Here is a 56490-nt window from a genome sequence, read left to right on the forward strand (position 1 = left end):
GCGGCCCGGGACGGGCGGGCGGGAACGGCGGCCCGGGACGGGCGGGGTGTGCCCTAGGCGGCCGCGTCGGCCCGCCCGCGCAGCCAGGCGCGGGCCCGCTCTGTCACCCGGTGGGTCAGGCGGACGGATTCGCCCAGGTACTGCGCGGGGTCGAAGAGCACGTCCAGCTCCTCGGCGGTGAGCACCGCACCCAGCTCCCCGTCGGCCTCGATGAGTTCGCGCAGCGACCGCTGCTCGGTGATGCCCTGCTGGATCAGCTGGTAGATCCGCTCGTGGGCGCTCTGCTTGCCCACGTGGCCGGCGAAGGCGAGCATCAGGCTCTCGGTGGCGACCTGGTCCCGTACGGACAGCACGTTGGCCAGCGCGCGTTCGGACCGCACGGTCAGTCCCTTCAGGACCCGGGTCGCGATCTCGCAGGCCGTCAGGGTGTAGTGCGAGACGTCCGGGACGCACACCCACTCCATGCGCAGGGTACGGCCGTCCCTTTCGTGGTCCCCGCCCATGGCGGTGAGCGCCGTGCCGACCTGGGCGGCGGCCAGCCGTGCCATGACGACGATCTGCTCGCAGCCCTCGGGGTTGCGCTTGTGCGGCATCGTGGAGCTGCCGACCTTGCCCAGGTACCAGGCCTCCTGCACCTCGCCGATCTCCGGCCTGCCGAGGGTGCGGATCTCGTCGGCGATGCGGCCCAGGGTGCCGGCGACCATCGCGAGGGTGGAGACGTACTCGACCATGCGGTCCCGGGCCGCGTGCCAGCCGGTGTCGGGCACGCTCAGGCCGAGCCGCTCGGCGAGCCGCTCCAGGAGCTCGGGGCCGCGGCCGTCGAAGCCGGCCATGGACCCGGCGCCGCCGAAGAGCTGGAGCACCAGCACGCGCGGCCGCATCGCCTCGATGCGCTCGGCGTGGCGCAGCAGTTCGTCGATCCAGCCGGAGGCCTTCAGTCCGAAGCCGATCGGCAGGGCGGGCTGGGCGTGGGTGCGGCCGAGCACGACGGTGGCGGCGTGCTCCTCGGACATCTCGACCAGGCGGGCCACCAGTCCGGTGATCAGCTGCTGCAGGTTGTCCAGGACCCGCTTCATGGCCAGTACCTGACCGGTGTCCTGGATGTCCTGGGTGGTGGTCCCGAAGTGGATGAACTCGCCGGCCTCGGGGCCGCACACCGTCTGGAAGGCCCGCAGGACCCCGACCAGCGAGTGTGCGGTGCGGCGGATCTCGGCCCGGACGCCGTCCAGGTCGAGGAGGCCGACCCGCGCGCTCTGCGCGATGCGGTCGGCGGCCCACTGGGGGATCATGCCGAGCTCTGCCTGGGCGAGGGCGAGCTGGGCCTCGACGTCCAGCCAGCTCTGGAAGCGGCAGACGTCGCAGAAGATCTCGCGGCTGGTCTCGGTGGCGTAGATGTGGCCGTAGAAACGGGAGTCGGTGATGTGCCCCCGCTCGTGGGTACAGGACCCGCCGTCGGCTTCGGTGTGCATGGTGCCCGTCGTGTCCGGAGTGGGTGGGGTGGCGGTGGCGGTGGCGCTGGCCGCGGCGGCGGCGGTGGCGCTGGCCGGGGGCCTGGCTGCGGGCAGGGTGAGGGTGCTCAACGGTTCTCTCCGGAGGTGGCGCCGATGACGGTGCGGCGGGTACGGGCGGCCCGGCGCAGCGCGCTCTGGGAGTACGGGCCGGTGCCGTAGGGGCGGTCGCCGCGCTTGTCGATCGCCACCGAGGCGAAGTCCAGGGCGGCCTGGCGGGGGGTGGTGCGCAGGTTGCGCGCTCGGCTGAGCAGGTCGTCCAGGAGGTCGTCCATCATCGCGGCGACGCTGTCGAGGACCTCCTGGGGCGTGGGGGTGGCGGCCGGCCCGAACAGCGCGTCGATCGAGGCGGAGCCGCCGATCCCGCCGATGAAGTCCGGTACCACCAGCACGCCGTGGTCGGCGAGCGTCTGCTCGACCGGGGCGCTGAGGCCGTGGTTGGAGCCGACCACGACCACCGGGCACGGCAGCACCCGGGCCTGCTCCTCGCCGATGGCGTTCTCGCCCGCGGCGAGGACGAGGGCGTCCGCGGGCAGGTCGAGCAGGCTCTCGCGGGGCAGCCGCAGGGCGCCCGGGGCGAGGGAGTCGACCGCGCTGGTCTGGTCGCTGTCCAGCATCCGGGCGATGTCGAGCCCGCGCGGGTCGACGACGCAGGCGTGGGCGTCGGCGACGGCGGTGATGCGGACGCCGTGCTCCAGCAGCGAGTAGGCGGCGGCCCGGCCCATGTTGCCGAAGCCCTGGAGGGAGCAGGTCAGCTCGGAGGGCTCGCGCCCCTGGCGGCGAGCGGTCGCCAGGGCCGCGTGGGCCAGTGCGTGGCCGGCCCGGCGCTGTCCGAGGGTGAGTGCGCCCACCGGGGCGTCCAGGGCGCGCAGCCGGTCGAAGAAGTCGTCGTCGCCGATGCCCTGGGCCTTCTTCACCACGTACTTGATGGAGGGGATGCCCTCCAGGGCGGCCAGCTCCTCCAGTTCGTGCCAGCGGGTGCCCATGTCGCAGCCCATGCTGAACCGCTCCGAGAGTTCCTCCCGCAGGAAGCCGAGGAAACGGCGGACCGCGGCGGGCTTGCCCGGCGAGGCCGGGTCGTAGTCGATGCCGGCCTTGGCGCCGTCGACCCCGAGGCCGAGGACACGCTGCTTGAGCGTCATCCGGGAGGCGAGCGACGCCACCAGTTCCTCGGTGACGCCGGGCTGGACGCGGAATCCGCCGGCGGCGATGTCGGCGGTGTGCCCGTCGTAGACGAGCCAGCCGCTGAAGCCTTCGACGGGGTCGGTGTACTGAATGGTGGTGGACACGACTTCCCTCTTTCCTCCGCACCGGATGTGGCTGCCGGTCGAGCCGACGGAAGAAATCTCGCACCGGGAATTCGGCGGGACCAGATCCGGCCGGATCAGGAAGCTGCACCGGCCCCGGCAGTTTCCTGTCAGCCACTTCTCGGCCACGCTTCCGGTGCGCTGGTAGAAAGAAACGGCCGGGCCCGCCGGGGCCGACTCCACTGGAAGAAGAACCTGTTGAGGGGGATCTGTCGTGCAGACAGCCGTGAGGACGCGGGAACGGGAGACACCGGAGCGGGCAGGGGGTGTGCGCACCGTGGTGAAGGTGGGCTCCTCCTCCCTGACCAGCGCGGCCGGGGGCCTGGACGCCGAACGGCTGGACGCGCTGGTCGACGCGCTGGCCGCGGCCCGGGGCCGGGGCGACCAGCTGGTGCTGGTGTCCTCCGGGGCCATCGCGGCGGGCCTGGCCCCGCTGGGCCTCACCGCCCGGCCGGCGGACCTCGCCCACCAGCAGGCCGCCGCCAGTGTGGGGCAGGGCCTGCTGATCGCGCGCTACACCGCTTCCTTCGCCCGCTACGGCATCCGCGTCGGCCAGGTCCTGCTGACGAACGACGACGTCACGCGCGACGGGCAGTTCGGCAACGCCCGCCGGACGCTGGACGCGCTGCTGGCCATGGGAGTGCTGCCGGTGGTGAACGAGAACGACACCGTCGCCACGGACGAGATCCGGTTCGGGGACAACGACCGGCTCGCCGGCCTGGTCGCCGGGCTGGTCCGGGCCGACCGGCTGGTGCTGCTCTCCGACGTGGACGGGGTGTACGACGCCGATCCGCGGCTGCCCGGCAGCCGGCTCATCCCCGAGGTGCGCTCGGGCGCCGAACTCGACGGGCTGGACGTCTCCTCGCCCGGGTCGGGTCTGGGCACCGGGGGCATGGCGAGCAAGCTCGCCGCCGCCCGCGGCGCCACCGAGGCCGGGATCACGGTCCTGCTGACCTCCGCCTCGCGGGCGGCCGAGGCACTGGCCGGCGGCCCGTGCGGCACCCTCTTCCACCCGTGCGGGGTGCAGGGCACGGGCGTCCTCGACGAGCTCATGGACGTGGTCCGGGAGGTGACCGGGCGGCCGGAACTCACCCCCGACACGCAATTCCACGACATCGGCGGGACTTCGCTCCAGGCCATGCGCATCTGCGCCCGCCTGCGCACCCTGACGGGAATTCCCTTCGCCCCGCAGGACGTTTTCGAATCGGCTTCCCTGAGGGAATTCCTCGCGCCCGGCACGGAGATACGCAATGCCGCGTGAAAACGCGGCCGCCGCGGGCTCCGGCGGCCGGCTCGCCGCGCACTCCGGCGAGCGGCTCGTCGGGGGTTCCGCCGGCGGCCGGCTCGTCCACGCCGCCGTCACCCGGCAGGCTCGTCTGCGTCCCGGGGCCCCGGCGCTCGTCGAGGGCTCCGCCCGGATCACGTACCGGACCCTCGACCACGCCGCCGACGCCTACGCCGCCGAGCTCCAGGAGCTCGGGGTACGGCCCGGCCACCTGGTTCCCGTCGGCCTGCCCCGGGGTGCCCGGCTGATCGCGGTCCTTCTCGCCGTCCTCAAGTGCGGTGCCGGGTACGCCGTCCTCGACCCGGCCCAGCCGTCCTTCCGGCGCCGTGAGACCGTCAGCCGGCTCGGGTCCCCCGTCATGGTCACCTCCGTCCCGCAGTCCGACGAGGAGCCGGCCGCGGGGCGCCGTACGCGGGTCTGGGCCCCGCCGGCCGGGACCCTGGAGGATGCCGCCGCCCGCCGGGTCCGCGCCGTGGGTGTCACGGTCGAACCCACCTCGACCGCGGCGGTCTTCTTCACCTCCGGCACCAGCGGCCCGCCCAAGGCCGTGCTCTCCCCGCACGCCGCCACCACCCGGCTCTTCGCCGGCGAGCCGCTCGCCGGTCTGGGTCCCGGCCGCACCATGGCGCAGGCGGCGCCCGGGTCCTGGGACGCCTTCTCCCTGGAGGTGTGGGGCCCCCTCACCACCGGGGGCGCCTGCGCCCTCGCCTCCCCCGACCAGCTGCTCCCCGACGACCTGCGCAGGCTGCGCGAGGAGAGCGGGGTGGACACCCTCTGGCTCACCTCGGCGGTCTTCAACCTGTTCGTGGACGAGGACATCGAGGCCTTCAGCGGGCTGCGCACCGTCCTGACCGGCGGCGAGACCCTCTCCCCGCACCACGTGCGGTCCTTCCTGGCACGTCACCCCGGCATCACCCTGATCAACGGCTACGGCCCGGTCGAGAGCTGCGTCTTCGCCACCACCCGCACCATCCGCCCCGAGGACTGCGACCTGCCGAACGGCATCCCGATCGGCACGCCCGTGCCCGGCACGGACGTGCACGTGGTGGGCGGCGAGATCTGGGTGACGGGTGAGGGCCTGGCCGACGGGTACCTGGCCGACCCGGCCGCCACCCGGGCCGCGTTCACCACGCTGACCCTGGAGGGGCGGCCGCGGCGCGCCTACCGCACCGGCGACCGGGGGGAGTTCGACCGGCACGGCGTGCTCCACTTCCTGGGCCGCGCCGACCGGCAGGTCAAGATCGCCGGGCATCGGCTGGAGCCCGCCGGGATCGAGTCGGTGGCCCGTACCGTCCCCGGTATCCGGCACTGCCACGTGCTGCCGGTGCCCGCCCGGGGAAGCGGGGCCGGCGCAGGCGCCGCCGGTGCGGCCCCCGACCACCTGGCGCTGTTCTACACCTCGTGGTCCAGCGATCTGACCGCCGCCGTCATCCGGCGCTCCCTCGCCGACCGGCTGCCCCGCTACAGCGTCCCCGCGGCCGTCTACCGGGTCCCCTACCTGCCGGTCACCGCCAACGGCAAGGTCGACCCCGAGGCCCTGCTGTCCACCCTCACCGCCGCACGGAGCACGTCATGACCACCGCCGCCTCCTCGTCCGCCGCGTACCCCATGACGTACGAGCAGGAGTCGATCTGGCTCAACGACCAGCTCCACGACGGGGCCTCGCGCTACGTCGAATCCTGGAACCACCGCCTGCGCGGCCCGCTCGACGAACGGGCCGTCGAGACCGCGCTCACGGGCATCGTGGAGCGGCACGCCACCCTCCGGTCCCGGTTGGTCCTGGAGGACGGCCGGGCCGTGCAGTATGCCGAGCCGCCCCGCCCGGTGACCGTGGACAAGCGCACCGTGCTGCCCGGCGAGCTGGACAGGGCGCTGCGCGAGGCCGTCGGCGGGTCGCTCGACCTGTCCCGGCCGCCGTTGCTCAGGGCCACGCTGCTCCAGGCGGGCCCGGAGGACGCCGTCCTGGCCGTCGCCCTCCACCACGCCCAGGTCGACGGCTGGTGCTTCCGCTTGCTGGACCTGGAGTTCAGCGCCCGCTACCGGGCGGCGCTGGAGGGGCGGCCCGCGGAGCTGCCGCCCCTGGAGAGGACCTTCGCCGACTACGCGCGCGAGCAGCGGTCCCGGCCCGCCGCCCACGACGAGCAACTCCTCGCCCACTGGCGGCGGGTCCTGGACGGTGCGCCCGCGCAGTCCACCGTGCCCTCGGCGCGCACCCGCCCGGACGTCCCCGACCACCGCGGCGGGCAGGTCCGCTTCCGCGTCGGGGCCGGCACCGGCCGCCGGATCCGGGAGCTGGCCCGTCTCCACCGCGCCAGCACCTTCTGCGTCCTGGCCGCCGCGCTCACCGCGCTGGTGGCCCGCTGCGCCGACCAGGACGACGTGGTCATCGGCACCCCCGTCTCCCGCCGCGACGAAGCCGACCTCGAACCGCTCCTCGCCTGCCTCACGGACGTCCTGCCGCTGCGTCAGACCGCGGCCCCCGGACTCACCTTCACCGAGCTGCTGGGCTCCACCAAGGAGACCGTGTGGGACGCGGTCGCCCATCGCGACATCCCCTTCGGCCACCTGGTGAAGGCCCTGGACGGCGAGCGCAGCCCGTCCCGGTTCCCGTTCTTCCAGGTGGTCCTGACCGTCGACGACGCCGCCGCGCCCGGGCTCGACCTCCCCGGGATCACGGCCCGGCAGGTCCGGGTCGACCACGGCACCGCGAAGTTCGACCTCTTCTTCCACCTGATCCCGGAGAACGGCGGCTACCTGGGCCTGCTGACCTACGCCGACGCCCTGTACGACGCGCCGCACGCGCGGCGCGTCGCCGAGTGGTTCACCACCCTGCTCGACGGTGCCCTGGACCGGCCGGACACGCCGATCGGCGAGCTGCCGATGCTGTCCGGTGCCGAGTACGCCCGGGTCGCCGGGGAGTTCACCGAGGGGCCCGCGACCCCCGGCGTACCGCTCCTGGCCCATGAGGCGTTCAGCCGCCGGGCGCGGCTCACCCCGGACCGGGCGGCCGTCGTCGACGGCGCGCGCGAGATCGGCTACGCGGCCCTGGACGCCGCCGCCGACCGGCTCGCCCGAAGGCTCACCGCCCTCGGCGCGGGCCCCGGCCGACGCGTCGCCGTCCGGCTGGACCGCGGCGCCGACGTCCCGGTGGCGGTACTCGCGGTGCTCAAGAGCGGGGCCTGTTGCGTGCCACTCGATCCCGCGCTGCCGGCCGGACGCACCGATCTGCTGCTCGCGGACAGCGGCGCCTCGATCCTGCTCACCCGCACGGACACCAGGGGGCCGCGTCCGGCCGCCCCCGATCTGCGGGTGCTCCACCTGGACGGGCCGGAGCCCGCGCCCGGGCCGGCCGCGGCCCCCCTCGCGGCGGCGGGCCCGGACGACCCCGCCTACGCCGTCTACACCTCCGGCTCCACCGGCGCCCCCAAGGGGGTCGCCATGCCGCACCGGAGCCTGGCCAATCTGACGGACTGGCAGCGCCGCCGTTCCGCTCCGGCCGCCCGCACCCTCCAGTTCGCCCCCATGGGCTTCGACGTCTTCTTCCAGGAACTCTTCGCCACCTGGGCCGCCGGCGGCACCCTCGTACTGGCCGGGGACGACGTGCGCAAGGACCCCGCGCTGCTCCTCGCCCTCGCCGCCGAGCAGCGCGTCGACCGGCTCTTCCTGCCGTTCGTGGCCCTGCAGCAGCTCGCCGACCACGCGGCGGCGTCCGGCATCGGCTGTCCCGTCCCCGAGGTGATCACCTCCGGCGAGCAACTCCACGTCACGCCCGCCGTCCGCGCGTTCTTCGCCGGAACCGGGGCCTCGCTGGACAACCAGTACGGCCCCTCGGAGACCCATGTGGTCACCGCGCACCGGCTGACCGGCGATCCCGCGGACTGGCCCGCCCGGCCGCCCATCGGCCGCCCCGTGCAGAACGCCCGCGTCGAGATCCTGGACCGGGCCGGGCGGCCGGTGCCCCAGGGCGCGCCGGGCGAGATCTGGGTCGGCGGCACTCCGGTGGCCCACGGCTATCTGGGGCGCCCGGAGCAGACCGGGCTCCGGTTCCGCCCGGACCCCCGGGTGCGGGGCGGCCTGCGCTACCGGACCGGCGACCTGGGCCGGTTCGGCCCGGACGGCCTCATCGAGTTCCTCGGGCGCGACGACGACCAGGTCAAGATCCGCGGCCACCGCGTGGAACCCGGGGAGGTGGAGTCCGCGCTGCGCGCCCTGCCCGGCATCGCGCAGGCCGCCGTCACCGTCGTCCCCGGGCCCGCCGGGCCCCGGCTGCACGCCCACTTCGTCCCCGGCCCCGGAGCGTCCGCCCCCGGCCCGGGCGAGGTCCGCAGCGCGCTGGCCGAGGTGCTGCCCGCGTTCTGCGTGCCCTCGCGGGTACTGGTCCACCCCGCGTTCCCGCGTACCGCGACCGGCAAGCTCGACCGGCTGGCGCTGGACCGGGCCCTGCCGGCCGCCGCGCCCGTCGCGCCCCCCGCTCCCCCGGCCTCCGTCTCCGGGCGCGTCGTCGCCCGTGCCTGGCAGGAGGTGCTCGGGCAGCCGCCCGCGGGCCCGGACGAGAACTTCTTCGAGACCGGCGGCGACTCCCTGCTGGCCGTCCGCCTCGTCCTCGCCCTGCGCGCCGCGACCGGCGCCGCCCTCCCCGCGCATGCCGTCTTCGGCTCGCCCACGCCGGGCGCCCTCGCGGCGCGGCTCGACGGAGCGGGCGCGCCCGACGGGGAGGCCCCCGGTCTGTCCGCCGACGCCGTGCTGCCCTCCGACATCCGGCCCGCCGGCACCGTCGAGGCCTGGACCGCCGACCCCCGCCGGCTGCTGCTCACCGGGGCCACCGGGTTCCTCGGCTCCCACCTCCTGTACGAACTCCTCACCCGTACAGCGGCCGATGTGCACTGCCTGGTCCGCGCCTGCGACCCGGAGGCGGCACGGGCGCGGGTCCTGGCGTCGCTGAGCGCCCACCGGCTGTGGCGGGCCGCCTTCGCCGGCCGTGTGCACGCGGTCCCGGCGGACCTGGCGGCGCCGGGCCTGGGCCTGGCGCCGGAGCTCTTCGACGAACTGGCCCGTACCGCCGACGCCGTCTACCACTGCGGCGCCTCCGTCAACCTCGCGCATTCCTATGCCCGGTTGAAGGCCGCGAACGTCGACGGCACCACCGAGCTGCTGCGTCTCGCCGCCCGGCACCGGACCGTTCCCCTCCACCACATCTCCACCGTGGGCGTCCTGGCCCCGGAGGCGGGTGCGGGGGCGGTCGTCCACCCCGACGACCCGCTGCCCGGCCCGGAGCTGCTCCGGCACGGCTACGCGCAGAGCAAGTGGGCGGCCGAGCAACTGGTGGCGCAGGCCGCCGGCCGCGGCCTGCCGGTGACCGTGCACCGCCCGACCCGGATCGCGGCGGACACGGCGACCGGCATCTGCCAGCCCGCCGACTACTTCTGGCTGCTGCTCAAGGCCTGCGTCGAGGCGGGTCTGGCCCCCACCGAGGGTCCCGACGGCGAACTCGCCTTCGACCTGGTGCCGGTCGACCACGTCCGGGCCGCCGTGGTCGCCCTCACCCGCCGCCCCGACACCGTCGGCCGCACCTTCCACATCGCCGCCGACCACCGGCTGCGGCTGGACACCGCCGTCGGCTGGCTCCGCGAGCTGGGCCACGACATCACCGGCACCACGGCCGCCGCCTGGGCCGCCCACGTCGAGGACCGCCGGCTCCCCACCGGCCTGGCCCTGCTCGCCACCGTCCGCGACGGCGGCGGGGAGACCGCCCTGCGCTACGAGGTCTCCCCGACCCGGGCCCTGCTGCCCGGCCACGTCCCGGCCCCGCCGACCGCCGAGACGTTCGCCGCGACGGTGGCCCGCTTCACCGAGTCGGGCTTCTTCCCGCCCCCGGGAGGCGGAGCCGTCCGTCCGCGGGGCGGAGCCCCTGGGCATGGCACCCGGGGGTAGGGGGCGCGCCGCGCGGCGCGCCGCCGGTCCGCGGCGGAGGCCAGCCTGTAGGGGAAGGGGGTGCAGGCGCGGCGGCGAGGCTCTCAGGAGGACGGATGACGTCGGTGGACCCTTCGGCGGAAGCGGCACCACACGCCGGTCCCGACCGGACCGGGCGGTCGCCGACGGGGCGGCGGGCCGGTCAGGGTTCCGCCGTCCTGCGCTGGCTGTCGACCACCGACCACAAGGTGATCGGCAACCTCTACCTGGTGACGGCCTTCTGCTTCTTCCTCTTCGCCGGCGCGCTGGCCCTGGCGATGCGGGCCGAACTCGCCCGCCCCGGGCTGCAGATCCTGTCCAACCAGCAGTACAACGAGGCGTTCACCATCCACGCCACGATCATGATGCTGCTGTTCGCGACGCCGACCTTCACCGGTTTCGCCAACGCGATCATGCCGCTGCAGATCGGGGCACCCGATGTGGCCTTCCCCCGGCTGAACGCCTTCACCTACTGGGTGTACCTGTTCGGGGGTCTGCTGGTCGTGTCGGGGTTCCTGACGGCTTACGGGGCCGCGGACTTCGGGTGGTTCGCGTACGCGCCCCTGAACGGCCTGCGCTACTCGCCGGGCACCGGCGCCGACCTGTGGGCGATGGGACTCGCGGTGTCCGGGCTGAGCACGATCCTCGGTGCGGTCAACTTCATCACCACGATCATCTGCCTGCGCGCACCGGGCATGACCCTGTTCCGCATGCCGATCTTCACGTGGAACGTCCTCTTCACCTCGGTGCTGGCGCTGCTGGCGTTCCCGGTGCTCACCGCCACCCTGCTGGTCCTGGAGGCGGACCGGAAGTTCGGCGCGCACGTCTTCGACCCGGCCAACGGTGGCGCCCTGCTGTGGCAGCACCTGTTCTGGTTCTTCGGGCACCCGGAGGTCTACATCGTGGCGCTGCCGTTCTTCGGCGTGGTGAGCGAGATCCTCCCGGTCTTCAGCCGCAAGCCCATGTTCGGCTACGTGTCCCTGATCGCCGCCACGATCGCGATCACCGGGCTGTCCGCGACGGTGTGGGCGCACCACATGTTCGCGACGGGGGCCGTGCTGCTGCCCTTCTTCTCGCTGCTGTCGTTCCTGATCGCCGTGCCCACGGGCGTGAAGTTCTTCAACTGGATCGGGACGATGTGGAAGGGGTCGCTCTCCTTCGAGACGCCGATGCTGTGGTGCGTCGGCTTCCTCGTCACCTTCCTCCTGGGCGGCCTGACGGGTGTGCTGGTGGCGTCGCCGCCGCTCGACTTCCACCTGACGGACAGCTATTTCGTCGTCGCCCACCTGCATTACGTCCTCTTCGGCACCATCGTCTTCGCCACCTTCGGCGGCTTCTACTTCTGGTGGCCCAAGATCACCGGGCGGATGCTGGACGAGCGGCTGGGCAAGGTCCACTTCTGGACGCTCTTCGCCGGCTTCCAGACCACCTTCCTGGTCCAGCACTGGCTGGGCGAGGCCGGCATGCCGCGCCGGTACGCGAACTACCTCGCGGGCGACGGTTTCACCCTGCTGAACACCGTCTCCACCATCGGCTCGTTCCTGCTGGGCCTCTCGACGCTGCCCTTCCTGTACAACGTCTGGCGGACCAGCCGTTACGCCGCCCCGGTCACCGTGGACGATCCGTGGGGATGGGGCCGCTCCCTGGAGTGGGCGACGAGCTGTCCGCCGCCCCGGCACAATTTCCACTCCCTGCCGCGGATCCGTTCGGAATCCCCCGCCTTCGACCTGCACCACGCGGAGGTGCCCCGTGAAGACTGAGGCCTGGCTCTTCACCGGTACGGCCCTGTTCTTCGGCATCACGGCCGGCGTCTACGGCTGGCTGTCCCGGGAGCCCGCCGGGACCGCGGCGCTCTGCGTCTCCTTCGTCATGGCGGCCCTGGTCTCCGCCTACCTGTGGCGCCAGTACCGGCGGGGCGGCGAGCGGCCGGAGGACCGGGGGGAGGGCGAGGTGCGCGAGGCAGCGGGCCGGCGGCTCTACTTCCCGGCGCGCAGCTACTTCCCCGTCCTGACGGCCGCGGGAAGCGCGCTGATCGGCCTGGGCGTGGTCCAGGGGCTGTGGCTGTGCCTCATCGGGTTCGGGGTGCTCGTGCCCGGGGTCGCGGGGTTCGCCTTCCAGAACCTCGGGCACCCGGAAGCGGAGTAGGTCAGCCGTCTCCGGACCGCCGCCGGCGGTCCGGGCCCGCGGTGGTCCCCGCTGCCCGCCTGCGCTGCTTCGGGGTCGCAGGGAAGCGGACCCGGTCCCCGTAGTACCAGGCGCTCAGGGCCGACCGGAGCCGGTCGCGCCGCCTCGGCCGGCCACGGCCGGAGGGGGGCGGCGGCAGCGGCAGGGGCCGCTCCCGCGCGAGCACGGCGTACCGCTCGGTGGGGGTCGGCGCCCGGTGCTGCGGCTCGAAGCCGCCTTCCGCGCCCTGCAGGACGAGGCCGGACTCCTCACCGTCCGTCAGGAGCCGTCGCTCGCGCCACTGGAGGGCCACGCACAGCCGCCTGGTGAGCCAGAACACGGCCACCGGTACGACGAAGAAGGCGATCCGCAGCGCCCGGGTCAGACCGGGCAGGGGCAGGTCGAAGACGAACGCCAGGATGTCCTGGGCCCCGGCGAGCAGCAGTACGGCGTAGGTGGAGACGGCCGCCGCGCCGAGCCCCGTCCGCACGGGCCGGTCGCGCGGGCGGTCGCACAGGTGCCGCTCGCCGGTCGGGCCGGTGACCCAGCGTTCGAAGTACGGGTAGACGTACAGGGCGGTGAACAGCAGCCCGGGCAGCAGCACGGCCGTCACCAGCGGGTTCCACGCGATGGTGTGCCCCCACAGCCGGGTTTCCAGGCCGGGCATCAGCCGTAGCGCCCCCTCCAGGAATCCGACGTACCAGTCGGGCTGGGAGCCGATGGAGACCACGTCGGACCGGTAGGGGCCGTAGGTCCAGATGGGGTTGATCTGCCCGACGGCGCCCAGGGCCGCGAGCACCCCGCAGAGGGCGAAGAACAGCCCGGCGGACTTGGCCGTGTACTGGGGGAAGAAGGGCAGGCCCACGACGTTGCGGCCGGTGCGGCCCGGCCCCGGCCAGTGCGTGTGCTTGAGCGTGACGACGAGCAGGAGGTGCACGGTGATCAGGCCGGTGAGCAGGCCGGGGACCAGCAGGATGTGCACGGGGTAGAGGCGGGACACGATGTCCTCACCGGGGTACTGGCCGCCGAAGACGAAGAAGCTCAGGTAGGTGCCGACGACCGGGACCGAGAGCATGATCCCCTGGGCGATCCGCAGCCCGGTGCCCGACAGCAGGTCGTCGGGGAGCGAGTAGCCGGCGAACCCCTCCAGCAGCGCCAGCAGGAACAGCGTCACGCCGATCATCCAGTTGAGCTCGCGCGGGCGCCGGAACGCCCCGGTGAGGAACACCCGGAGCATGTGCGCCCCGATGGCGGCCACGAAGAGCAGGGCGGCCCAGTGGTGGATCTGGCGGATCAGCAGACCGCCCCGCACCTCGAAGCTGATCCTCAGGGTGGAGAGGTAGGCCTGCGACATGGGCACGCCCTGCAGGGGGCCGTACGGGCCCCGGTAGACGGTCTCCCGCATCGACGGATCGAAGAAGAACGTGAGGAACACGCCGGTCAGCAGCAGGACGGCGAAGCTGTACAGGGCCAGTTCGCCCAGCAGGAACGACCAGTGGTCGGGGAACACCTTGCGCACCCCGGTCCGGGCCGGTTCCGCCAGCGGCAGCCGGGCGTCGAGCGCCTCGGCCGTCCGCGCCAGGCGCCGCGCCTTCCCCGTCGAACCGAGCACCGGCACGCACCTCCCGTCCGGGCTCCCACCGCTGGGCCGGTCAAGCCGCCCGGAATGCATGCAAAGCTACCGAAACCGACTCTCGGTGATCAATTCAGACACGGGGGTGACGCCACACCCGCCATGCGCGGTCAGCGCTCGGTGGGCACGCACAGGACCGGCACCGGGGACAGGTGCAGGAGCTTGTGAGGGGTGGAGCCGAGGAGGGCTCCCCGGATCGGGCTGTCGCCCCAGGTGCCGACGATGATGACGCGCGCGTCGTGGCGCTCGGCGGCGTCGAGCAGGGCCTGGGCCGGCTTCTCGTCGACGACCTCGACCGACGAGGGCACCCCGGCCTCGTCGGCGGCCTCGACGGCGTGCGCGAGGGCGGTGCGCCCCGTCTGCCGGAGTGCCTCCAGGTGGGCCTGGTACTCCTCGCCGGCCGCACCCGGGGCGGCCGCGCCGTAGACGAGGACGAGGGGCTCGCCGAAGGCGGTGGCCACCTCCAGCGCCACGCGCAGGGCCCGTTCCGCGCCGGGCGACTCGTCGTACCCGAGGACTACGGCCATGGGGGCTCCTCCTCAGTTCTTCCGGCCGCGGACGAGGGCAGGGTCCACGACGCCCCGCCGCTCGTTCCAGAACCTGCCGTCGTGGATCCGCCACCAGCACATGACGAGCACGCCGACGACGGCGATGCCGATTCCGATGACCAGGGGCGGGCCGAGGCCGAACCAGGACACCCCGCCGGCGGAGTTCTCCGGGTCCGACATGTCGGCCACCGACTCCACGAGCAGCCAGATCAGCAGGCCGGCGCCGATCACCGGGCCCGCGCCGATGAGCAGGAAGTTGCCCGGCGACTCCAGCAGGTGGCGGCGGTAGTAGACGGCGCAGGCCAGTCCGGTGAGCGCGTAGTAGAAGGCGATGAGCAGGGAGAGCGCGGTCAGCGAGTCGAGGAGGGCGTTCTCGCTGATCCGGTTGACCACGAGGTACCAGCCGATGGCGATGGCGGCCACCCACCAGGTGCTGACGCTCGGGGTCCGGAAACGCGGGTGGATGTGCGCGAGACGGTGCGGCAGCGCGTGCCGGCGGGCCATGGACAGCGCGGTGCGGGAAGCCGGGATGATCGTGGTCTGTGTGGAGGCGAGGGCGGAGGTGCAGACGGCGGCGAGCACCATCCAGTCCCAGCCGCCCATGACCTCGTGGGCGAGCACGGCGAACACGGCCTCCTCCTCGCCCGCGTTCTTGGCGAGGTACTCGGTGCCGGCGTAGGCGACGACGGCGAAGCCCACGGACAGGTAGGTCACCAGCAGGATGACGGTCGACCAGATGCCGGCCCGCCCGGGCGCGGTGGCGGAATCCTCGACCTCTTCGGTGAGGTTGACCGCGGACTCCCACCCCCAGTAGATGAACACGCCCAGCAGCAGGCCCGCGGTGAGGGCGGCGCCGCCCGCGCCGAAGGGGTTGAGCCATGCGACGGACGGGTCGAGCGCCTGGAGGGTGCTGGTGTCCGTGTAGACCCGGTAGATGGCGACGACGGCGAAGACCAGGAGGAAGAAGACCTGCGCGAGGATGAGGACGTCCTGCAGGTGGGCGGAGAGCTCGGTGCCGATGACGCAGATGAGGGTCATCAGGAGGATGACGACGACGGCCAGCGTCTGCCGGACGGCCTCGTTGGACGCCCAGCCGTCCAGGCCGACGGTGAGCAGCCCGAACCGGACGGCCACGTCGGCGAGCGAGCCGATGACGAGCACGCCGGTCATCGCGATGGCCCAGCCGCCGAACCAGCCCGCCCAGGGGCCCATGGCCCGGGTGACCCACGAGAAGGTCGTGCCGCAGTCCTGGTCGACGCGGTTGAGGTAGTAGAACGCGGCGGCGATGAGCAGCATCGGCACGAAGGACGCCAGCATCACGCCGGGCGCGTAGACCCCGACCAGGGCGACGATCGGCCCGAGGACCGCCGCCAGGGAGTAGGCCGGCGAGGTCGAGTTCAGGCCGATGACGAGGGCGTCGAGGAAGCCGATCGCGTCCGCCTTCAGCCCCGGTTCGAGGTCGCCTTCCCCCGCACCGCCACCGCTCTCAACGTCTCGGGCCATGTACGCATCGTCACGCACCCGGCGGCGCCCCGCGAGGCGGGTTCCGCCGGTCAGGGGCGGGTGTTCCAGCCCGCGACCACCGGGAGGCCGTGCTCCCGGGAGAGCGTGCTGACGGTGCCGGTGCGCAGCAGGAAGAGCCGCCCGTCGGCGGGGTCCAGGCCCAGGTAGCGGGCGGTGAGCACGCGGAGGAAGTGCCCGTGGGCGACGATCACCACGTTGCCCTCGTCCGCGGCCAGCACGGGGGCGACGCGGGCCAGCGCGCGGTCCGCGCGGGCGCCCACCTGGGTGGCGTTCTCCCCCGGGTGGGTGGCGTCGCCGGGCGGGACGCCGTGGGTCCACAGGGACCAGTCCGGGGTGGTCCGCCGGATCTCCGCGGTGGTGACGCCCTCGTAGCCGCCGTAGTCCCACTCGTGCAGGTCGGGGTAGGGGGTGCCGCCGGTGAGCCCGGCGAGCTCGGCCGTCGCGACGGCCCGGCGCAGCGGGCTGGTCAGCACGAGGGCCGGGTGGCGCTCCCGGAAGAAGGGGGCCAGCGAGATGGCCTCCTCCACTCCGCGCGCGGTCAGCGGGACGTCGGTGAGTCCGGTGTGCCGCCCGTCGGCGCTCCAGGCCGTCTCGCCGTGCCTCACCAGCAACAGGTCGCTCATCCTCGGGACCTTATGTCTTCCGGCATGTCGACGCGGCGGGGCCGGGCGGGCGTGTCACTGTCGGGCCTCATGAAAGAGGGGCGGCGGCTGCCCGCGCTGATGATCGTGCTGACGCTGGCGACCGGGCTGGTGGAGGCGGTGAGCCTGCTCGCGCTCGGGCCGGTGTTCACCGCCATGCAGACGGGCAACGTGCTGTTCCTGGCCTTCGGGGCCGCCCGGGCGGGCGATCTGCCGGCGCTGCCTTCCGCGGTCTCCCTGGCGGCCTTCGTCCTCGGTGTGATCTGCGGGGCGCGGCTGGAATCGGCGACCGAGGCGCGCGGGCGGCGCTGGTTCATCATCGGGCTCACGGTCGAGGCGGGGCTGGTCCTGGTCGCCGCGGGCCTCGGCTGGGGGCTGGAGCCGCGCTACGGCGCGCCGACCGCGCGGCACCTGGTCGTCACGGCCGTCCTGGCGTTCGCGCTGGGCGTCCGCAACCTGACGATCATGCGGGCGCACTTGGCGGGGGTGCCGACGACGCTGATCACCCGGTCCATGACCGCCTTCTTCGGGGGCCCGGCCATGGGACAGGAAGGTGCCCTCGCGTACTGGACCCCCGCGTGGCGGCTGCGCGGGCTGTCGGTCCTGGCCATGTTCGCGGGCGGCTTGGCCGGGGCGCTGCTGGTCCGGGCCGGATGGACGGTGGGTCTGCTGCTGCTTCCGGTCGCAGCGCTCGTACTGGCGTCGGCGGCGGCCGAGCTCGGGCAGCCCCGGCTGTTCTCCGGACAGTTCCCCCGCGGCGGGCGATCCGGCTGAACCGGGCCAATGCCGTGCCATTGGTACAGTCACGGCATGGCGGTGGATGAGCTCGACACGAGGATCCTGCGCCTGCTGATCGAGCAGCCGCGCACCAGCGTCCGTGAGTACGCCCGGATCCTCGGTGTCGCGCGCGGCACCCTCCAGGCCCGCCTGGAGCGCCTGGAGCGCACCGGTGTGATCACCGGGACGGGCCCGGCGCTCTCCCCGGCGGCGCTGGGGCACCCGGTGCTGGCCTTCGTGCACATCGAGGTCACGCAGGGGCACCTGGACGACGTCGGGGACGCGCTCGCGGCCGTGCCCGAGATCATCGAGGCCTTCTCGATCACCGGCGGCGGGGACCTGCTGACCCGGGTCGCGGCCCGGGACAACGAGCATCTGGAGGACGTGATCCAGCGGCTGATCCGGCTTCCGGGCGTGGTCCGCACCCGTACCGAGGTGGCGCTGCGCGAGCGGGTGCCGCACCGGCTGCTGCCGCTGGTCGAATCGGTGGGACGGGCGGCCCGCAAAACCTGACAAGATGGTCTAGACAGGTAATGACCGGCAGGACGGGCGCAGCGGATGATTTCCGTCATATTCGATCTCGACGGCACCCTCGTGGACAGCGAACCGAACTACTACGAGTCGGGGCGCCGCACCCTGGAGCGGCACGGCGTCCCCGATTTCACGTGGGAGGAGCACTCCCGCTTCATCGGGATCGGCACCCTGGAGACGCTGCAGATCCTCAAGGACCGTCACCGGATCGAGGCACCCGTCGGGCAGCTCCTGGCCGAACAGAACGCGGCCTACCTCGAACTGGCCCGCACCCGCACCGAGGCCTTCCCGCGGATGCGCGCGTTCGTGGAGCGGCTGCACGGCGAGGGCGTGCCGATGGCGGTCGCCTCCGGATCCTCGCGCGAGGCGATCGACGCCGTCCTGGCGGGCACCGGTCTGGACGCGATGCTGGACCTGGCCGTCTCCGCCGAGGAGGTGGCCCACGGCAAGCCCGCCCCGGACGTCTTCCTGGAGGCGGCCCGCCGGCTGGGCGCGGAGCCGGCCGACTGCGTGGTCGTCGAGGACGCGGCGCCGGGGGCCCGGGCCGCCCATGCCGCCGGGATGCACTGCGTGGCGGTCCCGTACGTGGCGCGCAGCGCACGGGACCCGGAGTTCGCGACCGCGGGCCTCCTCTTCCCGGGCGGGCAGCGGGAGTTCAGCGCGGAGGCGGCCCACGCATGGCTGACGGGGCTGCGGACGGCCCGGTCCGGGGCCCGGCCCGCGTCCTGACGCCCCGTCGGCACTCTGGCGCTCCGACGGGGCGGCTGTCACCATGCCCGCGTGACCTCGACCCAGACCCCGCAGACCGGGAGCCCCGGCGCACGGAGCGATGGCGGGCCGCGCGGCTGGCCCCTGCTCGGGAACCTGCCGGCCTTCGCCCGTGACCCGCTGGCCTTCTTCGAGTCCCTGCGCGACGAGCACGGGGACTGGGTGCCCTGGAGCCTCGGCCCGCAGCGCAACGTGCTGGTCTCCCGTCCGGCGCACGCGGGCGAGCTGCTGGGTGCCGTGGAGTCCACCTTCGAGCCGACGGAACTGGGCTGGGCCTTCCGCCAGTTGCTGGGCAACGGGGTGGTCGTCGCACGGGGGGACGACTGGCGGCGCAAGCGGGCCCTGGTACAGCCCGCCGTGCGCCCGCGCCAAGTGCGCTCGTACGCCGCCACGATGGTGGAGTGCGCCGACGCGCTGGCCGGGACCTGGGAAGAGGGCGACGTCGTCGACGTGCACCGGGAGATGGCCGGGCTCACCCAGCGGATCGCGGTGCGCACCCTGTTCGGGAGCGACTGCGCCGGCCGGGAGGCTCCCATCAGCGCGGCGATGGCCACGGCGCAGCGGGAACTGGGGGCCGAGTTCCGCGGGCTGACCCTCTTCCTGCCCCCCTGGGTCCGCACGCCCGGCAGGCAGCGGATGCGGCGGGCGGTGGCGGTCCTGGACCGGGAGATCGAACACGTCATCCAGGAACACGAGGCGGCCTCGCGGGCGGGGACGGAACGGGACGACCTCCTGAGCCGGCTGCTGGCCGCCCGTGACGAGCGGGGCGGCCCCCTCTCCCGCAAGGAGCTGCGGGACGAGTCGATCACCCTGTACATCGGCGGCCACGAAACCACCTCGACCACCCTGACCTGGGCCTGGCAGCTGCTGTCGGGGGCGCCCGGGGCGCGGGCCCGGCTGACGGAGGAGCTGGACCGGGTCCTCGGCGGGCGGCTGCCGACGTACGACGACTACGCCCGGCTGCCGTGGACCCGGCAGGTGGTCAAGGAGTCACTGCGCATCTATCCGCCGGTCTGGCTGATCTCGGCGGTGGCCGTGGAGGGCGCGAGCATCGGCGGGCGGCCGGTGCCCGCGGGGACCTCCGTGTGGACCAGCCCGTGGTCGGTGCACCGCGATCCCCGCTGGTTCCCGGACCCGGAGGCCTTCCGCCCCGAGCGCTGGGACGCGGACGCCCCGCACCCCGTCCCGGAGCACGCCTGGTTCCCCTTCGGCGGCGGCCCCCGGGCCTGCCTGGGGGCCCGGTTCGCCCTGGTGGAGGCGGCGCTCGTGCTGGCCGTACTGGCACAGCGTTTCCATCTGGACAGCGGCAGCGGCCGGGCCGCCGTGTTCCCCGGGCTCACGCTCCAGCCGAGGACACCGGTCACGGCGACGCTGGCGGCGCCCTGACCGGCCCGGGGGGCGCGGGAAGATCCCGCGGAGCCGGGAAGTTGGTAGAACCGTGAACGAAATTTCGCGGGACGTGGACGTGGCGGTCATCGGCGCCGGGCAGGCCGGGCTCTCCAGCGCCTACCACCTGGCCCGGTCGGGGATCGGGCACGTGGTGCTGGACCATGCTCCCCGGCCGGGCGGGGCCTGGCAGTTCCGCTGGCCCTCCCTCACCTACGGCAAGGTGCACGGGATGCACGCCCTGCCCGGCATGGAGCTGACGGGTGCGGACGGGCTGCGGCCGTCCTCGGAGGTGATCGGGGAGTACTTCGCCGCCTACGAGGACCGCTTCGACCTGCGTGTACGGCGTCCCGTGGACGTCTCGGCCGTACGGGAGGGCGCGGGCGGACGGCTGCGGGTGGAGGCCTCGGACGGCGTCTGGTCGGCCCGGGCCCTGATCAACGCCACCGGCACCTGGGACCGGCCGTTCTGGCCGCGCTACCCGGGCCAGGAGGACTTCCGCGGCCGTCAGCTGCATACGGCGGACTACCCGGGTCCGCGGGAGTTCGCGGGGGCGCGGGTGATCGTCGTGGGCGGCGGGACGTCCGCGGTGCAGCATCTGCTGGAGATCGCGGAGGTGGCCGCGGAGACCACCTGGGTGACGCGCCGGCCCCCGGTCTTCCGCGACGGGGGCTTCGGCGAGGCCGAGGGCCGGGCCGCGGTGGCGCTGGTGGACGAGCGCGTACGCCAGGGGCTGCCGCCGCAGAGCGTGGTGAGCGTGACGGGGCTCCCGCTGAACGAGGCCGTCCGGGCCGGACTGGCCTCGGGGGTGCTGGAGCGGCGCCCGATGTTCGAGCGCCTCACCGCCACGGGCGCCGCCTGGGCGGACGGCAGCCGGGTCGACGCGGACGTCGTCCTGTGGGCCACCGGCTTCCGGGCGGCCGTCGACCACCTGGCGCCGCTGCGGCTGCGCGAGCCGGGCGGCGGCATCCGGGTCGAGGGGACGCGGGCCGTCCGCGACGAGCGGGTCCACCTGGTCGGATACGGCCCGTCCGCGTCCACCATCGGGGCCAACCGTGCGGGCGGCGCGGCGGTCCGCGAGATCCGCCGCCTCCTGGCGCGCGAGCGGGCCGGCGAGCGGGTCGCCGCACCCGTGGGCTGAGCCCGCCGCCTCGCCCTCAGCTGGCCGCCGCTTCGTCGAGGGGGAAGATCCGGTCCGGGGTGCCGCCGGCCGCGCGGTCCTCACGGGTCGGGTACACCCGGCCCGTCCCGTCCCGCACGTCAAGAACCGGATCGGTCCAGCTCTCGGTGGCCTCCGGGACGAGGATGCGCGTGGTGCCCCGCTCCGCGTCGTGGATCAGGAGCGAGACGATGTTGTGGAGCTGGCAGCCCATCCCGCCGTGACCCTGCTCGGGGTGGTCCTCCGGGCCCCCGATCCGGATGGTGAAGAAACGCTCGCCCTCCCAGGATCCGCCCTTGTCCAGCCAGTGGCCCTCGCCCACGCGTACGCCGTCCACCCAGAGCATGGCCTTGCCCGGATGGTCGCGGAAGAGGAGCACCGACCGGTGCTCGTCGCCGTCGGCGAAGGTCACGTCGATCTCGTGCTTGGTGTGGCAGTCGATGAAGCTGCTGCAGGCCCCGGGGGTCTCCCCGTGCCGATAGTCCGCGAGCCTCTCGCCCGGCGCGGGATCCTGGCTGCAGACCTCGGCGAAACGGCAGGCCCGGTCGACGCGCCGGGTGCAGCCGAGCCCCATCGCCGCGATGTCGCGCGCCCCGGCCCGCGAGAGCAGCTCCCCCAGCCGTTCCACGTACCGCTCCTCGCCCACCAGGGCGGTCAGTTCGACTTCGTCGGACCACCAGTGGAGCAGGTCCACTCCGACGGGCGAACGGGCCAGCCAGCCCTGCCAGTCGACGACGCGGCTGCCCCATCGCTCGATCATCCGTTGGCGTCCTGCCCGTTCGGCGGCCGCGGCGGCCTTCGCTTCCGCCTCGATGCGCTCGTCGATGCACCTGCGGATCGAGTCCGTGCCGAACGCGAGCCCGTCCGTGGTTCCCTCGCCCGCTCTCGCGTTCGCTTCAGCCCTCTTCTTCGCTCTCCATGGCCATCCCACGGTTCGCCCCCTCGGTCCGCGCACTCGCCAGGCCGCCGATCGTAGGCCTGACGCGGGCCCGGCCGCCCCTCATTTCCCGGCGCCCGGTCCTGCCTTCGCGCGCAGCCGGTTGAACTCCGCCACGTGCTTCTCGTGTTCGTCGTACGTCGCGGAGAAACGGGTGTCCCCCGGCTTCACGGTGACGAAGAAGAGCCAGTCGCCGGGTGTCGGGGCGACCGCCGCCGCCATGGCCTCCAGGCCGGGGCTGTCGATCGGGGTGGGCGGCAGTCCCTGGCGTTCGTAGGTGTTGAAGGGGCTGTTGATGCGGGTCTCGCTCAGCTTGGTGTCGACCGTGCTGCGGTTCAGCGCGTAGTTGATGGTCGAGTCCATCTGGAGCGGCATCGACTTCGCCAGCCGGTTGTGCACCACCCGGGCGACCTTGCCCATGTCGGCGCGGCCGTCGGCCTCGGCCTCGATGATGCTGGCCATCGTGGCCGTCTGGTACGGGGTCATGCCGTGGGCCTTGCCGCCGTCGGCGACGGCCCGGGTGGCGAGCTTCTCGTTGGCCGTCCGCACCATGTGCGCGAGGAGCGTCGCCGGGGTCGACTTCGAGGTCACCGGATAGGTCGCCGGGAAGAGGTAGCCCTCCGGGTTGCCCTTGGCCTCGGCCGGGAGGGGCAGGCCGGCCGTGGCGACCGCGGCCTTGGTCGAGCCCGCCGGGAGCCGCAGCTCGCGGTCGACCGCCTCGTACACCTGCGGGGCGCGCCAGCCTTCGGGGATCACCAGCCGTCGCGGGGCTTCGGGTGCCGGTTCGCCCCCGAGGACCGGGATCAGGACCACCGCGCCGACCGTGAGCAGTGCGGTGAGGAAGAGCGCCAGCCGGCCCCGGCGAGTCAGCCGGGAGCGGCTCTGAGGCGGCAGATACTCATGACGCATACGGGAACGCTAACCGGCGAAGCGTGACATTCCAGGCATCCGCCCCGTGCGCCGGTCACACGATCACACATTCACCGCGGCCAAATGGGTGGCGTCCCGGTCCCGGCGGACCAGGGCCGCGTACCGGCCGTCCGCCTTCAGCAGCTCCTCGTGCGTGCCGCGCTCGGCGATCCGGCCCTTGTCGAGGACCACGATCTGGTCGGCGTCGCGCACGGTGGACAGCCGGTGGGCGATGGTGATGGTGGTGCGGCCCGCGGACAGGTTGTCGATGGCCTGCTGGACGGCGTGCTCCGTGCGGGTGTCCAGGGCGCTGGTCGCTTCGTCGAGGATCAGCACCGGCGGGTCCCGCAGGATGGTGCGGGCGATGGCGAGGCGCTGCTTCTCCCCGCCGGAGAACCGGTAACCGCGCTCGCCGACCAGGGTGTCGTACCCATCGGGCAGGGACTCGATGTGGTCGTGGATCTGGGCGGCGCGGGCCGCCTCCTCGATCTCCTCGTCCGTGGCGTCCGGCTTGGCGAAGCGCAGGTTGTCCGCGACCGAGGCGTGGAAGAGGTACGTCTCCTGGGAGACCACGCCGATGGAGCGGGCCAGCGAGTCGAAGTCGAGGTCCCGCACGTCCACCCCGTCGAGGGCGACCCGGCCTCCCGTGACGTCGTAGAGCCGGGGCACGAGGTAGCTGAGCGTGCTCTTGCCGGAGCCGGTGGGGCCGACCACGGCCAGGGAGCCGCCGGCCGGGACGGTGATGTCGATGCCGGAGAGGGTCGGCCCGCTCTTGGCGTCGTACGCGAAGTGCACGTCCTCCAGGGTGACCTCGCCCTTGGCCCGGTCGATGGTGACGGCGCCCTCGCGCTCGGTGATGTCCACCGGCAGGTCGAGGTACTCGAAGATGCGGGCGAAGAGGGCCAGCGAGGTCTGGATCTGCACGCCGGTCGACAGCAGGCTCACGGCGGGCCGGAAGAGGCCCTGCTGGAGGGTGACGAAGGCGACCAGGGTGCCGACGGAGAGCGAGGGGGCGCCCGTCTGCAGGGCGATGCCGGCGGCCCAGTAGATGAGCGCGGGCATGGCGGCCATGACGATGCCGATGGTGGACATCCGCCAGCGCCCGGCCATGCTGGCGCGCACTTCGAGGCCGACGAGCCGCTCCGACTCCTCGGCGAAGGCGGCCGTCAGGGACTCGGAGCGGCCCATGGTGCGGCCCAGCAGGATCCCGCTCACCGACAGGGACTCGGTGACCGTCGCGGCCATGGCCGCCATCTGCCGCTGCCGCTGCGTGGTGATCTTCTTGCGCTCGCGTCCGACGCGCCTGCTGATCCACACGAAGACGGGCAGCAGGAGCAGCGAGACGAGGGTGAGCCGCCAGTCGAGGGCGAGCATGGCGACCACGGTGGCGATGACGGCCGTCAGGTTCGAGACGAGGGAGGTCGCGGTGGAGGTGACGGTCGCCTGCATCCCGCCGATGTCGTTGGCGATGCGGGACTGCACCTCACCGGTACGCGTCCGGGTGAAGAAGGCCAGCGGCATCCGCTGGAGCTGGGCGTAGACGGCCGTGCGCAGGTCGTGCATCACGCGCTGGCCGACCGTGGTGGATATCAGGGTCTGGAGCACGCCGAAGACGCTCGTGACGACGGCGGTCAGGATCATGCCGAGGGCGAGCAGGCTGAGGAGCCCCGTCCGGCCCTGCGGGATCGCGACGTCGAGGATCGCCTTCAGCATGAACGGCGAGGCGACGCCGACGAGCGAGGAGGCACCGACGAGCAGCCCCACGACGGCGAGCCGGCCGCGGTAGGGGCGGAAGAGCCCCACGATGCGGCGCAGCTCCCGCGGCTGTTCGGCCGGGGCGGGGCGGGACGGGTCGAGGGGATCCTTCGACGGGATCCATTTGGGTTCGTCGTGCGGCATGGGCACCCTCCGGGGGTCGGCTGCTTTTCATTGGAGCATAGGTCATTGTTACCTATGCTCACAATGAGCGGGGTCCTGATATTCTTCCCGGCATGAGCTCCGCCTCCGACACCGACCGCCTCCTCGCCGAGCAGCTCCTCCGCCTGACGCGAAGGCTGCACCGGATCCAGAAGCGCCACATGGAGCCGCTCGGGATCACTCCCGCCCAGAGTCGGCTGCTGCGCCTCGTCTCGCACTACGAGGGCGAGCAGCCGCCCCGGATGGCGGACCTCGCGGCGCGCCTGGAGGTGGTCCCCCGAGCGGTCACCACGCTGGTGGACGGCCTGGAGGCGGCGGAGTGCGTGCGCCGTGCGCCGGACCCCGCGAACCGCCGGGTCGTGCGGATCGAGCTCACCGAGACCGGCCGCGCCACGCTGCGCCGTCTGCGCAACGCGCGGACCGACGCGGCGGAGGAGATCCTTGCTCCATTGACCGCCGATCAGCGCGAGGTCCTCGGCGGTCTGCTCGACGCGCTGTCGGACGCCCCGGCGGAGCGCCGCTGCTGAACGAGGCGAGGGGTCGCGGATGCCGCTGCTGGAACCGGAGCCGGGGGCGATGCGCCCGCACACCCTCAGTGGCCCCTCCCCCGACCGGGTGCCCCGGCACCGGGCGGGCGGCACCCCGGAACCGCTGCGCGGTGAGCTGATCGCGCTGCTCGGTGCCGAGAAGGTGCTGTGGAAGGTCTCGGACCTGGTCCGCTACGCCTCCGACGCCTCCCCCTACCGGTTCGTCCCCCAAGTGGTGGTGATCGCCGAGGACCTCGACGACGTGTCCGCGGTGCTCTCGTACGCCCGCGGCCGGCAGCGGGACGTGGTCTTCCGCGCCGCCGGGACCTCCCTGAACGGCCAGGCCCAGGGCGAGGACATCCTCGTGGACGTACGCCGCCACTGGGCCGGGACCGAGGTGCTGGAGGGGGGCCGGCGGGCCCGGATCCGGCCCGGCACGACGGTGGTGCGGGCCAATGCCGCCCTCGCCCGCCACGGCCGGATCCTCGGCCCCGACCCGGCCAGCGCCATCGCCTGCACCCTCGGCGGGGTCGTCGCGAACAACGCGTCCGGCATGACGGCGGGCACCGCGCGGAACTCGTACCGCACCCTGTCCTCGCTGACCCTCGTGCTGCCCGGCGGCACCGTCGTGGACACGGCCGACCCGCTGGCCGACGAGGAACTGGCGCGCGCGGAACCGGCCCTGTGCCAGGGCCTGTTGGACATCAAGAAGGAGATCGAGACCGACCCCGCACTCGTCTCCCGGATCCGGGCCAAGTACGAGATCAAGAACACCACCGGCTACCGCCTGGACGCGTACCTCGACGGCAACACCCCCGTGGAGATCCTGCGCGGTCTGATGGTCGGTTCGGAGGGCACCCTGGGCTTCATCTCCGAGGTCGTCTTCGACACCCTCCCGCTCGACCGCGCTCTCTGCTCCGCGCTGCTGTTCTTCCCCTCGCTGCCCGCCGCGGCCGCGGCCGTGCCGCTCTTCAACGAGGCGGGTGCCGTCGCCGTCGAGCTGATGGACGGCAACACCCTGCGCGCCTCGGTCACCGTCGGGGGCGTGCCCGCCGACTGGGCCGGCCTGCCCAGGGGCACCACCGCCCTGCTCGTGGAGTTCCGCGCCCCGGACGAGGAGGCCCTCGCCGCGCACGAGAGGCGGGCGGCCGAGATCCTGGCCGGGCTCGACCTGGTGGCACCGGCGGCCTCGGTCACCAACGCCTTCACCCGGGACGCGCACACCGTCAACGGTTACTGGAAGGCCCGCAAGGCCTTCGTCACCGCCGTCGGCGGGGCCCGCCCGGTCGGCACCACCCTGATCACCGAGGACTTCGCGGTGCCTCCCTCGCGGCTCGCCGAGGCCTGCGAGGCGCTGCTGGAACTCCAGGCGGAGCACGGTTTCGACGCCGCCGTCGCAGGTCACGCCGCCCACGGCAACCTTCACTTCCTGCTCGCCTTCGACGCCTCCGACCCGGCCGACGTCGAGCGGTACGCGGCCTTCATGGACGCCTTCTGCCGGCTCACGGTGGAGCGGTTCGACGGCTCGCTGAAGGCCGAGCACTCCACCGGCCGCAACATGGCGCCCTTCCTGGAACTGGAATGGGGCCCCCGGGCCACCGAGCTGATGTGGCGCACCAAGCGGGTCGTCGACCCGGACGGGGTGCTCGCCCCGCGCGTCCTCCTCGACCGCGATCCGGGCGCCCATCTGCGCGGCCTGAAGACGATCCCGCGCGTGGAGGCGGTCGCCGACCCGTGCATCGAGTGCGGGTTCTGCGAGCCTGCCTGCCCCAGCGGGGACCTGACGACCACTCCCCGCCAGCGGATCGTGCTGCGCCGCGAGATGACGCGCCAGCAGCCCGGCTCCCCCGTGCTGGACGGTCTGCTGGACTCCTACGGCTACGACGCCGTGGACACCTGTGCCGGGGATTCCACCTGCGGCCTCGCCTGCCCGGTCGGCATCGACACCGGCGCGCTGATGAAGGACTTCCGCCACCGCCGGCACGGCCCGCGCGAGGAGGCCGCAGCTGCGCTCGCGGCCCGCCGCTTCAAGGCCGTCGAGTCCGCGGCCCGGCTGGCCGTGGCGGCCGCGGAAAGGATCAGCGGCCTCGTCGGGGACGGCCTCCTGACGTCGGTGACGGGGGCCGCGCGCAAGGCCGTACGCCCGGAGCTGGTACCGCAGTGGCTGCCGCAGGTCCCCGGCGCCGCCGCCCGCGCGCTGCCCCGGACCCGGCGGGTGGGCGCCCACGCCGTGTACTACCCGGCCTGCGTCAACCGGATCTTCGGCGGGCCGGAGGGCCGGCCGGGACCCTCGCTGCCGGAGGCGGTGGTGGCGGTCTCGGAGCGGGCCGGCAAGCCGGTGTGGATCCCCGGCGACGTGCAGGGCACCTGCTGCGCGACCATCTGGCACTCCAAGGGCTACGCGGAAGGCAACCGGGTGATGGCCAACCGGATCGTGGAGGCGGCCTGGGGCTGGACGGCCGGGGGCCGGCTGCCGCTGGTCGTCGACGCCTCCTCCTGCACCCTGGGCATCGCGCACGAGGTGGTCCCCCACCTGACGGAGGACAACCGGGCGCTCCACGCCGGGCTGCGGGTCGTCGACTCGATCGTGTGGGCGGCCGACGAGCTGCTGCCGCGCCTGGAGATCCACCGCACGGTGGGCTCGGCGGTGCTGCACCCCACCTGCTCGATGCGGCAGCTGGGGGACGAGGCGCAGCTGCGGGCGGTGGCCGCGGCGTGCGCGGACGAGGTGGTGGTCCCGGACGACGCGGGCTGCTGCGCCTTCGCGGGCGACCGGGGCATGCTGCACCCGGAGCTGACGGCCTCGGCGACGGCGCGCGAGGCCGCGGAGGTGACGGCGCGGGAGTTCGACGCGCACCTGTCGGCCAACCGGATGTGCGAGGTGGGCATGGACCGGGCGACGGGCCGCCCCTACTACTCGGCCCTGCTCGAACTGGAGCGCGCGACGCGCCCGTGAGCGCCGGTGTGCGCGACCGGTCTGACCAGGTGCTACGTGGCCCTCCATGTCCGCAAACCTCTTCGTGAGGGGCTGCGGTCCACGGAAAATCGATTGCCCGGCGCCGATCCGGAAGGCGAACCTTGCACGGCTTCGACCCTTCGACCAGCCATGGGGCGTCATGCAGATCAGCGATCTTCCGTATCCGGATCCCGGGGTACCCGACGCTCGCTCCGGCCCCCGTTTCCTGCTGTGGCTGGGCCGCGGTCAGCTGGGCGGCCAGCTCAAGAGCCTGGCCTGGGGAATGCTGCACTTCTCGGGCATCGCCGGGCTGCCGTACGCGGTGGGCCTGGGGGTCGACGCGGTCGTCGAACGCGACGCGGGCCGGCTGCTGCTCGTCGGCGGCCTCCTCGTCCTGATCGGCATCGCGATCGCGCTGGGCGACGCCATGCTCCACCGCACGGCCGTCACCAACTGGATCACCGCCGCCGCCCGTGTGCAGCAGCTGCTCGCGCGCAAGACCGCCGAGCTCGGCTCCGCCCTGACCCGGCGGGTCGCGGCGGGCGAGGTCGTCGCGGTCTCCACCGGCGACGTGGAGAAGATCGGCTGGTTCGTCGAGGCGGTGTCCCGCTTCCTCGCGGCCGTCTTCTCGATCGTCCTCGTCTGCACCGGCCTGCTGTTCTACGCACCCGAGCTGGGCGTGGTCGTCGCGGTGGGCGTGCCCCTGATCGCCCTCGCCGCGCTCCCGTTGCTGCCGCGCGCCACCCAACGCGCCGACATCCAGCGGGAGAAGGCGGGCAAGGCCACCGAACTGGCCTCGGACACGGTCGCGGGCCTGCGCGTCCTGCGCGGCATCGGCGGTGAGGAACTCTTCCTCGGCCGCTACCGGGAGGCCTCGCAGGAGGTCCGCAGGGCCGCCGTGCGAAGCGCCCGGATGTGGGCGCTGATCTCCGCGATCCAGGTGCTGCTGCCCGGCGCGCTGCTGATCACGGTGGTCTGGTACGGCTCCACGCTCGTCCTGGACGGGCGCATCGCGGTCGGTGAACTCGTCGCGGCGTTCAGCGCGGTGGCGACGATGCTGTACCCGCTGCGGCACTTCGAGGAGATCGCCATGGCGTACTCCTTCTCGCGCCCCTCCGCCAAGCGGGCCGCCCGGGTGCTGTCGCTGACCCGGCACGACGCCGGCGCGAGCTCCCCGGGCGCCGGGACCCCGCAGCCGCCGGCTCCGGGCGGGGACCTGTACGACCCGCAGACCGGACTGCTGGCCCCGGCGGGCCGGTTCACGGCCGTGGTGTGCGGGGACCCGGACCTGGCGGGCCGGCTCGCGGAACGCCTCGGCGGCCATGCGGCGGCCGAGGACGCCGGGACGGGCACCGGGACGGGCACAGGGCCCTCGGTGCTGCTGGGCGGGGTGGCGCTGGACGACCTCGCGCTGGACGACGCGCGCCGGCTGGTGCTCGTACAGGACAAGGATCCGGTGCTGCTGTCGGGGACGCTGCGCGAGCTGTTCGACGTACCGGCCTCCGGGAAGACGGACCCGTGCGCGGCGCTGGCGGCCGCCCAGTGCGCGGACGTCCTGGACGCGCTGCTCCAGTCGGCGCCGGACGGGGTCGAGGACTCGATGGACGCGCGGATCACCGAGCGCGGCCGGTCGTTGTCCGGCGGGCAGCGCCAGCGGCTGGCGCTCGCCCGGTCCCTGGTGACCGATCCGGAGGTGCTGGTCCTCGACGAACCGACCTCGGCGGTCGACTCGCACACCGAGGCGCGGATCGCGGACGGGGTCGCCGGCCTGCGCGCCGGCCGGACCACGGTGGTACTGGCGTCCTCGCCGCTGCTGCTGGACCGCGCCGACCGGGTGGTGCTGATCTCCGGCGGAACGGTGGCGGCGGCCGGTACCCATCGCGAACTGCTGGGCACCGAACCGCTCTACCGGGTGGTCGTCACCCGCGAGACCGAGGAGGAGCAGCGGCTCGCCGGGCTCCCCCTGCCCGACCTCGAAGAAGCACTCACGGAAATCGAGGAATCAGCATGATCGGCGTGGCGCCGCCGGAGTACGACCCGGCGGCTCCCGAGACGGCCGCGACCCTGCCCGTGGGCACGCCGGCGACCGTACGGGGCTATGTGCGCGGCCTGTTCCGGCGCCACCGGCGTGCCTTCCTGGCGCTGGTGGGCGTCAACGCGGCCGCGGTGACCGCCTCCATGGTCGGCCCGTACCTGCTGGGCCAGGTCGTGGACGGCCTCGCGGCGGGGGCGCGCGAACTCCATCTGGGGCGCGTGGCCCTGCTGTTCGCGCTGGCGCTCGCCGTCCAGACGTTCTTCGTCCGGTTGGTCCGGCTGCGGGGGGCGATGCTCGGCGAGGAGATGCTGGCCGATCTGCGCGAGGACTTCCTGGTGCGGTCGGTGGGGCTGCCGCCGGGCGTGCTGGAGCGGGCCGGTACCGGTGACCTGCTGTCGCGGATCACCACCGACATCGACCGGCTGGCCAACGCGATGCGGGAGGCCGTACCGCAGCTGGCGATCGGCGTGGTGTGGGTGTCGCTGCTGTTCGGGGCGCTCGCGGTGACCGCCCCGCCGCTGGCACTGGCCGCTCTCGTGGCGCTGCCCGTGCTGGTGGCCGGCTGCCGCTGGTACTTCAGGCGGGCGCCTTCGGCGTACCGCTCCGAGGCCGCCGGGTACGCGGCGGTGGCGGCGGCCCTGACGGAGACCGTGGACGCCGGCCGGACGGTCGAGGCGCACCGCCTCGGTCCGGCGCGGATCGCGCGGTCGGAGCGGCGGATCGCGCAGTGGGTCGCGTGGGAGCGGTACACGCTGTTCCTGCGGACGGTCCTGTTCCCCGTCGTCAACGTCACGTTCGTGACGATCCTCGGCTCGGTGCTGATGATCGGCGGCTACTGCGTGCTGCGGGGCTGGATGTCGGTGGGGCAGCTGACCACGGGGGCGCTGCTGGCGCAGATGATGGTCGACCCGATCGGTCTGATCCTGCGCTGGTACGACGAACTCCAGGTCGCGCAGGTGTCGCTGGGCCGGCTGGTGGGCGTACGGGAGATCGAGCCGGACGCGGGGGACGCCTCCGTCTCCCCGCAGGGGCGGGCCGTCCGGGCGGACGCGGTCCGCTTCGGCTACCGGGAGGGCGTGGACGTCCTGCACCAGGTGTCGATGGCCGTGCCGCCGGGCACCCGGATGGCGCTCGTCGGGCCCTCGGGCGCGGGCAAGTCCACGCTGGGCCGGCTGCTGGCGGGCATCTACGCGCCGCGGACCGGCGAGGTCACGCTCGGCGGGGCGCGGCTGGCGGGCATGCCGGCGGAGCGGGTGCGCGAGCACGTGGCTCTGGTCAACCAGGAGCACCACGTGTTCGTCGGCTCGCTGCGGGACAACCTCCGCCTCGCGCGGACGGGTGCCGGGGACGCCGAGCTGTGGGCGGCGCTGGGCGCGGTGGACGCCGACGGCTGGGCGCGGGCCCTGGAGGCCGGTCTGGACACCGAGGTCGGCTCGGGCGGCACGGCGCTGACTCCGGCGCAGGCCCAGCAGATCGCGCTGGCCCGGCTGGTGCTGGCGGATCCGCACACGCTGGTGCTGGACGAGGCCACCTCGCTGCTGGATCCCCGGGCTGCTCGGCACCTGGAGCGGTCGCTGGCCCGGGTGCTGGACGGCCGTACGGTCATCGCCATCGCCCACCGGCTGCACACGGCGCACGACGCGGACGTGATCGCGGTCGTGGAGGGGGGCCGGATCAGCGAACTCGGCTCGCACGACGAGCTGGTCGCGGCCGACGGCGCGTACGCGGCGCTGTGGCGGTCCTGGCACGGATGACCGCCGCGGGGGGGTGATGAGGGGGGTGGGGGGGAGTTGGACACATGGCTACTCCTCGCCACTCTCAACTTATAGCGCAGTGGGGGGCTTGCGGCAAGGCCCCGATCATGACGCAGAATCGGCGGCCTGGTCCAGATCCTGCGGAAATTGGGAGATCCACTCAGTGCGAGTTCCGACCTCGGTCACCAGCGCGTTCGACCTTCCCGATCACCTCGCCCCCAAGGCCGGCCCCACGCTGATCGACGCCGACGAGCGGCACTTCGCGGCCATCGCCGAGAGCCTGGAGCAGTCGGTCGCGGAGGTGTCCGAGCGCCTCGACGCAGCGCGCCGGGCTCCCGGCGGCGTCGGCCGGGAGGCGATGGACCGCGACACGGAGATCCACCGGCTGACCGGCCGCCTGCGCACCCTGCGCCGCTTCGGCCTCGACCTGTGCCTCGGGCGGATCGTCGGCGCGGACGGCGCCGAGCCCGTGTACATCGGGCGGCTCGGCCTCACCGACAGCACGGGGCGCCGGCTGCTGCTCGACTGGCGCTCCCCGGCCGCCGAGCCGTTCTTCGCCGCTACCCACGCCAGCCCGATGGGCCTGGCGAGCCGCCGCAGGTACCGCTGGACCCGTGGCCGGATCACCGACTACTGGGACGAGGTGTTCACCGCCGACGGGCTGGAGGGGCACGCGGCGCTCGACGACCAGTCCGCCTTCATCGCCAGCCTCGGCGGCAACCGCTCGTCCCGGATGCGCGACGTGCTCGGCACCATCCAGGCCGATCAGGACGCCGTCATCCGGGCGGGATCCCGCGGTGCCCTCGTCGTCGACGGCGGCCCGGGCACGGGCAAGACCGTCGTGGCGCTGCACCGCACCGCCCACCTCCTCTACTCCGACCCCCGCCTCGGTCACCGTCGGGGCGGCGTGCTGTTCGTCGGCCCGCACCGGCCGTACCTGGACTACGTCGCCGACGTGCTGCCCAGTCTCGGTGAGGAGGGCGTGCAGACCTGTCTGGTGCGGGACCTCGTCGCCGAGGGGGCCGGGGCGCCGGCCGAGACCGACCCGGAGGCGGCCCGGCTGAAGTCCTCCGCGGACATGGTGCGGGCGATCGAGCCGGCCGTCGGCCTCTACGAGGAGCCGCCCGCCGAGGGGATGACGGTCGAGACCCCCTGGGCGGACGTCTGGCTGGGCCCCGACGACTGGGCCGCGGCGTTCGACGCCCCGGAGCCGGGCACCCCGCACAACGAGGCCCGCGACGTGATCTTCGAGGAACTGGTCGCGATCCTGCTGGACAAGCACGAGGAGGAGGACGGCGTCTCACCGCAGCTGCTGCGCAGGTCCCTGCGGCAGAACAGGGAGCTGGTCACCGCCCTGAACAGCGCGTGGCCGATGCTGGAGGCGGCCGACCTGGTCGGGGACCTGTGGTCCGTACCCGCCTACCTGCGCAAGTGCGCTCCCTGGCTCGCCCCCGACGAGGTCGCGAGGCTCCAGCGCGCCGACCCCCAGGCGTGGACGCTGTCCGACCTGCCGCTGCTGGACGCGGCACGGCAGCGGCTGGGCGACCCGGAGGCGTCGAAGCGCAGGCGCCGCCAGGAGGCCGCCGTCGCCGCCGAACGCGCGCGGATGGCCGACGTCATCGACCGGGTGCTCGAAGCCGACGCCGACGGTGAGGGGGCGGTGACGATGCTGCGCGGCAGGGACCTGCAGGACAGCCTGATCGACGAGTCCGCGCTGCCCGGCATCGACCGTGACCTGCTCGCCGGGCCGTTCGCGCACATCGTGGTGGACGAGGCCCAGGAACTGACCGACGCGGAGTGGCAGATGCTGCTGATGCGCTGCCCGTCCCGGAGCTTCACCATCGTCGGTGACCGCGCCCAGGCCCGGCACGGGTTCACGGACTCGTGGCGGGAGCGGCTGGAGCGGGTCGGCTTCGACCGGATCGAGATGGCTTCCCTCAGCGTCAACTACCGGACACCGGAGGAGGTCATGGCGGAGGCCGAGCCGGTCATCCGGGCCGTGCTCCCGGACGCCAACGTGCCGGCCGCCATCCGCAGCAGCGGCGTCCCCGTCGTGCGCGGACCGCTCTCGGAGCTGGACCGGGTCATCGACGCCTGGCTCGCCGAGAACGCGGACGGCATCGCGTGCGTGATCGGCGCTCCCGGATTCCGGGCGACGTCCCGCGTCCGGTCGCTGACGCCGGGGCTGTCGAAGGGGCTCGAGTTCGACCTGGTGGTCCTCGTCGACCCGGAGAACTTCGGCGAGGGCGTCGAAGGGGCGGTCGACCGCTACGTCGCGATGACCCGGGCGACCCGGCAGCTCGTCATCCTCACGAGCTCCTGAGGGGGGTCAGATGAAGCCGAGGGCGGAGGCGCCGCCGAAGCCGCCCAGCAGGACGAAGACCGGCATCAGGACCTTCAGCTCGACCCAGCTGCCGGCCCGGAAGCGCAGCGCCTTCGGCGGGCCCACCGGGTACCAGCGCTTGCCCGCGATCGGGAGGGGCCACAGCACCGGGCAGCCGGAGACGGTGAGCGCGTCGCCGATGTCGTGGACCAGGGCGCCGAGCACGATCGGCAGGCCGAGCCAGAGGTATTCCTGGCCCGGTGCGGTGAACAGCCAGCTCGCGCCGTTGCCGGGCTGGTCCAGGACTCCGGCCAGGATCCACGCGCTGGTGGCGCCGAGCAGCCAGACCAGGACGTCGCTGGACACCCGGGCGGCCCGCCACAGCAGGCCTTCGACCGCCAGGACCAGGTGGACGAAGAGCAGGGCGAGCACGCCCCAGCGGTCGGCGGTGACGGCGAGGGCGGAGGCGCCGCCGCCTATCAGGACGGCCCAGAGCCAGGTGTGCGTCAGGGTGCGGTGCCCGCCGGTGCGGCGGGCGTCCTTCTTGGAACGGGTGGACTTGTAGACGGCGTAGGAGATCTTGTCGACCACCTCGCACAGGCCCCGGGACAGCGGACCGAAGGCGCGCGAGATCGTCGCCGACTTGTGGTCGAGGTCGGGGGCGAGGGCCGCTCCGGCGCAGATCAGTGCGCCGACGACGAGGACCGGCCACGGCATCGGGTGCCCGGCGGCCGCGGTGGCGGCGCCCACCCCCAGCCAGGCCGCTGCCCCGGACAGTGAGTGCGCCGGACCCATCATGGTCGTTCCCCGCCCCGGTGGTGTGCTGTTCGGGCCCTGTCGACTGGTTCGTTCGGGCCGCATCGACGGCACAGCGTACCGTCGGTGATCTTCATTCCGTCCGCCGGTTCCCTCATCCGGGCGGAAGCCAGGCAAGATGGGGGGTGTGACCCTCATTGATCAGCTCCCGCCGAACGCCGACCCCGACGCCCTCTTCGAGGCTTTCTCCTCGTGGGCCGAGGACCAGGGCATCACCCTGTACCCGGCTCAGGAGGAGGCGCTGATCGAGGTCGTCTCCGGGGCGAACGTGATCCTTTCCACTCCGACCGGCTCCGGCAAGAGCCTCGTCGCCGCCGGCGCGCACTTCACGGCCCTGGCCCAGGACAAGGTCACCTTCTACACCGCGCCGATCAAGGCACTGGTGTCGGAGAAGTTCTTCGACCTGTGCAAGCTCTTCGGCACCGAGAACGTCGGCATGCTGACCGGCGACGCCTCCGTGAACGCGGACGCCCCGGTGATCTGCTGCACCGCCGAGGTCCTGGCCTCCATCGCCCTGCGCGACGGCAAGTACGCCGACATCGGCCAGGTCGTGATGGACGAATTCCACTTCTACGCCGAACCGGACCGCGGCTGGGCCTGGCAGATCCCGCTGCTGGAGCTGCCGCAGGCGCAGTTCGTGCTGATGTCGGCGACCCTCGGCGACGTGAAGCGGTTCGAGGAGGACCTGACCCGGCGCACCGGCCGGCCCACCTCGGTGGTCCGCTCCGCGACCCGGCCCGTCCCGCTGTCGTACGAGTACGTCACGACCCCGATCACCGACACGATCACGGAGCTGCTGGAGACCCGGCAGGCCCCCGTCTACATCGTGCACTTCACCCAGGCCCAGGCGGTCGAGCGGGCGCAGTCGCTCATGAGCATCAACATGTGCACCCGCGAGGAGAAGGACAAGATCCAGGACCTGATCGGCAACTTCCGCTTCACCACCAAGTTCGGCCAGAACCTCTCCCGCTACGTCCGCCACGGCATCGGTGTGCACCACGCCGGCATGCTGCCCAAGTACCGGCGCCTGGTGGAGAAGCTGGCGCAGGCCGGTCTGCTGAAGGTGATCTGCGGTACCGACACGCTCGGTGTCGGCGTCAACGTCCCGATCCGCACGGTGCTGTTCACCGCCCTCACCAAGTACGACGGCAACCGGGTCCGCACGCTGCGCGCCCGCGAGTTCCACCAGATCGCCGGCCGGGCCGGGCGGGCCGGCTTCGACACGGCGGGCTATGTGGTCGCGCAGGCGCCCGAGCACGTCATCGAGAACGAGAAGGCGCTCGCGAAGGCGGGCGACGACCCGAAGAAGCGCCGCAAGGTGGTCCGCAAGAAGGCCCCGGAGGGCTTCGTCGCCTGGTCCGACACCACCTTCGAGAAGCTGATCGCCGCCGACCCGGAGCCCCTGACCTCGCGCTTCAAGGTCACCAACATCATGCTCCTGTCGGTCATCGCCCGTCCGGGCGATGCCTTCCAGGCGATGCGCCACCTGCTGGAGGACAACCACGAGCCGCGCAAGGCCCAGCTGCGGCACATCCGCCGGGCCATCGCGATCTACCGCTCGCTGCTGGACGGGGGCGTGGTCGAGAAGCTCGACACCCCGGACGCGGAGGGCCGCACGATCCGGCTGACCGTCGACCTCCAGCAGGACTTCGCGCTCAACCAGCCGCTGTCCACCTTCGCGCTGGCCGCCTTCGACCTGCTGGACCAGGAGTCCCCCTCCTACGCGCTGGACATGGTGTCGGTCGTGGAGTCCACGCTGGACGACCCGCGCCAGATCCTGGCCGCCCAGCAGAACAAGGAACGCGGCGTGGCCGTGGGCGCGATGAAGGCCGACGGGATCGAGTACGAGGAGCGGATGGAGCGCCTCCAGGAGGTCACCTATCCCAAGCCCCTCGAAGAGCTGCTGGTCCACGCCTACGACGTGTACTCCAAGAGTCACCCGTGGGTGCGCGACCACCCGGTCTCTCCGAAGTCGATCATCCGCGACATGTACGAACGCGCGATGACCTTCACGGAGTTCACCTCGTACTACGAGCTGGCCCGCACCGAGGGCATCGTGCTGCGCTACCTGGCGAGCGCGTACAAGGCCCTGGACCACACCATCCCGGACGACCTCAAGTCCGAGGACCTGCAGGACCTGACCGAGTGGCTCGGCGAACTGGTCCGCCAGGTCGACTCCAGCCTGCTGGACGAGTGGGAGCAGCTGGCGAACCCGGAGGTGGAGACGGCGGAGGAGGCCCAGGAGAAGGCCGACCAGGTCAAGCCGGTCACCTCCAACGCGCGCGCCTTCCGCGTCCTGGTCCGCAACGCCATGTTCCGCCGGGTGGAGCTGGCCGCGCTGGACCACGTCAACGTGCTGGGCGAGCTGGACGCCGACGCCGGCTGGGACGCCGACGCCTGGGCCGACGCCATGGACGGGTACTGGGACGAGTACGACGACCTGGGCACCGGCCCCGACGCGCGCGGACCGAAGCTGCTGCAGATCGAGGAGGACCCGGCGCACGGCCTGTGGCGCGTCCGGCAGACCTTCGCCGACCCCAACGGCGACCATGGCTGGGGCATCAGTGCCGAGGTCGACCTCGCGGCTTCCGACGAGGAGGGCCGGGCCGTCATCCGGGTCACCTCGGTGGGCGAGCTCGGCGCGCTCTGACCACCACCCGCGTCCCGCCGTCCCCGCCAACGACCGTGGAGATCCTCTGATGACGAACCCCGCCGAGAGACTGGTCGACCTGCTCGATCTGGAGCAGATCGAGGTCAACATCTTCCGTGGCGCCAGCCCCCAGGAGTCACTCCAGCGCGTCTTCGGCGGGCAGGTCGCCGGCCAGGCGCTGGTGGCCGCGGGCCGCACGGTCGAAAGCGCGCGGCCCGTCCACTCGCTGCACTCGTACTTCCTGCGCCCCGGCATCCCCGGGGTGCCCATCGTGTACCAGGTGGAACGGGTGCGCGACGGGCGGTCCTTCACCACGCGCCGGGTCACCGCGGTCCAGCAGGGCAAGACGATCTTCAATCTCACCGCCTCCTTCCATCACCCGGAGGAGGGCGGCATCGAGCACCAGCTGCCTCCTCACCACTACCCCCATCCGGACACGCTCCCCAAGGTCGCGGACGAGATCCGCGAGCACCTCGGCGAGCTGCCGGAGGCACTGGAGCGGATGGCCCGCCGCCAGCCCTTCGACATCCGTTACGTCAACCGGCTCCGCTGGACCCCCGAGGAGCTCAAGGGAGCCGATCCCCGCAGCGCGGTGTGGATGCGTGCGGTCGGCCCGCTGGGCGACGACCCGCTCGTTCACACCTGCGCCCTCACCTACGCCAGTGACATGACCCTCCTCGACGCCGTGCGCATCCCGGTGGAACCGCTGTGGGGGATGCGCGGGTTCGACATGGCGAGCCTGGACCACGCCATGTGGTTCCACCGGCCGTTCCGTACGGACGAGTGGTTCCTGTACGACCAGGAGTCGCCCATCGCGCACGGCGGCCGGGGCCTGGCCCGCGGCCGCATCTACGACCTGGAGGGCAGGCTGCTGGTCTCCGTGGTCCAGGAAGGCCTCTTCCGCCCCTATCCCGCCCGGAATCCCTCCCCGAAGAACTGAGCACGCCCATGCCCACCCCGGCCCTCCCCTGCCCCTGCGGGCTGCCCGCCGCCTACCCGGACTGCTGCGGCCGTTTCCACTCCGGGGCGCAGCAGGCCCCCACCGCCGAACGGCTGATGCGCTCCCGCTTCAGCGCCTTCGCGGTCGGTGACACCGCCTACCTGCTGCGCTCCTGGCACAGTTCGACCCGCCCGTCCGACCTCGATCTGGATCCCGGCCAGCGCTGGGAACGGCTGGAGATCCTGGCGACCGAGCGCGGCGGGATGTTCGAGACGGAGGGTTCGGTGGAGTTCCGCGCCCACTACCGCGAGGGCCGGCACACCGGCTCGCTGCACGAGCACAGCGCCTTCACCCGCGAGGAGGGGGCCTGGGTCTACGTCGGCCCCCTCTCCCCCGTCGCGTTCGACTGACCGCGCGCCCCGGTGAGGGCGATGCCCAGGCTGGTGCGGTACCAGTGGATCTCCTCCGGCTGGTCCGCCTTCAGCAGCCGCGACGCCACCGCCGCGGCCGCCGGGACCTGCGGGTGCCCGTACGGCGGCGGTGGGGCGAGGGCGGACAGGACGATCCGCTCCGCCCGTTCGGGCACGGCCGCCCGCAGCTCGTCCTCCGGGAGCACGGCGGCCAGCACGGCGGCGCGCGCCCACGGGTCGGCCGTCCGTCTCAACTGCAGCCCGACGTGCCGCCCGCGCCACTTCCGCGGGCGCAGGTCCGCGTGGGCCGCCATCAGCTCCCGGTCACCCGGTGGTGCGCTCCCGCGCAGCGCGGCCGGTTCCCTCACCGCGAACTCGCGCAGTTCCGCGGTGAGATAGAGCCACACCACCGCCCGGTAGCGGTTGACGCGGTAGCCGACGGGGGTGAGATGCCCGCAGCGCGCGAGCCGGGTGAACCGGCTCGGGCCGACGCCCAGCGCCCGCGCCGCGGCCGCCGCTCCCGCCACGGTCTCCAGGCGCTCGCGCAGCGCCCCGGCGCCGTCCGCCCCGTCCGCGCCGGGCGAGCACTCCGCGGACCTGACCCGCTCCAGCTCGGCCCGCGCGAAGCGTGCGGCGCCGCCGCGCGCCGGTGGCCCGGCGCGCACGATCCCCAGTTGTACGGCCCTGGCGAACTGGGTGCGGCTCAATCCCAGTTCAGCCGCGGCCCGAACGCTCCCCACCAGCACGTCCCGGGCCGCCACGGTCTCCATTTGCGTCATCACGGTCTCCCCCACGAGCAGAAATTACTCTGTGTGAAGAACGTAACTCAGCGTCACGACATCGGCGAGCCCTGTGGACAACCGTCGGCGGGTTCAGCCTCCGGTGATACGCCGCTCCGCGACCCCCAGGTGCTCGCCCACCCGGTTGACCAGCAGCGTCATCTCGTACGCGACCTGGCCGATGTCCGCCTCCGCCGCGCTCAGCACGCACAGGCAACTGCCCGCTCCGGCCGCCATCACGAAGAGGACACCCTCGTCGTACTCGACCATCGTCTGGCGGACCTCACCGGCCCGGAAGTGCCGTCCGGATCCCTTCGCCAGGCTCTGCAGCCCGGCGGCCACGGCGGCCAGGTGTTCCGCGTCCTCCCGCGCCAGTCCCGCGCTCGCGCCCGTCACCAGCCCGTCGTTGGACAGCACCACGGCATGCCGTACCTGCTGGACCCGGCGCGTGAGGTCGTCCAACAGCCAGTCGAGCTGCTTGTCCAGTGCCATTCCCAGCCCCTCCCCGTCGACGCGGCCTGCATGGCCGCGCCCCACCCCGCATGGTCGTCCCGCAAGCCTTGCCCACCAGCGCCTTTCCGGCAAGGAGGATGTGCTCAGATGTGCTCATGGCGAAGAAGATGACTCAAGAGGAATGGCGTGCTTTCGTCAGCCACTCCACCCGCACCGGCAAGCTCTCCACCGTCCGCGCGGACGGAAGTCCGCACGTCGCACCCGTCTGGTTCGTACTCGACGGCGACTCCTTCGTCTTCAACACCGGCAAGGACACCGTCAAGGGCCGCAATCTCGCCCGTGACGGCCGGGTCGCCCTCTGCGTGGACGACGACCGGCCGCCGTTCTCCTACGTCGTGCTGCAGGGCACGGCGCAGCTCATCGAGTACGACGAGGACGCCGGCTCCATGCTCACCTGGGCGACCAGGATCGGCGCACGGTACATGGGCGAGGAGCGCGCCGCCTCCTTCGGGCGCCGCAACGCCGTCCCGGGCGAGCTCCTCGTCCGCGTCCCGATCGACAAGGTGATCGCCATGGCCGGGATCGCCGACTAGAGGAGGACTCCCGCGCAGGCCGCCGTCCGGCCGCTTCACACCGAATCGGCCTGCGGCTCCACCGAGTCCAGCAGCCGGGCGGTGTGCACCCGCCCGGCGTACTCGACCAGCCGGATCAGCACTTCCTTTCCCGAGTCCTTGTCCCGCGCGTCGCAGAGCACCACCGGAGTGCCCTGCTCCAGATCGAGCGCCCGCGACACCTCGTGCGTCCCGTAACGCCGGGCGTCCGTGAAGCAGTTGACCGCGACCACGAAGGGGATGCGCCGGTGCTCGAAGTAGTCCACCGCGGGGAAGCAGTCCTCCAGCCGCCGCGTGTCGGCCAGCACCACCGCGCCGAGCGCGCCCTGCGACAGCTCGTCCCACAGGAACCAGAACCGGTCCTGGCCCGGGGTGCCGAACAGGTACAGGGACAGCCCGGACCGGATGGTGATCCGGCCGAAGTCCATGGCCACGGTCGTGGTGGTCTTCTGGTCCACTCCGCCCGTGTCGTCGACCAGTTCGCCCGCCTCGCTCAGCAGTTCCTCCGTCCGCAGCGGCCGGATCTCGCTCACCGCGCCGACCAGCGTGGTCTTGCCGACCCCGAAGCCGCCCGCGACGAGGATCTTCAGCGCGAGCGCGGCCAGTTCGGGGTCCTCCCCCGGATCCCCGTCCGGGGCCGAGCCCGCTCCCGGCCGCCCGTTGTCGTGTTGTCCCATCACAGCGCTCGCAATCCCTCGATGACTTCCCGCAGAATCCGCTCGTCCGGCAGCTGAGCGGGCGGTACCGGCCTGCTGACCTTCACGTGTCCGCCCTCCAGCAGGTCTCCCAGCAGCACCCGCACCACGCCCACGGGCAGGTCCGCGTCGGCCGCGAGTTCCGCCACCGACTGGGTCTCGGACCGGCAGAGTCCGAGGAGCGCCCGGTGTTCGGGACCGAGCAGCGACTCGGCCGCCCGGTCGGTGTCCGCCCCGCCCCCGGTGTCCACCGCGACCAGGGCGATCAGGTCGAAGCGGACCCCGTGGGGTCCCGGCTTCGTACGCCCACCGGTCATGGCGTACGGGCGGACGAGCGGGCCCGCGTCGGCGTCGTACCACTGGCCGTTCATGTACCGGACCGCCGCCCTCAGCCGGCGGCCGGCGGCCGTGCCGCGAACCGGGGCGGGGTGTACAGGTGCTCACCGACCCGCTTCACCAGCCGGGCCATCTCGTACGCGATGAGCCCGATGTCGGCGCCGGCGCCGCTGAGCACCGCCAGGCAGGAGCCGTCGCCCGCGGCCGCCACGAAGAGGAACCCCTCGTCCATCTCGACCATCGTCTGGCGCACGCCCCCGGCGCGGAAGTGCCGGCCCGCGCCCTTGGCCAGGCTGTGGAAGCCGGAGGCGACGGCGGCCAGGTGCTCCGCGTCCTCCCGGCTCAGTGCGCTGGAGGCGCCCACGGCGAGCCCGTCGTTGGAGAGGACCACGGCGTGCCGGACCTCGCGGACCCGGACCACGAGGTCGTCCAGCAGCCAGTCCAGTTCGCCGGACCTGCGGCCGCCGTCGAAGCCGATCCGCTGATGTTCGATCATCACACTTCTCCTTCGCTGCCTGCGTGGGGGGAGTCCTCCTGGGCGCCCCGCGCCCAGCCGGCCCGGTAGGCCGTCATGCGGTCCCGGGCCTCCTCCGGGCTGCGGCCCGTCGGACCCTCGGGGAGGCGGGATCCGGCCGGGGCCTTCGGGGCGGCCTCGCGAAGCTGCGGGACCAGGCTGGCCTGGCGCACCCGGCGCGGCAGCTCCGTGACCGGGGCCGGCGGGGCCGGGGCCGGGACCGGTGCGGGCGGCTGGGTCCGGGTGGCCGCGCCCCCGGCGGCGCGCGGCCGGAGCGGGGCCACCGGGGCCGGGGCCGGTCCCGGGGCCGCCGCCGGTTCCTGCGGTGGGGGGGTCCGCTCGGGGGCCGGGAGGACGCGGGCCTCCTCCCGTACGACGGTCATGGCGGGCGGCCGGTCCGCCCCGGCGACCGCCTTGGGCCGGGGGGCCGCAGGCTCCGGGGCGGGTTCCGGGCCCGGCTCGGCGGCGCCGGCCGTGATCGCGCCCTGAAGCATCGAGTTCGGCAGGAGGACCACGGCGGTGGTGCCGCCGTACGGTGACGTCCGCAGGTGCACCTTCACACCGTGGCGGGCCGAGAGGCGGCTGACCACGAAGAGGCCGAGCCGGTCGCTGTCGAAGAGGTCCAGGGCCTCGGACTGTTCGATGCGCCGGTTGGCCTCGCTCAGGGTTTCGCGCCCCATGCCGAGGCCGCGGTCCTCGACCTCCAGGACGTACCCGGCGCCGACGGGCTCGCCGGTGACCCTGACCTTGGTGTGGGGAGGGGAGAACTGGGCGGCGTTCTCGATGAGTTCGGCGAGCAGGTGGGTGAGGTCGGCGACGGCGCCGCCGACGACGGCGGCCTCGGGGAGGCGGCTGACCTCGATGCGCGGGTAGTCCTCGATCTCGGAGACGGCGGCCCGGACGACGTTCGTGAGGGGGACCGGCAGCCGCCAGGCGCGGCCCGGGGCGGCGCCCGAGAGGATGATCAGACTCTCCGCGTGCCGCCGCATGCGAGTGGTGAGGTGGTCCAGGCGGAAGAGGTCGCCGAGTTCGTTCGGGTCGTCGGCGCGGCGTTCCATGGAGTCGAGCAGGGTGAGCTGCTTGTGCACGAGGACCTGGCTGCGGCGGGCGAGGTTGACGAAGACCCCGGAGACGCCGCTGGCGAGCTCCGCGCGTTCGACCGCGGCGCTGAGCGCGGCCCGGTGCACTGTGGCGAGGGCCTCGCCGACCTGGGTGATCTCGTCGTCGGCCGGGGGCCCGGCCGGGGTCTCGGCCACGACGTCGATCTCCTCGCCGGCGCGCAGCCGTTCCATCGCCTGCGGGAGCTTGCGGCGGGCGATCTCCAGGGCGGTGTTGCGCAGTGAGACGAGCTCCACGACCAGGGCGCGGCCGATGCGTACGGAGATCACGAGCGAGGCCGCCACGGCGCCCAGGCCCAGGACCACGGCGGCTCCTGCGGGGCCGAGGGCGCCCTCGGTGAGCGGGTCGGCGTGGTCGGCGGCGGCGGTGTGCGCGGCCTCCTCGATCTCCCTCATCGAGCCGCCGACGGCGGCCTGGGCGGCCTCCCAGCCCGCGGGGACGGTGCGGCTGTCACGGGTGGTGCCGGCGGCCAGGGCCCGGTCCTCGGCCCCGGTGAGGTCGGCGTAGACGGCGCTCTTGGTGACGGACTGCCAGGCGGCCCGCTGTTCGCCGGGGAGGTCCGCGGCCGCGGCGGCGGTGAGGGTGCGGCGGGACTCGACGGTGCCGGTCAGACGGCGAAGCGTTTCGGCGGTCCGCGGGCCCGGCAGGGCGAGCAGCGCGTCCTCACGGGCGAGCAGTTCCCCGGCGCGGGTGAATTCGAGCAGCACGCGTGCGTCGGGGCCGAGTTCGGCGTCCTGGCCGCCCGTCAGTGCCCCGCCTACGGCCAGGGCGGCGTCGACCACGCCGGTGTACGTCTCGTAGGCCGCCTCGGGGGTGGCCCTGCGGGCGACGATGTCCTTGCGGGACGGTCCCAGCGCCTCGGCGGCGGCCACGAAGGCACCCAGCCGGATCGCGATGTCGGCGCGGTAGCCGCCGGAGTCGGCGACGGTGTGCCGGTCCCCGAGCCGCAGCCGCCGGACGGCGGCCTCGGTGCGGCGGACCTGCTGGTCCATGGCGGCGCCCGGGTCCGCGGCGGGGTCGGCGAGGAGCCTGACCGCGGCGCGCCGTTCGGCCTGGAGCTCGGTGACGGCGGCCGCGACGGGGGTGCGTATCTCGGTGTCGACCCGGTGCGCGAGGCTCAGCCGGGCGATGTCCTGGGCGGTGCTGACGGTGGCGAAGCCCCAGAGCGCGAGGAGGGAGACGACGGGGACCATCAGCAGGGAGACGATCTTCGCGCGGACGGTGGCGGGCCGCAGCCGGGAGCCGGCCGTGCGTGGGGCGGCGGAGGGGATGAGCCGCGGGGCCTCCTGCGCCGACGATTCCTCGGCCGGTTCCTCGGCCGGCGGCCCGGCGTGGGCCCGGCGGCCGCGGGCCGGGGGCGCGGGCGGGCGCTGCGCCGCTGCTTCCGGATGTCTGCGGGGTCTGCGCATGGGCTCCTCGTTCCGGGGCGGTGCCTACAGGTGCGGACGTACGGGCGTGTCTGTGGGGGTGTCGGGCGCGCGCGGGTCGGCTCAGCGGGCGGCCGGCATGGAGTGCGGGACGTGCCGCGCGGAGGCGGAGGCGGAGGCGGAGGCGGCCCGTTCGTCCGCGGTCGGGGAGAGGGCGACGAAGGCGGCGGTGATGAACAGGTAGGAGCCGAGTCCGACGGCGAGCGGGAAGATGAACTGCATGGCGGTGGCGCCAGGCAGGGCCGCGTCCGAGGGGCTGACGGCGACGCGGACGGCCATCATCCCGGTGTAGTGCATGCTGCTGACCGCGGCGCCCATGACGAGCGAGGCACCGGCGACGGCGAGCGGCGACCTGATGTTGAGCGCGGCCCACAGGGCGGCGGTGGCGGCGACCACGGCGATGGCGACGGAGAGGCCGACGGTGAGCGGCTTGTACGAGACGTGTCCGTGCAGGCGCAGGGCCGCCATGCCCAGGTAGTGCATGCTGGCGACGCCGAGGCCGGTGGTGAGGCCGCCGAGCACCAGGGAGCGTCCCCGGTCCCTTCCGTAGCCGACGGCGAAGACCCCGGCGCCGACGACGAGTACGGCGACGAGCAGGCTGAGGATGGTGAGCGGCACGTTGTAGTGGATCTCGGTGCCGGTCACCTCGAATCCGAGCATCGCGACGAAGTGCATCGTCCAGATGCCGGTGCCGATGGCGGAGGCCGCGGTGAGGAGCCAGTTGCGGCGGGAGGATCCGGTCGCGGCGAGCGCACGGACGGTGCAGCGCAGCCCGAGGGCGGCGCCGATCGAGGCCATCACGTATGACAGCACGGGTGTCAGCCAGCCATAGGCTGCGTGGTCCAGGTGTCCCATGGCCACGGGACGCTAGTGCGGGTGACCCCACGAACAAGGGGAGCATTTCGAAAGCAGCTGGAACTGCTGGAATATGACAGAGATACGTTCTTCTCCGATCACGGCGCGTACCACCTTGCGCACGCACCGCAGGGGCGCCGCCGGCCGCACGCCCCGGTGCGGGATCATGGGCGCATGAGCGAAGACCACACGCACGTCCAGGAATTCTTCGGTGTGCGCGCCGCCGGCTGGGACGCCAAGTTCCCCGAGGACGGGCCCGCGTTCCGGGCCGCCGTCGCCGATTTCGGGCTGGCGCCGGGGGACCGCGTGCTCGACGCGGGTTGCGGCACGGGCCGGGCGCTGACCGCTCTGCGGGCCGCCGTGGGACCCGCGGGCACGGTGCTGGGCGCGGACCTCACCCCGCAGATGCTCGCCGCCGCCCAGCGGGCGGGGCGGGCCGCCGAGGGCGCCCTCCTGCTCGCCGACGTGGCCCGGCTGCCGCTGCGCGACGGGGTGCTCGACGCGGTGTTCGCCTCCGGGCTCATCGCCCACCTGCCCGAGCCGGCCGCGAACCTGCGCGAACTGGCCCGGGTGGTCCGCCCCGGCGGCCGGCTCGCGCTCTTCCACCCGATCGGGCGGGCGGCCCTCGCCGCGCGCCACGGCCGGCCACTCACCTCGGACGACCTGCGGGCCGAGCACAACCTGCGCCCGCTGCTTGCCGGTTCGGGCTGGGACGTGACCTCGTACGCCGACGAGGACACCCGCTTCCTGGTGGTGGCCGTACGCCGTCACGAGGGCGGCTGAGCCTCCGCCCCGGCGGGCCGGCGGGGGTGCGGGACCGGGCAGCCGCCCGCACCGGGCACCGGGAAGGTGCCGAGCTCGCCCACGTCGTAGCCGTCCGGGTAGCCCTTGATCTCCGGGTTCTGCCGGGCGTAGTGCGGGGCCTTGCGCGGGGGCAGCAGCCGGACCGCGCGGCCGCGCAGCTTCAGGGCGCCCCGGACCAGCCGTCTGACCTGCGGGCGCGGGCTCTCGTAGCGGAAGGCGGCCAGCAGCGGCTCGTCGAGGAGCGAGAGGCTCAGTGCGCGCACGGCGGGGGCGAGCGGCCCCGGGTACCAGGAGGCCATCAGCCCGATGGTGGCGTCGGCGACCTTGCGGCCGCCTTCGTCCCAGCCGAAGTGGGCCTCCTCGTAGGCGTTCAGCGTCTCCTCGAACTCCTCATAGGAGCCCGGGATGTCCGTGATGCCCAGGTGTCGCCCGAGTTCGGCGTAGTAGTTCGCGCTGGCGCGGCGCTCGTGGTGGGTCATCGGACGCCAGGCATAGGCGTCCATCCAGCGCACCGGAATCACCACGAAAGTGCACAGGACGTAGCGCATGTCGTCGTTGGTGATGTCGTAGGCGCGGTGCATCTGGTTGACGCGGCGGATCGCCGTACGGGCGGTGTCGCTCTGGAAACCGTGCTCGACGACGGCGTCGAGGAGCAGCGCCGTGTCGTCGTAACGCTTCTGCGGGCGGTCGGTGAACTCGGCCGTCTCGGCCAGCAGGCGCCCGATGGCCGGAACCGCGTAGGTGCGGAAGAGGGCGAGCTCCAGGGCCCGGGTGAAGTCCCAGGGGAACTCGTAGGTGGCGGTGAGCCGGTAGATGGCGAGGAAGTCCTTGTCGGGGTCGAGCCGGAGGATCTCCCTCAGCCGGTCGTAACGCTGCACCGGGTGTCCCTTTCTGTGGCGGGCTGCCAACTCTACGTGCAGGTAGCGGGCTTGGAAATCGTCACCCGCAGGCTCTCGACGGGCGAGTTACCGGCTGGTTAAGGTGCGCCGACGAGAGAGCTCCGGGAGGTCAGGTGTCCGACGACGAGGGTGGCGGCTCGCTGTACGTGCTGACGGCCGTACTGCTGACCCCCGCGCAGTTCCCCAGTGTCCTGGGCGACGACTTCGCCGAGGCCTGTTCCCTGCTGGGCGTGGCCCCGTCCGGCGAGGGCTACGGGCTGGTGCTGGGCCAGGACGAGGAGGGCGCGCGCTGGACGGTCGTGGTGGACGACGTCTCGCTCGTGGCCACGGCCATCGCCTCCTGGGACTGCGGGATGGAGTACGACCTGTCCCCCGACGAGCGGAGCATCGTGATCTCGCTGGCGGGCTGGCCGCTGGAGCTGTCGGTGTCGGCGACGGGGATACCGGAGCCGCACGACCCGGAGCAGGGCGCTGACGGCACGGGACGGGTACCGCTGGCGCCGCCGTCGGCCGAGGCGTGGGGGCCGGTCCAGCGGCGGATGGGCGCGGACCAGATCGCCCGGGAGTGGGCCGAGTGGCGTGAGCGGGTGGCGACGGACGGCGGCGCGGCCGCGGCCGCGCACCCGGGGCTCGCGCGGGCGCTGGACGAGGCGCTGGCGTACACGCGGACCCCGCCGCCGCCCGGCCGGGTGCGGTCCTCGTTCGCCGGAGAGGGCGCCCGGACGCTGCGCGTGGACGGGCCCGGCTGGTCGCTGGTGGCCCGCACGGGCGGAACCGGAGACAGGGAAGCAGCCTTCGTCCTGCTGGACGAGGAGCCGAGCGAGGTCCTCACGGTCCCCCGTGAGGGCCGTCACGATCTTCCGCATCTGCTGGCTGCGCTGGACCGCGTCGCGGTGCGTCCGGCCTGAACCCCGACCAGGGGGCGGGTGGCGGGAGCGGGCGGGAGCGGTGACACGAAGGGAGAGACGATGGTGGAGTCGGAGCCCGTGGGCGTGGTCGTGGGCGGCCGCGCGGAGGTGGTCGACGACGACTGGGGGCAGGAGGTGGCGGTGATCCGCCTGGACCCGCTCCGGTTCGGGCCGGAGGCCTTGTACGGACTGGAGGACTTCTCGCACGTCGAGGTGGTGTACCACTTCGACCGGGTGCCCGTGGAGAAGATCGAGACGGGTGCCCGCCACCCGCGCGGCAACACGGACTGGCCACTGGTCGGCATCTTCGCGCAGCGCGGCAAGAACCGGCCCAACCGGCTGGGCCTCTCGCGCTGCCGGCTGGTGAAGGTGGACGGCCTGGACGTGCACGTGGAGGGCCTCGACGCGGTGGACGGCACTCCTGTACTCGACCTCAAGCCGTACATGGCCGAGTTCGGTCCGCGCGGCGAGCTGCGGCAGCCGGAGTGGGCGACGGCCCTGATGCGGGGTTACTACTAGGGCCCTGCCTTTCGGAACTGCCCGGTCCGCGCCGTCCGGCACGATCCGGGAGAGCCGGGACGGGATCCCGGCCGATGCCCGCGCCCGGCGTCGGCCGGTCCGTCACCGGTGACACGGGCCCGCAGCGTCGATATCCGGCCACGGAGGCCGGAAATCGCTCTGGATCCCCTTCCTCCGGAATGATCGAATCAGCCACGTCACTGACCCAACTGACTGGAAGGGAAAACTCCACTCCCTTCGGTCTTTCTTCCGACGGAGGCCGATCTCTTGAATTGCACGTCGTATCTGGACCTGCACCAGCAAGTCGCGCAGGATATCGATGCGGAGATCGAGACCGCTCTGCAGCGACTCGGACCACTGGCGAACATCACGCGGACCTCAGTGGCCAAGCTCCTGGAGCACCGCAAACTCAGACACCCCCTGTCGGTGCTGCCCCTGCTCACGCACGCCATCGAGACGGGCGATCCCCGGCCGGCCATGCCGCTGTCCGCCGTCCATCTGCTGTGGTGGACTTCGGCCTGCTACCTCGACGATCTCGCCGACGCGAACGGCGCACGGATCTCCGGCGAGCTCACCGAGAACGAGGCCCTGCTGGCCTCCGTCGTCACCGGAAACGCCCTCCCCATCCAGATCGTCCTGGACCAGAAGCTGCCGGAATCGACGCGCAGCGCACTCGTGACGGAAATCCTGAACGGCTGGATCATCGGCGTCGACGGCCAGATAGACGACATGCGCGGGGAAGCCGGCAAGGCTTCGCGCGCGTCCGTGATCGAGACGTACCGCGGCAAGTCCGGGGCTCCTTTCGGAATGATCACGGCCATGGCCGCAATATTTTCGGGAACCACGGCGGAAAAAGTGGAACTCTGGCGGGAATTCGGCTACATATTCGGAATCCTGTGGCAGATATTCAACGACCAGGAGGACATCCTCTCCGGTCGTGACGAGGACCTGCTCAACGGGACCGTGACCTATCTGCTCGCCTCCGTCCTGGAGGACGCGCCCCTCGGGTCCAGGGACCACATCCTGGGCCTGAGCGCCGCCGCCGGCCGCTCGGCCGAAGCCAGGGCGGAGCTCGCTTCCCTGCTCCGGACGCCCGTCGCCCTCGGACGGTACCGGACCGAAATCGACGGCTTCCGCGCCGAGGCGCACCGCCTCCTGGACGAACTGGGCGGCGACCAGCTCTACTCCGCGGTGCTCCGCCACCTCGTGGACCACGCGTCCCAGATGCTCCTCGAAGCCGACCTCGGCCCCGTCCCCGCGAGCAACGCGGCCTGACCGGGCAGGGTGTGCCGGACTCCGCGCGGCGCGAGCCGGAGTCCGGGCCGTCCCTTCCGGGGCGGGGTCATCGGCCTATCTGCTTGCGGGACACTCCCCGGAGGCGACGGCGCTGCGAAGGATCCAGCAGGAGGTAGGCGGCGGTCGGCACACCGATCAGGACCAGTAGTCCGGCCCAGAATCCGACGCTCCAGAACAACACGATGGCTGCCACGACCCCGGCAACCGCGACCTTTCCGCGATTGGACATCTGCGGGCACCTCCTCCTGTGGTCGACCACTACCCCCTCAACGCCCGACCTCGCCCGAGCGTTCCCGGACCTCCCGGAACCGGGTGCGGCGGCCCGGTGGCCCGTCCCCGTGACCGCACCCGTGACCGCGCCCGTGCCCGTGCCCGTGACCGTGACCGCGCCCGTGCTCCAGATCCACGGCGTACTGGCCGACGCACGGCTTGCCGGGTCCCGGCACCGGGACGACGATGGGGGCGCTCCGGGGACCGCGCACCACGGGAGGGTGACATGGACGAGCCGTCGGTGGCGCTGCCCGGCGGGGCCGACCCCGCCGAGCGTACGCGCGAACTGCGGCGCGCCCACGCCGCGTTCACGCGGGACGGGCGGGTCGAGGCGCCGGTGCGGGCGGTCATCGCGCGGTCCTGGCGGCGGTGCGCGCGGGCCCGGGTCAGCCCGGAGTGCGCGCCCGGGATGGAGCTGGCCGAGCGGGACCTGAGCGCGTACCGGGCGGAGCATCCGCTGGGCCGGGTTATGCCCCTGTTCCGCGAGCTCGTCGGGGAGTTCGCGGCGCACGGGGCGCACCTGCTCGCCGTGTGCGACGCGCGGGGGAGCCTGCTGTGGGTGGAGGGGGAGCCGGCCACCCTGCGGCGGGCGGAGCGGCTCGGCTTCGTCCCGGGTGCGCGTTGGGCCGAGGCGGCGATGGGGACCAACGCTCCCGGTACGGCGGTGGCGGTCGGCGAGCCCGTGCAGGTCTTCGGCGCCGAGCACTTCAGCCGGCGCGTCCATCCGTGGACCTGTGCGGCGGCCCCCGTGCGGGATCCGCGGACGGGCCGGCTGCTGGGCGCGGTGGACGTCACCGGCGGCGACTGGCTCGCCCACCCCCACTCCCTGGCCTTCGTACGGGCGGTGGCGCGGGCGGCGGAGGCCCAGCTGACGCTGCTCGAACCGGGCCCGACGGCCGCCGCGGACACCCTGACCGCCCTGGGCCTGGACGAGGCGCTGCTGGACACGGGCGGGCGCCGGGTGCGGCTGGGCCGGCGGCACAGCGAGATCATGGCCCTGCTGGCGCACCACCCCGGAGGACTGACCGGCGAGGAGCTGGCGATCGCCCTGTACGAGGACGAGTCGGTCTCCCCCGTGACCCTGCGCGCCGAGATGTCCCGGCTGCGCGCCCTGCTGGGACCGGCGGCCCCGCTGTCGCGCCCGTACCGCACGGCCGTCCCGCTCGACGCGGATTTCACCGCGCTGACCCGGCAGTTGGCGGCGGGTGCTGTCTCCGCCGCGCTCCACCACTACCCCGGGCCGCTGCTGCCCGCGTCCACGGCGCCCGGCATCGTCCGGCTGCGCCGCAGGATCGAGGAGCAGGCGCGGGCCGCCGTGATCGCCCGGGCGGACGCGGGGCTGCTGGCCGACTGGGTGTGCAGCGCGTGGGGCGCGGACGACCGGGAGGCGTGGCGGGCCCTCGCCTCGGCGCTGCCGCCGGAGGGCCGCTCGGCCGCGCTGGCCCGCGTACACGCCCTCGACCGCGAACTGGGCGCGCGCGTGGATGACGTACGGGCGCACCCGAACCCGCCGCAGCGCGCAACGTATCCGCAACCTGTCCGCTCCTAGCCTCCCCCGGAGCGCTGTCCGACGGCGGACGGCGCCCGGCAAGGGGAGGACGTCATGGCCCGTTACGCTGCGCCCGGTACCGAGGGGGCGCTCATGTCGTACGCGTCCCGTTACGACCACTTCATCGGCGGCGAATACGTCGAGCCCGCCGGCGGCCGGTACTTCGACAACCCCTCCCCCGTGACCGGCCTGCCCTTCACGGAGGTCGCCCGGGGCGGCGCGGAGGACGTGGAGCGGGCCCTGGACGCGGCGCACGCGGCGGCGCCCGCCTGGGGGCGCACCTCGGTCGCCGAGCGCTCGGGCGTCCTGCTGCGCATCGCGGACCGGATGGAGCGGAACCTGGAGGCCCTGGCGGTCGCGGAGACCTGGGAGAACGGCAAGCCGATCCGGGAGACCCTCGCCGCCGACTTGCCGCTGGCCATCGACCAGTTCCGCTACTTCGCGGGAGCGCTGCGGGCGCAGGAGGGCGCGCTCAGCCAGCTCGACGACGACACGGTGGCCTACCACTTCCACGAGCCGCTCGGCGTGGTCGGGCAGATCATCCCGTGGAACTTCCCGATCCTGATGGCGGTCTGGAAACTCGCCCCGGCGCTGGCGGCGGGGAACACCGTCGTCCTCAAGCCGGCCGAGCAGACCCCGGCCTCCGTCCACTACTGGCTGAGCCTGGTGGCGGACCTGCTGCCGCCGGGCGTGGTGAACATCGTGAACGGCTTCGGGGAGGAGGCCGGCAAGCCGCTGGCCTCCAGCCCCAGGGTGGCGAAGATCGCGTTCACCGGCGAGACCTCCACCGGCCGCCTGATCATGCAGTACGCGGCGGAGCACTTGAAGCCGGTCACCCTCGAACTCGGCGGCAAGAGCCCCAACCTCTTCTTCGACGACATCTGGACGACCGACGACGACCTGCGCGACAAGGCCCTGGAGGGATTCACGATGTTCGCCCTCAACCAGGGCGAGGTGTGCACGAGCCCGTCGCGCGCCCTGATCGAGCGCGGCCGGTACGGGGACTTCCTCGACGCCGCCGTGGCCCGCACCGAACTGATCGTTCCGGGGCACCCGTTGGACACGGACACGATGATCGGCGCGCAGGCATCGGAGGAGCAGCTGAAGAAGATCCTCTCGTACGTGGAGATCGGCCGGCAGGAGGGCGCGAAGATCCTGACCGGTGGCGACCGCGTCGACCACGGCGGCGACCTGGCGGGCGGGTTCTACGTCCAGCCGACCGTCTTCGAGGGCGACAACCGTATGCGGATCTTCCAGGAGGAGATCTTCGGCCCGGTGGTGTCCGTGACCTCCTTCCAGGACTTCGACGACGCCGTCCGGATCGCGAACGACACGTCGTACGGCCTGGGCGCGGGGGTCTGGACCCGCGACATCAACACGGCCTACCGCGCGGGCCGGGCGATCCAGGCGGGCCGGGTCTGGACGAACTGCTACCACGCCTACCCCGCGCACGCCGCGTTCGGCGGCTACAAGCAGTCGGGTATAGGCCGCGAGACCCACAAGATGATGCTGGAGCACTACCAGCAGACGAAGAACATGCTGGTCAGCTACTCCCCCAAGAAGCTCGGGTTCTTCTAGGGGCGCGAAAATAGGCGCCTGAGCTGGGCCTTTGCGCGGTGGTCACGTCGACCGGCTCCGGCGTTGGGCGCCCAGGTGGGCGAAGTGGTCGATGAGGTCGGGGGCGTCCACGGCTGCAGGGTCGACGACCTGCTCGACCGGGGCGCCCTGGAGGAGGCGTTTGACGGGGACTTCGAGTTTCTTGCCGGTGCGGGTGTGCGGAATGCCGGGGACTTCGAGGATCTCGTCGGGGACGTGGCGGGGTGAGGCGCCGGTCCGGATCGCCTCCTTGATCCTCTCGCGGAGCGGGTCGTCCAGGGTCGCGTCGGCGGCGAGGACCACGAACAGCGGCATCCAGTAGCCGCCGTCGGGTTCTTCCGCGCCGATGACGAGGGCCTCGTTGATCTCGGGGAGGCGTTCGACGACGTCGTGGATGTCGGCGCTGCCCAGGCGTACGCCGTTGCGGTTCAGGGTGCTGTCGGAGCGGCCGTGGACGATCACCGAGCCGTGTCCGGTGACGGTGATCCAGTCGCCGTGCCGCCACATGCCGGGGTGGGAGGAGAAGTAGGCGTCGCGGTAGCGGGTGCCGTCGGGGTCGTTCCAGAAGTACAGCGGCATGGACGGCATCGGGCGGGTGACGACCAGCTCCCCGACCTGGTCCACGACCGGGACGCCCTCGGCGTCGTAGGCGGCCAGGGCCACGCCCAGGTGGGGAGCTGAGAGCTCTCCTGCCCAGACCGGTGTGTTGGGGGCGCTTCCGGCGAAGCCGGAGACGACGTCCGTGCCGCCGCTGACGGAGGCGAGCAGGACGTGGTCGCCGACGTGGTGGCGGACCCAGGGATAGGCGGAGGCCGGCAGTGCGGAGCCGGTGCAGCCGACCACGCGGATCGAGGACAGGTCGTGCGCCGAGGGGTCGATGCCGTACTTGGCCATGCCCAGCAGGTACTGCGGGCTGGTGCCGAAGACGGTCACGCGGTGGCGCGCGGCCAGCTCCCACAGGACGTCGAGCTTGGCGAAGGGTGCCGGGCTGCCGTCGTAGGTGCACGTGGTGGCGCCGGTGAGCAGCGTGGAGGCGACCAGGTTCCACATCATCCAGTGCGTGGTGGTGTACCAGAGCAGCCGGTCGCCGGGGCCGAGGTCGGAGTGGAGGCCGAGGGTCTTGAGGTGTTCGAGCAGGACGCCGCCGTGGCCGTGGACGATGCCTTTGGGCAGGCCGGTGGTGCCCGAGGAGAACACGACCCACAGCGGGTGGTCGAACGGCACCGGTGTGCAGGTGAGTTCCTCGGTGCGGGTGGCGGCCTCTTCCCACGGCACCACCGGCGAGGGGTACGCCTGTGACGGCCACGGCAGGCCCACGTGGTCCACGAGCACGGTTGCCTTCAATGTCGGCAGCGCACCGGCGAGTTCGAGGGTGGCGGCGCGGCGGTCGTGGCTGGTGCCGTTGAAGAGGTAGCCGTCGGCGGAGATCAGGACGGTGGGTTCGAGCTGGGCGAAGCGGTCGGCGGCGGCCTTGGGCGCGTAGTCCTGCCCGCAGACCGACCACACGGCGCCCAGACTCGCGGCGGCGAGGAACGCGACGATCGCGTGCGGGGTGTTGGGGAGGTAGCCGACGACCCGGTCCCCTTCGCCGACGCCCAGGTCGCGCAGGGTGGCGGCGACGGAGGCCACCTGTGCCCGCAGCCGGCCGCCGGTCACCTCGTGTCCGGAGCCGGTCTCGTCGAGGGCGATGATCGCCACGGTGTTGTCGGGGAGATTGCGCAGGGCGTGGTGGGTGTAGTTGAGGGTGGCGCCGGGGAACCAGCGGGCGCCCGGCATCCGCTCCGCTGCGAGCACCTGCTCGTACGGGGATTCCGCGTCGATGTCGAAGTAGTCCCACACCGCGCCCCAGAAGCCTTCCAGGTCGGTGACCGACCAGCGGTGCAGGGTGGCGTAGTCGGTGCCGTCCACGCCGGCGTGGCGGGCGAAGTCCATGATGCGGCTGTCGGCGACGGCCTGCGGATCGGGCGTCGTGAAGGGTTCCGGGTACGGCCTGGTCATCGTGTGGCGCTCCTCAGCAGGCTTTTCTCGACGGTCCGTGGGGAAGGGTGGGGCTGCGGGTGGTGTGCAGGAGGGACGCCCAGGCGGCGGTGTCCGTGAAGTCGTGCCTCCCGGCCGGGACGACGTCCATGACGACGCGGTCGGGGCGCAGCAGGACGGCGTCCGCCCGGCCGGCGCGCAGCCAGGCGGCGAGAGCGCCGTCGTCACGGAGGTCGGTCACGGGGATCGCCGGGACGCCGAGCCCGTGGGCGAGGGCGCGCAGCGAGGGCCAGGGTTCGACGGCGGTCAGGACGGTGAAGCCGTCGCCGAGCAGTGCGTCGAGGCGGCTGCGCCGGCCGTCGAGTGCCACCCATGGCTGGGGGCAGTGGGTGCCCACGAGGCTCCTGCGCATACGGCGCCGGACGAGGGGCCCGGCGGTCAGGGTCGGGCTGAGGTCCCGGCCCGCCGCCGCGGTGAGGCCGGGTATGCGGCAGGCCGCGGCCACGATCCTGCGGCGCAGTGCGGCGGCA

The 56490-nt window shown here is 73.2% G+C and carries 45 protein-coding genes and 1 pseudogene (1 of these 46 cut by a window edge); 25 read left to right on the plus strand and 21 right to left on the minus strand.

Annotated features, from left to right (window positions below):
* Nucleotides 1-53: 53 nt before the first annotated feature.
* Nucleotides 54-1580: a class-II fumarase/aspartase family protein gene (locus ACZ6Y1_RS05790; protein WP_469623442.1), complete on the minus strand. Its 1527-nt coding sequence runs from the start codon at nt 1578-1580 to the stop codon at nt 54-56.
* Nucleotides 1577-2797: a Glu/Leu/Phe/Val dehydrogenase dimerization domain-containing protein gene (locus ACZ6Y1_RS05795; RefSeq protein WP_469623444.1), complete on the minus strand. Its 1221-nt coding sequence runs from the start codon at nt 2795-2797 to the stop codon at nt 1577-1579. Before ACZ6Y1_RS05795 ends, ACZ6Y1_RS05790 begins: the two co-directional genes overlap by 4 nt.
* 232 nt (nt 2798-3029) lie before the next feature.
* Between ACZ6Y1_RS05795 and proB the strand changes: the two genes are divergently transcribed.
* The 5 genes from proB to ctaF all read left to right on the plus strand — a co-directional run bounded on the left by proB (nt 3030) and on the right by ctaF (nt 12194).
* Entirely contained in the window at nt 3030-4076 is a 1047-nt protein-coding gene (gene proB / locus ACZ6Y1_RS05800) for a glutamate 5-kinase (RefSeq protein ID WP_469623448.1), read from the plus strand.
* Nucleotides 4066-5676, plus strand: a complete 1611-nt coding sequence (locus ACZ6Y1_RS05805; protein ID WP_469623451.1) for an AMP-binding protein — start codon at nt 4066-4068, stop codon at nt 5674-5676. Before proB ends, ACZ6Y1_RS05805 begins: the two co-directional genes overlap by 11 nt.
* Complete coding sequence (locus tag ACZ6Y1_RS05810; RefSeq protein ID WP_469623454.1) at nt 5673-10031, plus strand: non-ribosomal peptide synthetase; 4359 nt, start codon at nt 5673-5675, stop codon at nt 10029-10031. The genes ACZ6Y1_RS05805 and ACZ6Y1_RS05810 overlap by 4 nt, the downstream gene beginning before the upstream one ends.
* A 95-nt stretch (nt 10032-10126) precedes the next feature.
* On the plus strand, nt 10127-11809 hold the full coding sequence (ctaD, locus tag ACZ6Y1_RS05815; protein WP_469623457.1) for an aa3-type cytochrome oxidase subunit I: 1683 nt from the start codon (nt 10127-10129) through the stop codon (nt 11807-11809).
* Nucleotides 11799-12194, plus strand: coding sequence for an aa3-type cytochrome oxidase subunit IV (gene ctaF / locus ACZ6Y1_RS05820; protein WP_469623460.1), 396 nt, complete (start codon nt 11799-11801; stop codon nt 12192-12194). Before ctaD ends, ctaF begins: the two co-directional genes overlap by 11 nt.
* A 1-nt stretch (nt 12195) precedes the next feature.
* Here ctaF and qcrB read toward each other — a convergent pair whose 3' ends face one another.
* The 4 genes from qcrB to ACZ6Y1_RS05840 form a co-directional block, all read right to left on the minus strand.
* Entirely contained in the window at nt 12196-13884 is a 1689-nt protein-coding gene (gene qcrB, locus ACZ6Y1_RS05825) for a cytochrome bc1 complex cytochrome b subunit (RefSeq protein ID WP_469623463.1), read from the minus strand.
* A 71-nt stretch (nt 13885-13955) separates the two neighbouring features.
* Nucleotides 13956-14372, minus strand: a complete 417-nt coding sequence (locus tag ACZ6Y1_RS05830) for a universal stress protein (protein ID WP_469623466.1) — start codon at nt 14370-14372, stop codon at nt 13956-13958.
* A gap of 12 nt (nt 14373-14384) precedes the next feature.
* Entirely contained in the window at nt 14385-15896 is a 1512-nt protein-coding gene (locus ACZ6Y1_RS05835) for an APC family permease (protein ID WP_469623469.1), read from the minus strand.
* Nucleotides 15897-15946: 50 nt separating this feature from the next.
* Nucleotides 15947-16540: a histidine phosphatase family protein gene (locus ACZ6Y1_RS05840; protein WP_469623471.1), complete on the minus strand. Its 594-nt coding sequence runs from the start codon at nt 16538-16540 to the stop codon at nt 15947-15949.
* 69 nt (nt 16541-16609) lie between these two features.
* Here ACZ6Y1_RS05840 and ACZ6Y1_RS05845 point away from each other — a divergent pair, with 69 nt between their 5' ends.
* The 5 genes from ACZ6Y1_RS05845 to ACZ6Y1_RS05865 are packed head-to-tail and all read left to right on the plus strand — an operon-like array spanning nt 16610 to nt 21161.
* Nucleotides 16610-17332: a YoaK family protein gene (locus ACZ6Y1_RS05845; protein WP_469623474.1), complete on the plus strand. Its 723-nt coding sequence runs from the start codon at nt 16610-16612 to the stop codon at nt 17330-17332.
* 36 nt (nt 17333-17368) lie between these two features.
* Complete coding sequence (locus ACZ6Y1_RS05850) at nt 17369-17848, plus strand: Lrp/AsnC family transcriptional regulator (RefSeq protein ID WP_469623477.1); 480 nt, start codon at nt 17369-17371, stop codon at nt 17846-17848.
* Nucleotides 17849-17893: 45 nt separating this feature from the next.
* On the plus strand, nt 17894-18595 hold the full coding sequence (locus ACZ6Y1_RS05855; protein ID WP_469623480.1) for an HAD family hydrolase: 702 nt from the start codon (nt 17894-17896) through the stop codon (nt 18593-18595).
* Between the two features lie 51 nt (nt 18596-18646).
* The gene (locus ACZ6Y1_RS05860) at nt 18647-20020 is read left to right on the plus strand and encodes a cytochrome P450 (RefSeq protein ID WP_469623482.1); all 1374 of its coding nucleotides are present in this window, start codon (nt 18647-18649) and stop codon (nt 20018-20020) included.
* Nucleotides 20021-20072: 52 nt separating this feature from the next.
* Nucleotides 20073-21161 (plus strand): FAD-dependent oxidoreductase, encoded by a 1089-nt coding sequence (locus ACZ6Y1_RS05865; RefSeq protein WP_469623484.1) that lies wholly within the window; start codon nt 20073-20075, stop codon nt 21159-21161.
* Between the two features lie 16 nt (nt 21162-21177).
* On the opposite strand, the gene ACZ6Y1_RS05870 is transcribed toward ACZ6Y1_RS05865, so the two are convergent.
* The 3 genes from ACZ6Y1_RS05870 to ACZ6Y1_RS05880 all read right to left on the minus strand — a co-directional run bounded on the left by ACZ6Y1_RS05870 (nt 21178) and on the right by ACZ6Y1_RS05880 (nt 24924).
* Complete coding sequence (locus ACZ6Y1_RS05870) at nt 21178-21939, minus strand: hypothetical protein (RefSeq protein WP_469623486.1); 762 nt, start codon at nt 21937-21939, stop codon at nt 21178-21180.
* A gap of 240 nt (nt 21940-22179) precedes the next feature.
* Nucleotides 22180-23025, minus strand: a complete 846-nt coding sequence (mltG, locus tag ACZ6Y1_RS05875) for an endolytic transglycosylase MltG (protein ID WP_469623488.1) — start codon at nt 23023-23025, stop codon at nt 22180-22182.
* 63 nt (nt 23026-23088) lie between these two features.
* Nucleotides 23089-24924, minus strand: a complete 1836-nt coding sequence (locus tag ACZ6Y1_RS05880; protein ID WP_469623491.1) for an ABC transporter ATP-binding protein — start codon at nt 24922-24924, stop codon at nt 23089-23091.
* A gap of 92 nt (nt 24925-25016) precedes the next feature.
* Between ACZ6Y1_RS05880 and ACZ6Y1_RS05885 the strand changes: the two genes are divergently transcribed.
* From ACZ6Y1_RS05885 to helR, 5 genes are all read left to right on the plus strand, one after another.
* Complete coding sequence (locus tag ACZ6Y1_RS05885; RefSeq protein WP_469623494.1) at nt 25017-25469, plus strand: MarR family winged helix-turn-helix transcriptional regulator; 453 nt, start codon at nt 25017-25019, stop codon at nt 25467-25469.
* 19 nt (nt 25470-25488) lie between these two features.
* Nucleotides 25489-28425 carry an FAD-binding and (Fe-S)-binding domain-containing protein gene (locus ACZ6Y1_RS05890; RefSeq protein WP_469623495.1) on the plus strand — a complete coding sequence of 979 codons (2937 nt, stop codon included), beginning with the start codon at nt 25489-25491 and terminating at the stop codon, nt 28423-28425.
* 160 nt (nt 28426-28585) lie between these two features.
* Nucleotides 28586-30436, plus strand: a complete 1851-nt coding sequence (locus tag ACZ6Y1_RS05895) for an ABC transporter transmembrane domain-containing protein (RefSeq protein ID WP_469623498.1) — start codon at nt 28586-28588, stop codon at nt 30434-30436.
* Entirely contained in the window at nt 30433-32214 is a 1782-nt protein-coding gene (locus tag ACZ6Y1_RS05900; protein WP_469623501.1) for an ABC transporter ATP-binding protein, read from the plus strand. The genes ACZ6Y1_RS05895 and ACZ6Y1_RS05900 overlap by 4 nt, the downstream gene beginning before the upstream one ends.
* Before the next feature lie 163 nt (nt 32215-32377).
* The gene (helR, locus tag ACZ6Y1_RS05905; RefSeq protein ID WP_469623504.1) at nt 32378-34537 is read left to right on the plus strand and encodes an RNA polymerase recycling motor ATPase HelR; all 2160 of its coding nucleotides are present in this window, start codon (nt 32378-32380) and stop codon (nt 34535-34537) included.
* Between the two features lie 6 nt (nt 34538-34543).
* On the opposite strand, the gene ACZ6Y1_RS05910 is transcribed toward helR, so the two are convergent.
* A complete protein-coding gene (locus ACZ6Y1_RS05910; RefSeq protein WP_469623507.1) occupies nt 34544-35335 on the minus strand; it encodes a metal-dependent hydrolase in 792 nt (263 codons plus the stop codon).
* Between the two features lie 145 nt (nt 35336-35480).
* Between ACZ6Y1_RS05910 and ACZ6Y1_RS05915 the strand changes: the two genes are divergently transcribed.
* Genes ACZ6Y1_RS05915 through ACZ6Y1_RS05925 form a run of 3 tightly spaced genes read left to right on the plus strand, consistent with a single transcriptional unit; the run spans nt 35481 to nt 39353 of the window.
* The gene (locus tag ACZ6Y1_RS05915) at nt 35481-38003 is read left to right on the plus strand and encodes a DEAD/DEAH box helicase (RefSeq protein ID WP_469623509.1); all 2523 of its coding nucleotides are present in this window, start codon (nt 35481-35483) and stop codon (nt 38001-38003) included.
* Nucleotides 38004-38052: 49 nt separating this feature from the next.
* Complete coding sequence (locus ACZ6Y1_RS05920; protein WP_469623512.1) at nt 38053-38943, plus strand: acyl-CoA thioesterase; 891 nt, start codon at nt 38053-38055, stop codon at nt 38941-38943.
* Nucleotides 38944-38951: 8 nt separating this feature from the next.
* Nucleotides 38952-39353, plus strand: coding sequence for a YchJ family protein (locus tag ACZ6Y1_RS05925; RefSeq protein WP_384584228.1), 402 nt, complete (start codon nt 38952-38954; stop codon nt 39351-39353).
* Here the strand turns inward: ACZ6Y1_RS05925 and ACZ6Y1_RS05930 are convergent.
* Entirely contained in the window at nt 39317-40132 is an 816-nt protein-coding gene (locus tag ACZ6Y1_RS05930) for a DUF6397 family protein (protein ID WP_469623516.1), read from the minus strand. The two genes, ACZ6Y1_RS05925 and ACZ6Y1_RS05930, sit on opposite strands and share 37 nt — an antisense overlap.
* Before the next feature lie 93 nt (nt 40133-40225).
* Nucleotides 40226-40624 (minus strand): roadblock/LC7 domain-containing protein, encoded by a 399-nt coding sequence (locus ACZ6Y1_RS05935; protein ID WP_365916468.1) that lies wholly within the window; start codon nt 40622-40624, stop codon nt 40226-40228.
* Between the two features lie 116 nt (nt 40625-40740).
* Here ACZ6Y1_RS05935 and ACZ6Y1_RS05940 point away from each other — a divergent pair, with 116 nt between their 5' ends.
* Nucleotides 40741-41178, plus strand: a complete 438-nt coding sequence (locus ACZ6Y1_RS05940; RefSeq protein ID WP_469623520.1) for a PPOX class F420-dependent oxidoreductase — start codon at nt 40741-40743, stop codon at nt 41176-41178.
* A 35-nt stretch (nt 41179-41213) separates the two neighbouring features.
* On the opposite strand, the gene ACZ6Y1_RS05945 is transcribed toward ACZ6Y1_RS05940, so the two are convergent.
* The 5 genes from ACZ6Y1_RS05945 to ACZ6Y1_RS05965 form a co-directional block, all read right to left on the minus strand.
* Nucleotides 41214-41873, minus strand: coding sequence for a GTP-binding protein (locus ACZ6Y1_RS05945; RefSeq protein WP_469623524.1), 660 nt, complete (start codon nt 41871-41873; stop codon nt 41214-41216).
* Nucleotides 41873-42262 carry a DUF742 domain-containing protein gene (locus ACZ6Y1_RS05950; RefSeq protein WP_469623527.1) on the minus strand — a complete coding sequence of 130 codons (390 nt, stop codon included), beginning with the start codon at nt 42260-42262 and terminating at the stop codon, nt 41873-41875. Before ACZ6Y1_RS05950 ends, ACZ6Y1_RS05945 begins: the two co-directional genes overlap by 1 nt.
* Before the next feature lie 17 nt (nt 42263-42279).
* Nucleotides 42280-42723 carry a roadblock/LC7 domain-containing protein gene (locus tag ACZ6Y1_RS05955; protein WP_469623530.1) on the minus strand — a complete coding sequence of 148 codons (444 nt, stop codon included), beginning with the start codon at nt 42721-42723 and terminating at the stop codon, nt 42280-42282.
* Complete coding sequence (locus tag ACZ6Y1_RS05960; protein WP_469623533.1) at nt 42723-45269, minus strand: sensor histidine kinase; 2547 nt, start codon at nt 45267-45269, stop codon at nt 42723-42725. The genes ACZ6Y1_RS05955 and ACZ6Y1_RS05960 overlap by 1 nt, the downstream gene beginning before the upstream one ends.
* Before the next feature lie 81 nt (nt 45270-45350).
* Nucleotides 45351-46142: an MHYT domain-containing protein gene (locus ACZ6Y1_RS05965; protein ID WP_469623538.1), complete on the minus strand. Its 792-nt coding sequence runs from the start codon at nt 46140-46142 to the stop codon at nt 45351-45353.
* Between the two features lie 174 nt (nt 46143-46316).
* Between ACZ6Y1_RS05965 and ACZ6Y1_RS05970 the strand changes: the two genes are divergently transcribed.
* Nucleotides 46317-46925, plus strand: a complete 609-nt coding sequence (locus ACZ6Y1_RS05970) for a class I SAM-dependent methyltransferase (protein WP_469623540.1) — start codon at nt 46317-46319, stop codon at nt 46923-46925.
* Here the strand turns inward: ACZ6Y1_RS05970 and ACZ6Y1_RS05975 are convergent.
* A complete protein-coding gene (locus ACZ6Y1_RS05975; protein ID WP_469623544.1) occupies nt 46910-47824 on the minus strand; it encodes an oxygenase MpaB family protein in 915 nt (304 codons plus the stop codon). The genes ACZ6Y1_RS05970 and ACZ6Y1_RS05975 overlap by 16 nt on opposite strands.
* Nucleotides 47825-47958: 134 nt before the next feature.
* Here ACZ6Y1_RS05975 and ACZ6Y1_RS05980 point away from each other — a divergent pair, with 134 nt between their 5' ends.
* The 3 genes from ACZ6Y1_RS05980 (at nt 47959) to ACZ6Y1_RS05990 (ending at nt 50547) form a co-directional block, all read left to right on the plus strand.
* The gene (locus tag ACZ6Y1_RS05980) at nt 47959-48753 is read left to right on the plus strand and encodes a hypothetical protein (protein WP_469623546.1); all 795 of its coding nucleotides are present in this window, start codon (nt 47959-47961) and stop codon (nt 48751-48753) included.
* A gap of 60 nt (nt 48754-48813) precedes the next feature.
* Nucleotides 48814-49272, plus strand: coding sequence for an SAM-dependent methyltransferase (locus ACZ6Y1_RS05985; protein ID WP_469623550.1), 459 nt, complete (start codon nt 48814-48816; stop codon nt 49270-49272).
* Between the two features lie 267 nt (nt 49273-49539).
* Nucleotides 49540-50547 carry a polyprenyl synthetase family protein gene (locus ACZ6Y1_RS05990; protein ID WP_469623553.1) on the plus strand — a complete coding sequence of 336 codons (1008 nt, stop codon included), beginning with the start codon at nt 49540-49542 and terminating at the stop codon, nt 50545-50547.
* A gap of 67 nt (nt 50548-50614) precedes the next feature.
* On the opposite strand, the gene ACZ6Y1_RS05995 is transcribed toward ACZ6Y1_RS05990, so the two are convergent.
* Complete coding sequence (locus tag ACZ6Y1_RS05995; RefSeq protein ID WP_384583151.1) at nt 50615-50797, minus strand: hypothetical protein; 183 nt, start codon at nt 50795-50797, stop codon at nt 50615-50617.
* 267 nt (nt 50798-51064) lie between these two features.
* Between ACZ6Y1_RS05995 and ACZ6Y1_RS06000 the strand changes: the two genes are divergently transcribed.
* Both ACZ6Y1_RS06000 and exaC read left to right on the plus strand, forming a co-directional pair.
* A complete protein-coding gene (locus ACZ6Y1_RS06000) occupies nt 51065-52387 on the plus strand; it encodes a helix-turn-helix domain-containing protein (RefSeq protein WP_469623557.1) in 1323 nt (440 codons plus the stop codon).
* Between the two features lie 54 nt (nt 52388-52441).
* Nucleotides 52442-53965, plus strand: coding sequence for an acetaldehyde dehydrogenase ExaC (gene exaC, locus ACZ6Y1_RS06005; protein ID WP_469623560.1), 1524 nt, complete (start codon nt 52442-52444; stop codon nt 53963-53965).
* Between the two features lie 42 nt (nt 53966-54007).
* Here exaC and ACZ6Y1_RS06010 read toward each other — a convergent pair whose 3' ends face one another.
* Complete coding sequence (locus tag ACZ6Y1_RS06010; RefSeq protein ID WP_469623563.1) at nt 54008-55981, minus strand: acetoacetate--CoA ligase; 1974 nt, start codon at nt 55979-55981, stop codon at nt 54008-54010.
* Nucleotides 55978-56490: pseudogene (mhpA, locus tag ACZ6Y1_RS06015) on the minus strand (bifunctional 3-(3-hydroxy-phenyl)propionate/3-hydroxycinnamic acid hydroxylase MhpA); it runs 1175 nt beyond the window's last position. The gene ACZ6Y1_RS06010 and the pseudogene mhpA overlap by 4 nt, the downstream one beginning before the upstream one ends.

The organism is Streptomyces sp. NPDC053432 (assembly GCF_055585365.1).

What these genes read in the sequence shown, in the direction of transcription:
- ACZ6Y1_RS05965 (WP_469623538.1), bottom strand. Translation starts at nt 46,142, where the DNA reads ATGGGACACCTGGACCACGCAGCCTATGGCTGGCTGACACCCGTGCTG.
- ACZ6Y1_RS05850 (WP_469623477.1), top strand. Translation starts at nt 17,369, where the DNA reads ATGGCGGTGGATGAGCTCGACACGAGGATCCTGCGCCTGCTGATCGAG.
- ACZ6Y1_RS05840 (WP_469623471.1), bottom strand. Translation starts at nt 16,540, where the DNA reads ATGAGCGACCTGTTGCTGGTGAGGCACGGCGAGACGGCCTGGAGCGCC.
- ACZ6Y1_RS05950 (WP_469623527.1), bottom strand. Translation starts at nt 42,262, where the DNA reads ATGAACGGCCAGTGGTACGACGCCGACGCGGGCCCGCTCGTCCGCCCG.
- mltG (WP_469623488.1), bottom strand. Translation starts at nt 23,025, where the DNA reads ATGCGTCATGAGTATCTGCCGCCTCAGAGCCGCTCCCGGCTGACTCGC.
- ACZ6Y1_RS05910 (WP_469623507.1), bottom strand. Translation starts at nt 35,335, where the DNA reads ATGATGGGTCCGGCGCACTCACTGTCCGGGGCAGCGGCCTGGCTGGGG.
- ctaD (WP_469623457.1), top strand. Translation starts at nt 10,127, where the DNA reads ATGACGTCGGTGGACCCTTCGGCGGAAGCGGCACCACACGCCGGTCCC.
- qcrB (WP_469623463.1), bottom strand. Translation starts at nt 13,884, where the DNA reads ATGCATTCCGGGCGGCTTGACCGGCCCAGCGGTGGGAGCCCGGACGGG.
- ACZ6Y1_RS05890 (WP_469623495.1), top strand. Translation starts at nt 25,489, where the DNA reads ATGCCGCTGCTGGAACCGGAGCCGGGGGCGATGCGCCCGCACACCCTC.
- ACZ6Y1_RS05830 (WP_469623466.1), bottom strand. Translation starts at nt 14,372, where the DNA reads ATGGCCGTAGTCCTCGGGTACGACGAGTCGCCCGGCGCGGAACGGGCC.
- ACZ6Y1_RS05930 (WP_469623516.1), bottom strand. Translation starts at nt 40,132, where the DNA reads ATGACGCAAATGGAGACCGTGGCGGCCCGGGACGTGCTGGTGGGGAGC.
- ACZ6Y1_RS05970 (WP_469623540.1), top strand. Translation starts at nt 46,317, where the DNA reads ATGAGCGAAGACCACACGCACGTCCAGGAATTCTTCGGTGTGCGCGCC.
- ACZ6Y1_RS06000 (WP_469623557.1), top strand. Translation starts at nt 51,065, where the DNA reads ATGGACGAGCCGTCGGTGGCGCTGCCCGGCGGGGCCGACCCCGCCGAG.
- ACZ6Y1_RS05835 (WP_469623469.1), bottom strand. Translation starts at nt 15,896, where the DNA reads ATGGCCCGAGACGTTGAGAGCGGTGGCGGTGCGGGGGAAGGCGACCTC.
- ACZ6Y1_RS05955 (WP_469623530.1), bottom strand. Translation starts at nt 42,723, where the DNA reads ATGATCGAACATCAGCGGATCGGCTTCGACGGCGGCCGCAGGTCCGGC.
- ACZ6Y1_RS05920 (WP_469623512.1), top strand. Translation starts at nt 38,053, where the DNA reads ATGACGAACCCCGCCGAGAGACTGGTCGACCTGCTCGATCTGGAGCAG.
- ACZ6Y1_RS05960 (WP_469623533.1), bottom strand. Translation starts at nt 45,269, where the DNA reads ATGCGCAGACCCCGCAGACATCCGGAAGCAGCGGCGCAGCGCCCGCCC.
- ACZ6Y1_RS05805 (WP_469623451.1), top strand. Translation starts at nt 4,066, where the DNA reads ATGCCGCGTGAAAACGCGGCCGCCGCGGGCTCCGGCGGCCGGCTCGCC.
- ACZ6Y1_RS05925 (WP_384584228.1), top strand. Translation starts at nt 38,952, where the DNA reads ATGCCCACCCCGGCCCTCCCCTGCCCCTGCGGGCTGCCCGCCGCCTAC.
- ACZ6Y1_RS05810 (WP_469623454.1), top strand. Translation starts at nt 5,673, where the DNA reads ATGACCACCGCCGCCTCCTCGTCCGCCGCGTACCCCATGACGTACGAG.
- ACZ6Y1_RS05855 (WP_469623480.1), top strand. Translation starts at nt 17,894, where the DNA reads ATGATTTCCGTCATATTCGATCTCGACGGCACCCTCGTGGACAGCGAA.
- ACZ6Y1_RS05940 (WP_469623520.1), top strand. Translation starts at nt 40,741, where the DNA reads ATGGCGAAGAAGATGACTCAAGAGGAATGGCGTGCTTTCGTCAGCCAC.
- ACZ6Y1_RS05900 (WP_469623501.1), top strand. Translation starts at nt 30,433, where the DNA reads ATGATCGGCGTGGCGCCGCCGGAGTACGACCCGGCGGCTCCCGAGACG.
- ACZ6Y1_RS05845 (WP_469623474.1), top strand. Translation starts at nt 16,610, where the DNA reads ATGAAAGAGGGGCGGCGGCTGCCCGCGCTGATGATCGTGCTGACGCTG.
- ACZ6Y1_RS05945 (WP_469623524.1), bottom strand. Translation starts at nt 41,873, where the DNA reads ATGGGACAACACGACAACGGGCGGCCGGGAGCGGGCTCGGCCCCGGAC.
- ACZ6Y1_RS05985 (WP_469623550.1), top strand. Translation starts at nt 48,814, where the DNA reads ATGGTGGAGTCGGAGCCCGTGGGCGTGGTCGTGGGCGGCCGCGCGGAG.
- ACZ6Y1_RS05935 (WP_365916468.1), bottom strand. Translation starts at nt 40,624, where the DNA reads ATGGCACTGGACAAGCAGCTCGACTGGCTGTTGGACGACCTCACGCGC.
- ACZ6Y1_RS05995 (WP_384583151.1), bottom strand. Translation starts at nt 50,797, where the DNA reads ATGTCCAATCGCGGAAAGGTCGCGGTTGCCGGGGTCGTGGCAGCCATC.
- exaC (WP_469623560.1), top strand. Translation starts at nt 52,442, where the DNA reads ATGGCCCGTTACGCTGCGCCCGGTACCGAGGGGGCGCTCATGTCGTAC.
- ACZ6Y1_RS05880 (WP_469623491.1), bottom strand. Translation starts at nt 24,924, where the DNA reads ATGCCGCACGACGAACCCAAATGGATCCCGTCGAAGGATCCCCTCGAC.
- ACZ6Y1_RS05870 (WP_469623486.1), bottom strand. Translation starts at nt 21,939, where the DNA reads ATGATCGAGCGATGGGGCAGCCGCGTCGTCGACTGGCAGGGCTGGCTG.
- ACZ6Y1_RS05895 (WP_469623498.1), top strand. Translation starts at nt 28,586, where the DNA reads ATGCAGATCAGCGATCTTCCGTATCCGGATCCCGGGGTACCCGACGCT.
- ACZ6Y1_RS06010 (WP_469623563.1), bottom strand. Translation starts at nt 55,981, where the DNA reads ATGACCAGGCCGTACCCGGAACCCTTCACGACGCCCGATCCGCAGGCC.
- ACZ6Y1_RS05885 (WP_469623494.1), top strand. Translation starts at nt 25,017, where the DNA reads ATGAGCTCCGCCTCCGACACCGACCGCCTCCTCGCCGAGCAGCTCCTC.